Origin of the sequence: Bacillus basilensis (genome assembly GCF_050630465.1) — a bacterium.
In the GTDB taxonomy this organism is placed as follows: Bacteria; Bacillota; Bacilli; order Bacillales; family Bacillaceae_G; genus Bacillus_A; species Bacillus_A basilensis.
This window is the reverse complement of the sequence record NZ_JBNTQO010000012.1, coordinates 1-57,671: the sequence shown is the minus strand read 5'-3', so window position 1 is coordinate 57,671 and position 57,671 is coordinate 1. Positions and strand designations below refer to the sequence as shown.

Below are 57,671 nucleotides of genomic sequence, written 5' to 3'. Positions count from 1 at the left end.
GATACAGCTCTAAACACTGTTATTGATGCAATTGATAAAATCCGTGACACAGCTACATCTCATGAACGTACATATGTTATCGAAGTAATGGGACGTCACGCTGGTGATATCGCATTATGGGCTGGTTTAGCTGATGGTGCAGAAACAATCTTAATTCCAGAAGAAGAGTATGACATGGATGATGTTATCGCTCGTCTGAAGCGCGGTAGCGAACGTGGTAAAAAACACAGTATTATCATTGTGGCTGAAGGTGTTGGAAGTGCAATTGACATCGGTAAGCACATTGAAGAAGCAACAAACTTTGATACTCGCGTAACTGTATTAGGTCACGTACAACGTGGTGGATCACCAAGTGCGCAAGACCGTGTATTAGCAAGTCGTCTTGGCGCAAGAGCAGTTGAATTATTAATTGCTGGTAAAGGTGGACGTTGTGTAGGTATTCAAGATAACAAACTTGTTGATCATGATATTATCGAAGCGTTAGCTCAAAAGCATACAATCGATAAAGATATGTATCAATTATCTAAAGAATTATCCATCTAATCGGCTTAATGTCGGATATTTGGGAACGGTTTCATAATTTTCGGAGGTGCAATATGCGTAAAACTAAAATTGTATGTACTATAGGTCCTGCTAGTGAAAGTATTGAGAAATTAGAACAATTAATGGAAGCGGGTATGAACGTTGCTCGTTTAAACTTCTCTCATGGTAGCCATGAAGAGCACGGCGCTCGTATTAAAAACATCCGTGAAGCTTCAAAGAAAACTGGTAAAACAGTTGGTATCTTACTTGATACAAAAGGTCCAGAAATTCGTACTCATGACTTCGTAGACGGACAAGCTGAGCTTGTAACAGGTGCAGAAGTAGTTCTTTCTACTGAGCAAGTATTAGGTACTGCAGAGAAGTTCTCTGTATCTTATGCTGGTCTTTATGACGATGTAGACCCAGGTTCTCGTATTCTAATCGATGACGGTCTTATCGAACTAGAAGTAATCGAAAAAGCTGACGGAAACATCCGTACAAAAGTTCTTAACAGCGGAACTGTAAAAAATAAAAAAGGTGTTAACGTACCAAACGTAAGCATTAAGCTTCCTGGTATCACTGAAAAAGACGTAAAAGATATCATCTTCGGTATCGAGCAAAAAGTTGATTTCATCGCAGCATCTTTCGTTCGTAAAGCATCTGACGTATTAGAAATCCGTGAATTATTAGAAGAGCATAACGCTCAATACATCCAAATCGTACCAAAAATTGAAAACCAAGAGGGTATCGACAACATCGATTCAATCTTAGAAGTTTCTGACGGTTTAATGGTAGCTCGTGGTGACATGGGTGTAGAAATTCCACCAGAAGAAGTACCATTAGTACAAAAACGTCTAATCAAAAAATGTAACGTGTTAGGTAAACCAGTTATTACTGCGACACAAATGTTAGATTCTATGCAACGTAACCCACGTCCAACTCGTGCGGAAGCAAGTGACGTAGCTAACGCAATCTTCGATGGTACAGATGCGATTATGCTTTCAGGTGAAACAGCTGCTGGACAATACCCAGTAGAAGCAGTAACTATGATGGCTAACATTGCAGTACGTGTTGAAAAATCATTACAATATGAAGATATGTTCAAAAAACGTATTAAAGAGTTCACTCCAACAATTACAGATGCAATTAGCCAATCTGTTGCGCATACAGCACTTGCTCTTGATGTAGCTGCAATCGTAGCTCCAACAGAAAGTGGATATACTGCGAAAATGATCTCTAAATACCGTCCGAAATCTCCAATCGTTGCTGTAACATCTGACGAGCAAGTAGGACGTCGTCTTGCACTTGTTTGGGGTGTACAAGCATTTATGGCTGAGAAGCGCGCAGCTTCTACTGACGAAATGTTAGATACAGCAATTCAAACAGGTATGGATGCAGGTCTAATCGGACTTGGAGACACTGTTGTAATCACTGCTGGTGTTCCGGTTGCTGAAACTGGTACAACAAACTTAATGAAAATCCACGTTGTGGGTGAAGAAGTTGCTAAAGGACAAGGAATCGGACGTAAAGCTGCGAAAGGTAAAGTAGTTGTAGCAAAAACAGCTGCTGAAGCTGTAGCGAACGTAAACGAAGGTGATATCCTTGTTACAACAAGTACTGATAAAGATATGATTCCTGCAATCGAAAAAGCTGCTGCTCTAGTTGTAGAAGAAGGCGGTCTAACAAGCCATGCTGCTGTTGTAGGCGTATCAATCGGTATTCCTGTTATCGTTGGTGTAAACGGCGTAACAGCAACTTTAAAAAATGGCCAAGAAGTAACAGTTGATGCAGCGCGCGGAATTGTTTATAATGGACATGCGGAAGTGCTATAAGTAATACGAAGAGAAGGATCGGAGTCCTTCTCTTTTTTTTACACAAAAAATAAGTTAGAACTAGCTTGAAACGCCTGAAATTGCTTTTAAAAGCTGTTTACTATGAGTTTGATACGGAAATGTATTAGGTTTTTACATGGTGTATACAGGTGTTGTGAGGGTGTTTAAAGTGATGATATATGGAAGGAGTGTAGAACTGTGAAATGGTTACTATTCTTGTTTATTTTAATACCGGCGATTGAGATTATAGTCTTAATTGGATCAAGTCATGTAGTAGGTTTATGGTCTACGTTCGCTATGATTGTATTTACGGGTGTTGTAGGTGTCTATTTAGCGAAAAGGCAAGGGTTTAAAGTGCTTGGAGAGATTCAATCTAAGCTGAATAGAGGAGAAATGCCAGGAGGGGCAGTGCTAGATGGTATTTTTATCTTTGTAGGAGGTATTCTTTTAGTGCTTCCTGGATATGTAACGGATATAATGGGTTTTATCTTTGTTATTCCTGTGACGAGGGCTTTGTTGAAACCGTTTGTTATGAAGTGGATGGAATGGAAGTTTAGAAAGAACTCTACTATTATTGTGCAGAAATAGTACTTAGATTATAGCGATCTAAGTACTATTTTTTTTTGCCTGCAAAAGGATGAGAGGCTGGTCAAAGTTCTGTTAATTAAAGTTTTAATTTATTATATGTACTGTGTATTTATGTGATTTTAGGGTTTGGTGGCTCGTAATGAGTGTGTTGTAGGAAGATCCTTCTGAACTAAAGTTTATTTTTAAGTATAAAATGAATCAATTGGTATGGAAAAAAGTTAGATAAGAGTAGGGGATTGTTAGTTTAAGTCTCATTCCACGCTATTTTGTATATTTATTCATTTACATAAAAAGCAATAAATGTAAGTAATAATTATAAAATAAATAGAATAAATATGTAAAAATACCTCGAAATATGTGTTTTTATGCAAAAAAACAAGAGGATTATCCTTTTTTTCGGTAAATCCTCTTGTTGTATGTAATGAGTGTGAAAAATAAGTACAAGGAATAATCAGTGGGAAATGCCCACTGATTACATGTAAGTTTTTTGTTGTATATGAATTAGAAACTATTATTTTGAAGGTGAGCCTTTAATATATTTCCACAAATCATGGAATACACGAGCTTTGTGCAATGTATTAAGTAATACTAAGATGACTGGACCGATGATTAATCCTAAAAAGCCGAAGAGTTTAAAGCCGACAAATAGAGCGATCAGTGTTGCTAATGGATCGAGGCCGATATTAGATGAAAGCACTTTAGGCTCCATAATTTGTCTTTGGACAATCACGACGATGTATAAAATGAGAAGACCGATGGCGAAAGCAGTGTCGCCAGTGAAAAATACGTATATAACCCAAGGAACGAAGACAGCTCCTGTTCCTAAATACGGGAGTAAATCTACAACTCCTGTAATAATCGCGATCGTAATGGCGTATGGTACGCGTAATATTAAAAGGCCGATTAGTACAATAACAGTTGTCATAGATACGAGCGTTAGTTGTGCTTTAACAAAACCAAATAAAGCTTTTCTTAAATCGACAAAAATAGTTTTTCCATAGCCGTGAACACGGGTGGGTAAAAATTTTCTTACTTTTTGAGCAAGAAGATGCCAATCGTAACTAATGAAGAAAGTGGCTAATAAAACGAATACAAGGACAGTTAACGTTGTTGGTAGTGCACTAATGAAATTTGTTAACCCGCTTATAATAGCTGATAAAAGATCTTTCATTTGCGTCGTTGCTTCGGTTCCTAAGTTTTGAATGTTTTGTGTAATCGTATAGCGCTGTGGTTCCCCAAGATGATTAAATTTAGAAATTAAATCATCATAGAGAGGCATAATATGATTAAGTGCAAACTGCTGAGCGAAGGTAACGATATCCGGAAACTTTACTGTAACAAGTTGTAGTAAGTATGTTGTGGCAGATATGGCTTCCGTTACAAGGTATGTAACGAGTCCGACGATAGCTCCGAACACGAGAATTAAGCTAACGAGCACAGCTAGTGCACGAGGAAATTGTAGTTTTTGATTAAGGAAATTGACGACAGGGTTAATCAAATAAGCAAATGCGAAAGCGATAATAAAAGGATAGATAAGTCCTGACATATATAGTAATGCATAGAACCCGACTACCGTCGCTACGATGACAAATATGAGTCGCAATATCATATATAGTAAGTTTCGATTCAAAGATGTATACCTCCCATTCCAATTTGGATTATCTTGATTCGTTCAACTTATAACGAGTGTAATGCACTGATTAAAGTTTCACGTTATGTTATAGTGGAATGATGGATTTTTTCCTGCTTTTTCAGTATATGAGTGACTGTAAAAGCTCGATGTTGATGCTTCTACTATATGGTAAAAACTTCATTTTCTCTTCTTTTTATTTTACCTGTTTCTTATTAGAAAAGAAAGAAGAGACGATCGTTTTCAAACATGTATACATGCTTGAATTTTTTTGGTGAAAGTCTCGTTTTTCAATTTTAAAATGCATAAAAAATTGAAGGTGTTATTGATAAATAGGCATCCGTATATCATGTATAACGATCGGTTTAAAGGTATTTTTGTTTGGAAATGAGTTCATTATTTTCAGAAAGGAAGTGCAAACATGATTAGTCAGTCAACGTTATTTTTATTCATACTACTTATTATAGGACTTATTGCGAAAAACCAATCGCTTACTGTAGCTATTGGTGTGTTATTTTTATTGAAATTTACGTTTCTAGGAGATAAAGTCTTTCCTTATCTACAAACGAAAGGGATTAACCTCGGTGTTACGGTTATTACAATAGCGGTACTCGTACCGATTGCAACGGGGGAAATAGGGTTTAAACAACTTGGAGAAGCAGCGAAGTCGTATTATGCATGGATTGCTTTAGCTTCAGGGGTAGCGGTTGCTTTGCTAGCGAAAGGCGGCGTACAATTATTGACAACGGATCCTCATATTACAACTGCGCTCGTTTTCGGGACAATTATAGCAGTTGCTTTATTTAATGGGGTTGCTGTAGGGCCATTAATTGGGGCTGGAATTGCCTATGCAGTTATGAGTATTATACAGATGTTTAAATAAGGAATTTTATAGTAATATAAAAATTTTGAATTCTTTCTGTTCACAAAAGTCAGATAATTGTTTATAATAGGATTAGAAACTTTGAAAAGTTACATAACAGCAGAGACTTTACACCAGATAAAATAAAAACAACATAAAACAATTTTATAATGATATTGTTTTATGTTGTTTTTATCATAAAACTCTTCGGAATTAATTTTCCTCACTAACTTGTTGTTTTGAGCGTGAGGATTCGGGGAGACATTCACGCTCATGCTTTCCATGTAGACAATGGACAATAAGAGGGGAACATCGCAACAAATTTGCATGATCGTGCATTTTGCTTGCCTAAAGAGTGAACGGGCGTTCATAATTCAAAAGGGGAGCAAATAGATATAAGGAGCAAGGTTGGGAGAATTTTCAGGAAAAGGAGAGAATGTCATGACTGTTATTCGAGGTTTAGAAGGGGTAGTAGCAACAACATCATCTGTGAGCTCTATTATTGATGATACATTAACTTATGTTGGGTATAATATTGATGATTTAGCTGAGAATGCTACGTTTGAAGAAGTAGTGTACTTATTATGGCACCGCAAGCTTCCTAATGAAAAAGAACTAGCGGAATTTAATGAAATTGTATGTGAATACTATAAAGTTCCAGGTGAGATTTTAACATATTTGAAACAAGTAGATTTAAAAATCGCACATCCGATGTCTGTTTTACGAACTGCAATTTCCATGCTATCATTATACGATGAGAGCGCTGAAATTATGGATGAAAAGTCCAATTATTTGAAAGCGGTTAAATTGCAGGCGCAAGTGGGAACTTTAGTTGCTGCTTATGCAAGAATTCGTAAAGGTTTAGATATTGTTGAGCCTAGAAACGATTTATCATTAGCTGCAAACTTCTTGTACATGTTAAATGATCGCGAGCCAAATGAAGTTGAAATTGAAGCTTTTGATAAGGCGCTTGTACTTCACGCAGATCATGAGTTAAACGCTTCTACATTTACTGCACGCGTTTGTGTAGCTACACTTTCAGATGTGTATTCTGGTATTACAGCAGCAATCGGTGCATTAAAAGGTCCTCTTCACGGCGGGGCAAATGAAAATGTAATGAAGATGTTAACTGAAATTGGTGAAGAAGAAAATGTAGAATCATATATTCATAATGCTCTTCAAAATAAAGTGAAAATCATGGGCTTTGGCCACCGTGTATATGAGCAGGGTGATCCGCGTGCAAAACATTTACGCGAAATGTCTAAGAGATTATGCGTGCTTTTAGGAGAAGAAAAATGGTATAATATGTCTATCAAAATTGAAGACATCGTAACAAAAGAAAAAGGTCTTCCACCAAATGTTGATTTCTATTCAGCTTCTGTATACCATTGTTTAGGAATTGACCATGACTTATTTACACCTATTTTTGCAATTAGCCGTATGTCAGGCTGGTTAGCTCATATTCTAGAACAATATGAAAACAACCGTTTAATCCGTCCGCGTGCAGATTATAATGGACCAACACATCAAGTGTATGTTCCAATTGCACAACGATAAGCGAATAACACTATTTCGATAGTAAAAATACGCTTTCAAAAGTCTGATTTTTTCGGAAAGATGTAATGATTAGAATATTTTAATTTGACTAACGGTTTGAACTGAGGGGTTATTCCCTCAGTTTCATACATATGAAATTTCAAACATGGGGGTTATCACATTGACGACAGGTGAAAAAATTACTGTAACTAATGGTGTTATGAATGTACCAAACAATCCGATTATTCCATTTATCGAAGGAGATGGAATTGGTCCTGATATTTGGGCAGCTGCATCTCGTGTACTAGAAGCAGCAGTTGAAAAAGCTTATGATGGTGAGAAGAAAATCGTTTGGAAAGAAGTGCTTGCAGGGGAAAAAGCATTCAACCAAACAGGCGAGTGGTTACCAGAAGAAACTTTAAATTTAATCCGTGAATATTTAATCGCGATTAAAGGTCCACTTACAACTCCAGTTGGCGGTGGTATTCGTTCTCTAAACGTAGCACTTCGTCAAGAATTAGATTTATATGTATGTCTACGTCCAGTTCGTTATTTTGAAGGTGTTCCTTCACCTGTAAAACGTCCGGAAGATACTGATATGGTTATTTTCCGTGAAAATACAGAAGACATTTATGCTGGAATTGAATATGCACAAGGATCTCCAGAAGCAGAAAAAGTTCTTGCTTTCTTAAAAGAAGCAATGGGTGTTAATAAAATCCGCTTCCCAGAAACATCTGGTATTGGTATTAAACCAATCTCGGAAGAAGGGACAAAGCGTCTTGTTCGTGCTGCAATTCAATATGCAATTAACGAAAAACGCTCTTCTGTTACATTAGTTCATAAAGGAAACATTATGAAATTTACAGAAGGTGCTTTCAAAAACTGGGGTTACGAAGTAGCGGAACAAGAATTCGGCGACAAAGTATTTACTTGGGCTGAATATGATCGCATCGTTGAGAAAGATGGTAAAGATGCAGCGAATAAAGCGATGGCAGACGCTGAAGTGGCTGGAAAAATCATCGTAAAAGATTCTATTGCAGACATCTTCTTACAACAAATTTTAACGCGTCCACGTGAGTTCGATGTTGTTGCAACAATGAACTTAAACGGAGACTACATCTCTGATGCACTTGCTGCACAAGTAGGTGGAATTGGTATTGCACCTGGTGCAAATATTAACTATGTGACTGGACATGCTATCTTTGAAGCTACACACGGTACAGCTCCAAAATATGCAGGTTTAGATAAAGTAAACCCATCTTCGGTTCTTCTTTCTGGTGTATTATTATTAGAGCATTTAGGATGGAACGAAGCTGCGAAATTAGTAACTGCTTCAGTTGAGAAAACAATTGCTTCAAAAGTAGTAACTTATGATTTCGCACGCTTAATGGAAGGTGCAACAGAAGTGAAATGTTCTGAGTTCGCTAATGAACTTATTAAAAACATGGATGTAGCGATAATCAAAAACGCATAATTAAAGCGGGGGGTAAATTATGACAATCAAACGCAAGAAAGTTTCAGTCATCGGTGCAGGATTTACAGGAGCAACAACAGCATTCTTATTAGCACAAAAAGAACTTGCAGATGTTGTATTAGTGGACATTCCACAACTGGAAAATCCAACAAAAGGGAAAGCGTTAGATATGTTAGAAGCGAGCCCAGTACAAGGTTTTGATGCTAACATTATTGGAACATCTGACTACGAAGATACTGCTGATTCTGACGTTGTCGTTATTACAGCAGGTATTGCACGTAAGCCTGGTATGAGCCGTGATGACTTAGTAGCAACAAACTCTAAAATTATGAAAAGTATTACGCGCGACATTGCAAAACATTCACCAAATGCGATTATTGTTGTATTAACAAATCCAGTTGATGCAATGACATATTCTGTATTTAAAGAAGCAGGATTCCCGAAAGAGCGTGTTATTGGCCAATCGGGCGTATTAGATACAGCTCGTTTCCGTACATTCATCGCGCAAGAATTAAATCTTTCTGTGAAAGACATTACAGGATTTGTTCTTGGAGGACACGGTGACGATATGGTACCTCTTGTACGTTATTCTTATGCAGGTGGCATTCCGTTAGAAACGTTAATTCCGAAAGAGCGTTTAGAAGCAATCGTAGAACGTACCCGTAAAGGTGGCGGCGAGATTGTAGGCTTATTAGGAAACGGTAGTGCATATTACGCACCAGCTGCTTCTTTAGTTGAAATGACAGAAGCAATCTTAAAAGATCAACGCCGTGTATTACCGGCTATTGCGTACCTTGAAGGTGAATATGGTTATAGTGACCTTTACTTAGGGGTACCAGTAATTCTAGGTGGTAACGGAATTGAAAAAATTATTGAATTAGAACTTCTTGCAGATGAAAAAGAAGCGTTAGATCGCTCTGTAGAATCTGTACGTAATGTTATGAAGGTTCTTGTTTAATAATTAAATATAAGCGGAAAAAGATTCGGGGTCCCGAATCTTTTTCTACTATTTATTGAAATGTTTTTTTGAAATAATATGAAAACGCTATCATTTGTAATATCCTATAATGAAACTATAGATTTATACTATACATTGCCCTCATCATAGTAAATTTCGGATAAGGTATCGCTTTTAGTAGGATGATAAGGTGAAAAAATCGGAGGGGGTTGTAACATGTTAAAGAAAAAAGTTCAAATTGGTCGTAAAATGGATGAAATTACAGTAGGAGAGAAATTATCTATCACTGAAAAAATTGAGGATAAAGATTTGTTATTGTACTTAGGGTTAACGAATGATGCCAATCCATTATATATTCAGCATGATTACGCATCCCAAACTCCGTATGAAAAGCCGATTGTACCAAGCATTATGCTAACTGGAATGATTACAACGGCAGTTACGAAATATTTACCAGGTCCAGGTAGTCATATTACGAGAAAGGACCTTACATTCGTGAAGCATGTTCACCATTATGAAACGTTACAAATCCACTTTGAAGTTGTGGCTGTTTCTGAGGAGGAACATACAATTGATATGCTTGTATCTGCTCATGACGAAAAAGGGAATACTGTTGTGAAAGGCTCATTAACGGTAACGCCACCTTATAAATCAGTCTCTATTATGGAAAAAGCATTAGATAATTTTTAAAACATGAAAATATGAATAGCGCTAGCGTACCTTTTATAAGGGTGCTAGCGCTATTTTTAGTTGAAGAATCCCTCTTTGAACCCTTCAGCGAAATCTGAACAACCTGTTTTAATCGTATCCCAGCTTGGTACGTTAAAAGTAAGGAAACATGTTACTACTAAAGTTAAAATAGGTAGTAATATTCGCATAATAGCCCCCCTGTATAATATTTATTTATATATTAAAATTAATAATATATTCATTGGTAATTGAAGTCAATTAAAGGGGTGGTTTTTTAAGATGAGGTGGAAAAGAGAAAAAGTTATCTTTGATACGATAAGAGAAGCTGAAGTGTGGGCAGACGGGGTCGCAAATGAAATGTATGAAAGAGTATTTAATGGATATGAAACGCTAGACTATAAAATTGCATATGCTCTCACGTTTTTTTAAGCGCAAAATCGAGAATTTAATATCCATACGAGTGTTGAGTTTAATAACGATATAAAAGTGCATAAAGTATGGGTCACAACAAGTTAATTGCGCAATCCGAATTCGTGAATAGACAATTATATTGAGAGGGACCTTGTTTTCTAGTATGATGAGAATAACGGGGAAAATACTAGGATGAAGAAGGTTTCAAGTCTATAACTTGGAGGAAAAGAATGAACAATCGTATTTTAGTAGTTGATGATGAGGAGTTTATCTTAACTTTAATCGAATTTAATTTACAACAAGCTGGTTTTGAAGTAATAACAGCGATGGATGGTGAGATGGCGCTTCAAAAAGCGACAACAGAACGTCCAGATTTAATTATATTAGATTTAATGCTTCCGAAAATGGATGGTATGGAAGTGTGTAAAGAATTACGATTGCAGCGTATTATGACGCCGATTTTAATGTTAACAGCAAAAGATGATGAGTTTGATAAGGTGCTAGGTCTTGAACTTGGGGCAGATGATTATATGACGAAGCCATTTAGCCCAAGGGAAGTTGTCGCTCGTGTGAAGGCGATTTTGCGTCGTACGAAATTACAACAAGAAGAGCAAGTTGCAGAAACGTCAGATGAAGAGAGCATCATGATTGCTGAACTTAAAATTTTACCAGAGTTTTATGAGGCATATTTCCAAGGAAGAAAGCTTGAATTAACACCAAAAGAATTTGAATTACTTGTTTATCTTGCGAAAAATAAAAGTCGCGTGTTGACACGTGATCAATTATTAAGTGCTGTATGGAATTATGATTTTGCTGGTGATACACGAATTGTTGACGTTCATATTAGCCATTTGCGCGATAAAATTGAACAAAATACGAAAAAACCGACGTACATTAAAACGATACGTGGTTTAGGATATAAATTAGAGGAGCCAAAAGGGGATGAATAAATTTCGTTCCAGGCTTCTTTTTACATTTGTTTCTCTTATTGTGTTTATTTTAGTCGGACTCGGTTTATTGCTAGAAACCGTGTTTGAAAACTACTATATAGATCATGCCAAAGAGAGAATGGTAAAAGAGACAGAGTATGTTGCGGTATTAGCAGAAGAACAAGGTTTTGATGATGTTTTAAAAAATCCATATGTATTTGAAAAGTTAGAAGAAAAAATACAGGCTTCTATTGCATTTGTAGATGAAAAAAAGAAAGTTCAATATAGCGGGGGAGAACAGTCTGCGTTTAGCCAAGGAATAATTAAAGAACTTTCCTCTGAAACAACAAAGCAAAGAAATAAAGTCATTACGAAAGAAACAGATCAGAATAACGAATTTTACCATGCGGTATTCGTTCAAGATATAGCAGGGAAACAAGGGTACATTTTGGTAAAAAGTACAATTGAGCCTTTGAAAGCTGTTCATCAAAAAACGTGGGGATTATTAATTATCGGATTTGTTATCGCTTGTCTCGTAGTTGTATTTTTAGGTATGAAAATTACAGGGCAATATATTAGGCCAATTGAATCTGTTACGAAAGTTGCTATTGAATTAGCGAAAGGGAATTATAAAGCGCGCGCTTATGAAAGTCATTCGGATGAAACGGGAATGTTAAGTAAAGCGATTAATATTTTAGCCCGTAATTTACAAGAGATGACACTTGAGCAAGAAATGCAACAAGATCGTCTGCATACGTTAATTGAAAATATGGGAAGTGGAATGATTTTAATTGATAGCCGCGGTTATATAAACCTTGTAAACCGTTCGTATAAGGAGACCTTCCATGTAACAGATGAAGAATATTTAGATCGATTATATTATGAGTCGTTTCATCACCCGGAAATTATAGAGCTTGTAGAAGAAATCTTTATGACAGAAGTGAAAGTGCGTAAACAAATGTTATTGCCACTTGGAATTGAGCGAAAGCATTTCGAGGTATATGGGGCACCGATTATCGGGACGAACCATGAATGGAAAGGGATTGTCCTTGTATTCCATGACATTACTGAGCTGAAAAAGTTAGAACAAATGAGAAAAGACTTTTTAGCGAATGTTTCTCATGAACTAAAAACGCCGATTACTTCTATTAAAGGTTTTTCAGAAACACTCTTAGACGGTGCTATGGATAATAAAAAATTCTGCGAACATTTCTTGCACATTATTTTAAAAGAAAGTGAACGTATGCAAGGATTAATTGAAGATTTATTAGATTTATCAAAGATTGAGCAACAAGGATTTAAATTAAGTATGGGGACCGTTGATATGAAGGGACTTCTTGAAGACATTCATATGGTGCTTGATAATAAAGCAGGAGAAAAAGAAATCTCCTTACAAGTAAATACGATAAAACGTGTCTCTGTCATTGGAGATCCGAGTCGTTTGCAGCAAATCTTTATTAATTTAATGAATAACGCAATCGTATATACGCCGGCTGGAGGCGTTGTTTCTGTAGAATTAGCAGAAGATAAATATAATGCTTATATAAAAGTATCGGATACTGGAATTGGTATTAGTAAAGATGAAATTCCGCGTATTTTTGAACGCTTTTACCGAGTGGATAAAGCGAGAAGTAGAAATACTGGTGGTACAGGCCTTGGATTATCAATTGTAAAGCATTTAGTAGAGGCACATCACGGTACAATTACAGTGGATAGTGAAGTTGGGGAAGGGACAACATTTACAGTTGTTTTACCAAAATCAGCAACTGAAAAATAGGATGAAGGATGTTTACAATATATTAACAATGGCTTAATTAAATATTAATAAAGCTCTGTTAATATAATACATGAAAACCCCTTCATCCAAGGAGTAATTTTGGACGAGAATAGTTACGCTGTTCTCGTCACTTCCCTTTTATGTTAGTAAACGTTTGTATATATAATAGAAAATAGCCGTTATTTTTCTTCTCTCTATTAGTCATGTTAATATAGAGAGAGGAAAGGAACGGTTTTTTTCTGTGAAAAAAATCATTTCAAATTTGTATGGGGAGGTTTCTGATTTGGAAAAAAAAGTCGTATTAGTAGATGGTAATAATATCGCGTATCGTGCTTTCTTTGCACTACCGCTTTTAAATAACGACAAAGGTATACATACGAACGCAATTTACGGTTTTACAATGATGTTAATGAGAATATTAGAGGAAGAAAAACCGACGCATATGTTAGTAGCGTTTGATGCGGGTAAAACGACATTCCGTCATAAAACATATAGTGAGTATAAAGGAGGGCGTCAAAAGACTCCGCCTGAATTATCAGAACAATTCCCGTTTATTCGTGAGATGCTTGATGCATTCAACGTACCGCGTTATGAATTAGAAAATTATGAAGCGGATGACATTATGGGAACGCTAGCAAAAGAAGCGAGTGAACAAGGAGCAAGTGTAAAAGTTATTTCAGGAGATAAAGATTTACTGCAACTTGTTTCTGATAACACGCTTGTATGTATTCCTCGAAAAGGGATTACGGAAGTAGATGAATATACGAAAGAAGCTTTATTTGAGAAATACAGCTTATCACCAAAGCAAATTATCGATATGAAAGGTTTAATGGGAGACCAATCAGATAATATTCCAGGTGTACCAGGAGTTGGTGAAAAAACTGCGATTAAATTGTTAACACAGTTTGGAACGGTTGAAGAAGTGTATGAAAATCTAGATCAAGTAAGCGGGAAGAAATTAAAAGAGAAACTGGAAGCGAATAAGGATCAAGCTCTTATGAGTAAAGATCTTGCTACTATTATTATAGATGCACCGATTACTGTGCATGTAGATGATATGGAATATAAAGGGTATGAACCGAGCGATGTCATTCCAATGTTCGAGAATTTAGGATTTACATCTCTTTTAAATAAATTAGGTGTTACGCCAGAAGAAACGGCTCCAGCTGAATTAGATGATATTACATTTGATATTGTGGAAGAAGTTACAGAAGAAATGCTTCAGCAAGATAGTGCGCTTATTGTTGAAGTACAAGAAGATAACTATCATAAAGCAGACATTCAAGGTTTTGGTATTCAAAATGAAAATGGTTGCTACTTTATTCAGACAGACATTGCTCTTAAGTCAGACGCATTTAAAGACTGGCTTGCAGATGGAGAGATGAGAAAGCATACATTTGATGCGAAGCGTGCAATCGTTGCACTGAAATGGAACGGTATAGATATACAAGGGATTGATTTTGATCTATTAATCGCTGCTTATTTACTTGACCCGGCTGACACAGATAAAGATTTCCGTACTGTAGCGAAAATGAAAGAAACGCATGCTGTGAAATCGGATGAAGAAGTTTACGGAAAAGGCGCGAAGCGTGCTGTTCCAGAGCTAGAGGTAGTAGCGGAGCATGTAGCTCGTAAAGTGCATGTATTATATGATGTAAAGCAAACATTCATTGAAGAGTTAGAAAAGAATGAGCAATATGACCTGTTTACAGAGTTAGAATTACCACTTGCGCGTGTATTAGCTGATATGGAAGTAAAAGGTGTAAAAGTTGATACGGAACGTCTTCGTAGTATGGGAGAAGAACTTGCAGGTAGATTAAAGGAAATGGAACAGGAAATTTATAAGCTTGCGGGAACAGAATTTAATATTAATTCACCGAAGCAGCTTGGTGTTATTCTGTTTGAGAACTTAAACTTACCAGTTATTAAAAAGACGAAAACAGGTTATTCTACGTCAGCTGATGTACTAGACAAGCTTATGGATCACCATGAAATTATTCCAAACATTTTACATTATCGTCAATTAGGGAAACTAAACTCAACTTATATTGAAGGTTTATTAAAAGTTGTACATGAAGATTCATCTAAAATCCATACTCGTTTCAATCAAGTATTAACGCAAACAGGTCGATTAAGTTCAACGGATCCAAACTTGCAAAATATCCCGATTCGATTAGAAGAAGGAAGAAAGATTCGTCAGGCATTCGTTCCATCAGAAGAAGGATGGATTATGTATGCGGCAGATTATTCACAAATCGAACTTCGTGTATTAGCTCATATTGCAAACGATAAAGGGCTAGTTGAAGCTTTCCAAAATGACATGGATATTCATACGAAAACAGCTATGGATGTATTTGGCGTTGAAAAAGATGAAGTAACTTCAAATATGAGACGACAAGCGAAAGCTGTTAACTTCGGAATTGTATATGGTATTAGTGATTATGGTCTTTCACAAAACTTAGGAATTACAAGAAAAGCAGCAGCGGAATTTATTGAGAAGTATTTAGAAAGTTTCCCTGGTGTACAAGAATACATGAATGACATCGTAAAAGATGCGAAGCAAAAAGGATATGTGGCTACATTATTAAATCGCCGCCGTTACATTCCGGAAATTACGAGTCGTAATTTCAATTTACGTAGCTTTGCTGAGCGTACAGCTATGAATACACCAATTCAAGGTACTGCAGCAGATATTATTAAAAAAGCGATGATTATTATGGCAGATCGTTTAGAAGAAGAAGGATTACAAGCGCGTCTTCTTCTGCAAGTACACGATGAATTGATATTTGAAGCACCAAAAGAAGAAATTGAAAAATTAGAGAAGCTTGTACCAGAAGTGATGGAGCATGCAATTGAACTTGCAGTTCCGCTGAAAGTTGATTATTCGTACGGTCCAACTTGGTACGACGCAAAATAAGGAAGTGATGAAATGCCTGAATTACCAGAGGTTGAAAACGTCAGACGGACACTTGAAAATCTTGTAACAGGAAAAACGATTGAAGATGTTATTGTTACCTATCCGAAAATAGTAAAACGACCGGATGATGCAGAAATCTTTAAAGAAATGCTAAGAGGCGAGAAGATTGAAAATATAAAGCGAAGAGGAAAGTTTTTGCTTTTATATGTAACGAATTATGTTATTGTTTCACATTTGCGTATGGAAGGTAAGTTTTTACTGCATCAAGAGGATGAGCCAATTGATAAGCATACGCACGTCCGTTTCTTATTTACAGATGGAACTGAATTACATTATAAAGATGTGAGAAAGTTTGGTACGATGCATCTCTTTAAGAAAGGTGAAGAGTTGAATCAAATGCCTCTCGCTGACTTAGGTCCGGAGCCATTTGATGCTGAATTGACACCGCAATATTTACAAGAAAGATTGCAAAAGACAAATCGCAAAATAAAAGTTGTATTATTAGACCAGCGTCTTTTAGTGGGGCTTGGAAATATATATGTAGATGAAGTTCTATTCCGTTCTCAAATTCACCCAGAACGAGAAGCGTCGTCTTTAACAGCAGAAGAAATCGAACGAATTTACGAGGCGACTGTTACAACGCTAGGCGAAGCGGTAAAGCGAGGCGGAAGTACAATTCGAACATATATCAACTCACAAGGGCAAATTGGCTCATTCCAAGAACTTCTAAATGTATATGGAAAAAAAGGAGAACCGTGTGTGACTTGCGGTACGATATTAGAAAAAACAGTTGTTGGCGGAAGAGGAACGCATTACTGCCCAATTTGTCAGCCGAGAATATAGAAAAGAGATAACATCGGATAGGCATTTGTCATATACATACAGCAGAGCTATGTATAAGGGAGGAGCTTACCGATGTACCTTTATTTATCTCTTATTTTATTAGCTTTTACATTAAGCTTAGATAGCTGTAGTGTAGGGCTAACATATGGTTTAAGAAGTGTAAGAATTCCACTAAGATCAATTATAATTATCGGAATGTGTTCAGCGGCTGTTATGCTTGTTTCAATGGGGATTGGACATATGATCACGAAAATATTTTCACCTGTTATCGCAACGCGTATCGGTGGGCTTGTTCTTATTGGAATAGGAATTTGGGTATTATATCAATTTTTTCGAAGTGAGAAAAAAGAAGAGCTGAAGCAAGAGGAGAAGGTCTGGAAATTAGAGATTGCCTCGCTTGGGTTAGTGATTCAAATTTTACGGAAACCGACTGTAGCAGATTTCGATAAATCAGGCACCATTTCTGCAGGAGAAGCATTGCTTCTTGGTATTGCTCTATCTGTAGATTCGTTCGGTGCTGGAATTGGTGCATCTTTATTAGGGTATGCACCGGCTATGATGGCGATATTAGTTGCAGTGATGAGTTCTTTGTTTTTATTTATTGGAATGAAACTTGGAACAGTTTTATCAAATATGAAATGGTTACAAAAATTTACATTCCTGCCTGGGGTATTACTCATTATTATTGGAATTTGGAAAATGTAAGTATGGGCGTGGAACATTAGTTTCGCGCCTTTTATATTGTGAGGAGGATTATGATGACAGTAGTAATTGGATTAACGGGAGGCATTGCAAGTGGAAAAAGTACAGTGTCTCAAATGTTTCGTGAACTGAGTATACCAGTTATTGATGCAGATATTATTGCGCGAGAAGTTGTAGAACAAGGAAAACCTGCATATAACAAAATTGTAGAGGCATTTGGAACGGAAGTGTTACAAGAAGATGGAGAATTAGATCGTCCAAAACTAGGAAGTGTCGTTTTCTATAATGAAGAAAAACGATTGCAGTTAAATAAAATTGTTCATCCTGCAGTGCGTGAGGAAATGAATAGGCAAAAAGAAATGTACATAAAAGAAGGTATGCAAGCGGTTGTGTTAGATATTCCTCTCTTATTTGAAAGCAAATTAACAAGTCTCGTTGACCGCGTTTTAGTTGTAGCAGTTAAGCCACAAACGCAATTAGAACGTTTAATGAAGCGAAATAATTTTTCAGAAGAAGAAGCAACAGCTCGCATTCAATCTCAAATGCCATTAGAAGAAAAGGTGAAGAATGCAGATGAAGTGATAAATAATGATGGCACAATTATGGGAACGAAAACACAATTGCAGGTTATTTTAAAGAATTGGAACATTATTGACTAAAAAATTGTGAAATTAATGAAAATGCTTAGTGACATATCCCCTTTTTGTGTTATACTATTATTGGGATTGGAGATAAATAGTATAACGCATTCAAGGGGGATAACATATTATGACTCGTGTGGCAATTAATGGATTTGGACGTATTGGGAGAATGGTATTTCGTCAGGCAATAAAAGAAAGCGCATTCGAAATTGTAGCAATCAATGCAAGCTATCCATCTGAAACGTTAGCACATTTAATTAAATATGATACAGTTCACGGTAAGTTTGACGGAACAGTAGAAGCATTTGAAGATCACTTATTAGTTGATGGGAAAATGATTCGCCTTTTAAACAACCGCGATCCAAAGGAATTGCCTTGGACAGATTTAGGTGTTGAAGTTGTAATTGAAGCAACTGGTAAATTTAATTCAAAAGAAAAAGCAATTCTTCATGTTGAAGCTGGAGCGAAAAAAGTTATTTTAACAGCGCCTGGTAAAAATGAAGATGTAACAATTGTAGTTGGTGTGAACGAAGACCAATTAGATATTACAAAACATACCGTTATTTCAAATGCATCTTGTACAACAAACTGTTTAGCACCTGTTGTGAAGGTGTTAGATGAGCAGTTTGGAATTGAAAACGGTTTAATGACGACTGTTCACGCTTATACAAATGACCAAAAAAATATTGATAACCCACATAAAGATTTAAGAAGAGCACGTGCTTGCGGACAATCAATCATTCCGACAACGACAGGTGCTGCGAAAGCGCTAGCAAAGGTTCTTCCACATTTAAACGGAAAACTGCATGGTATGGCACTTCGTGTACCAACACCAAACGTGTCTCTTGTTGACTTAGTAGTAGATGTAAAACGTGATGTGACAGTTGAAGCTATTAACGATGCATTCAAAACTGTTGCAAACGGTGCGTTAAAAGGCATTGTAGAATTCAGTGAAGAGCCTTTAGTATCTATTGACTTTAATACAAATACACACTCAGCTATTATTGATGGTTTATCTACAATGGTAATGGGTGATCGTAAAGTAAAAGTACTTGCTTGGTATGATAACGAGTGGGGCTACTCTCGTCGTGTTGTAGATCTTGTAACGTTAGTTGTTGACGAATTAGCGAAACAAAAAAATGTGCAACATATTTAAGTGAATAAGGGAGAGGGCAAGTGAATATTGCCCTCTCTTTTTTTAATTTTTTCTGAAAAGGAAAAAAATTATATGAGTATATTTTGGAAAGTGGACATACCACGAAGCGTTGTTATTACTGTATTTGTGAATCATTTCTTTTTTTTAGGGAAAAGTAAAGAGGAAAATATGACAGAAAATCGAAAAAACTGTTGTTGCAAAATGAAAATAAACAAAGTATACTAACACTCGTAAACTTAAGAGCTGAGGTACGTAGTCACTACTTAAAGGGTTAGGACCTCTCTGGACTAACTTTCCCCCGTGGTAGTGGAGCAAGCCAAATTGCAAATTAGTTTTCAATTCGAACAGTTAGAATAAATTTACAAGGGGGAACTGTAGAATGGATACTATGGATACGATGGGTCGTCACGTAATCGCTGAACTTTGGGATTGCGATTTCGACAAGCTTAATGACATGCCGTATATTGAACAATTATTTGTGGATGCAGCACTAAGAGCTGGTGCTGAAGTGCGTGAGGTTGCTTTCCATAAATTTGCACCACAAGGTGTAAGTGGAGTAGTAATTATCTCGGAATCACATTTAACAATTCATAGCTTTCCGGAGCACGGTTACGCAAGTATTGATGTTTATACTTGTGGGGATCGTATTGATCCAAATGTTGCTGCAGAATATATTGCAGAAGGTTTAAACGCGAAAACGCGTGAGAGCATCGAGCTTCCTCGAGGCACTGGTAGCTTCGAAATTAAGCAGAGAGAAACAAAAGCTCTTTAAAAAAGAACATAATTGATTTAAAATGTAAAGAGGTGTATAATGCACCTCTTTTTTAGTTTATAAAAAAGGAAAAATATAACGTACTTGTTAGTTAGATAAACTGAGCTCTTACGAATAAGTTAGCACCCTATCTACCATCTTATTTTTGAAAACGGGATGATAAAATAATGCGCTTAAACTTAAAGTGGTAAGAGAGTTAGAATGAGTTATATAATATTGTATATATATTGTCAGATGAAGTAAGTTGAGAAAAAATAAAGAGTATAGTGTAAAGGAGTGAATATATTGCGTTGTCCATCCTGTTCTCATAATGGTACAAGAGTGTTAGATTCGCGTCCGGTAGACGAGGGGCGCTCTATTCGAAGAAGGAGAGAGTGTGAAAGTTGTTTAAGCCGCTTTACGACATTCGAAAGAGTAGAAGAGTCACCTCTTATCGTTGTAAAAAAAGAAGGCACACGAGAAGAGTTTAATAAAGAAAAGATTTTACGTGGCTTAATTAAAGCGTGCGAAAAAAGACCAGTATCTTTAAGGCAATTAGAAGAAGTAACTCAAAGTGTGGAACGTGAACTTCGTAATTTAGGTATATCAGAAGTGAAAAGTGATATGATTGGCGAAATTGTTATGGAAGAACTGCGTGATATTGATGATGTTGCTTACGTACGTTTTGCATCTGTATATCGCCAATTTAAAGATTTAAATGTATTTATTGAAGAATTAAAAGATATACTGCAAAAAGAAAGAGAGTAGAATCTGTATTGTATTCTCTTTACATACCGTAAGTAATGAGATAAGAGAGCTAGAAGCGAAAGCTAATAGCTCTTTTTCGCTAAGAAATTATATAATGAAGATAGAACGAATGAAGTAGAGGATAGATTGGATGAGAGAAAGGAAAAGCAAGAATGGAAAAACAGTCATGGATGGAGCTATTGCCAATTGATCGTTATAAAGTAAGTGCGAAAGGGTTACTGCATAATTACGACCGAAAAGTGTTAACGATGTTGTATCAGCCGTTAATAGGTAGTAGAGCGTTTAGCTTGTACATGACGCTATGGGGAGAGTTAGAGCAGGATCGTGTGTTTGGAAAAGAGAATACGCATCATTCCCTTATGGTGATCATGCAAATGCAGCTTCCCGAAATATATGAGGAACGGGTAAAGTTAGAGGCAATTGGGCTTTTGAAAGTATATATTAAGAAAGAAAAAGATATTCGAATGTTTATATACGAGCTGCAACCACCTTTATCGCCGAAACAGTTTTTTGATGATATTGTTTTAAGTATCTTTTTATACAATCGATTGAGTCGGACAAAATATAATCAAGTAAAGCAATATTTCTTAGAAGAAGAATTTGATTTTGTATCTTATGAAAATGTTACACGTTCTTTCAATGATGTGTTTGGTTCGTTTAATCCAGGTCAGCTTGAGCATGCGCAAGAAGATCTTCGTATTCCAAAAACGACAGCTATGCCAAGTAACGAGAAGGGGGACGCTCCGAAAGTTTGGAATGACTTCTTTGATTTCTCCTTATTTGTAGATGGCTTGTCCGCTCTTGTTCCTAAAAAGGCGATTACAGATCAAGTGCGGGAATGCGTCATTACGCTTGCTTACGTATACGGTGTAGATGTGTTATCGATGCAAAATATCGTTCTTGGTGCGGTGACAGAGATGCAGACAATTGATATTGAAAGGCTTAGAAAAGGAGCACGTGATTGGTATCAGTTCGAAAACGGTCAAGCATTACCTGTATTAAGTGAAAGAGTACAGCCTCACGCTGCACGTATGATGAAAGAGAAAGAGCCTTCTACGCAAGAAGAGATGTTAATAAAACAGTTAGAGGAAATCTCACCAAAACAACTATTGAAAGAGATTTCTGGTGGTGCAGAGGCGACGAAGGCTGACTTGCAAATCGTTGAAGATGTAATGATTAATCAAAAGTTAACGCCAGGTGTTGTGAATGTACTTATTTATTACGTTATGCTACGCTCAGATATGAAACTTGCGAAAACGTATGTGGAGAAGATTGCAGGGCATTGGGCACGCAAAAAGGTTGGTACAGTAGCTGAAGCAATGGCGTTAGCGAAAGAAGAAAACCGTCAATATCAAGAATGGGCTGAGACGAAGAAGAAAGGCCGTACGTCGAAGAAAACGGTCCGAAAAGAAATGGTACCAGATTGGCTGAAAGAAGAGCCGGAAGAACAAGAGAAAGAAACAGAAACAGTGAAGAAAGATGTAAGTAAGAAAAAAGATGCAAATACGTTAGATGATGAACGAAAACGACTAGAAGAAGTGTTGAAAAAATATAAGCGTGATTAATAGAAGAGAATGAACGCTCTTTGAGGTGAGAAAATGGAGCATATTCAAAATTCATTTGCAAAGTTAATGGAAAATGAAAATTTTAAAAATAGATATGAAGTATTAAAGGCGGAAGTAATGGCACATCCGCGTGTGAAAGAATTTATAGACGAACATAAAGGTGAAGTAACAACTTCTATGATTGAGCGCAGTCTTGTAAAATTATACGAATATATTGGACAAAGTGTAGGTTGCGCAGATTGTCCAGATCTAGGTTCGTGTAAAAACATGCTGCAAGGATATGAGCCAAAGCTTGTTATTCAAGGGAAGATGATTGATATTCAATACGATCGTTGCGTTAGAAAAGTAGCATATGACGAGAGAAAGAAATATGAAAAACTCGTTCAAAGTGTATATATGCCAACTGACATTTTACAGGCAACGATGGAAAACTTAGATCCGTCTGATTTAGATGCGCGTATTGATGCAATCGGTGCAGCCAATGAATTTTTAAGTACATATGAACCTGGTAAAAAAGTACAAGGTTTATATTTGTACGGTAAATTTGGTGTAGGGAAAACGTATTTATTAGGAGCAATTGCGAATGAGCTTGCTCGAAAGAAAATTAGTTCGATGCTCGTATATTTCCCTGAATTTCTACGTGAAATTAAAAGTTCGATTCAAGATAATTCGATTGGGGAAAAGATTGATGCAGTGAAACGCGTACAAGTTTTAATGTTAGATGATATTGGAGCGGAAGCGATGTCAAGCTTTGTGCGTGATGATGTGCTTGGTGCAATTTTGCAATTCCGTATGTTAGAAAACTTACCGACGTTCTTTACGTCTAACTTTGATTTCAAGGAATTGGAACATCATTTAACGTATACACAGCGTGGTGAAGCAGAACAAATGAAAGCAGCGCGTATTATGGAACGAATTAAATATTTAGCGAAGCCAATTACAATTGGCGGGAAAAACCGACGTCATAAGTAAAGAGTAAGCTGAAAAGCTTGCTCTTTTTTCGTTTTGAACACTTTTTAGACTAGATGAATTGTAAAACGAAAAGTTCTTATGGAAAATTCATTGTAGCTTGTATCATTTTTTTCTCCCTCCCTTAATATATATAAAATTAGCAAGCCATATCGAGTGGATTTTCTAACGATAGGAAATGTAATTCTACTAAGAGTGAACTTCCACAGGTCGGACTCTTATAGGATTTGTAACGTATAGATACAATCCTTTAGAGCGGGGATAAAAGGGGGGACAAGAGTGATTGAAATTTGCTTCGAAGAAAAAAATGATGCTATGCATGTATACAGACAACTACTGAAAAGAGCGGAACTGTTATATAAGGAAACGAGTGTGTATTTACAGGAACAAAAGATTGTAATTCACATACCGGTAGGTGAATCGAATTATATTGAAAAGATTTTATTGCCAGTAATGGTGTATTTCATTGTGAATGTAAAGCAAAATGAGTGGATTTATACAATTTTAAAAGAAAAGTTTTTTTATGAAGAACAAGAAGAGTGTCATCAAATATTGCATATGGCACAAGAGATTTTAAAGGGAAGAAGAAAAGGGATTGCTCGTGAATTAACACGTCACACATTTGAATCATATATTAAGTCTTCTTTAAATAATTGGCTTTGTGATCCGCTCTCATTCTCGTTTTCATCATATGTTCGTTTTCGTCTTCGTACATATAGGGAAATGGTAGCTAAGCTTGCTGAAGTGGCGATTGATGAGTATAAGTTGGAGCAAGAATATCAAATGTTTATTGAGACGCTCCGGCAACAAGTACGTAGCCGGAAATCACGTTTGTCCTGTGTGCATCTTATTTTTGATGAAAGTTTTATTTTCTATGATGATAAAGGTAGACGTTTAAAACAGGAGAAATTGGTCCAATATATAGATGAGGAATTATTGAAGCAAAAGGATGTATATATTGATACGAAAGTAATTGCACCACTTCTTTCTATTTCGCCAAAAAAAATTTATTTATATACGAAAGAACAAGATCATAATATGATTATTACTTTGCGAAATGTATTTCAAGAACGGGTCCAATTACATGGCTTACATGAGTTTGAGCGCAATGTGAAAAATTTAAAAAATAAAGGTAACGCCCTTGATTTTCTAAGTTTTTGAGCATATAATTACCTACATAAATGAAATATATTGAAATGTTATGATGAGGACATGAGTAGTTTTCTACGATTTTCAGAGAGGGAAGCCTTAGGGTGTGAGCTTCCTAGTACGGGATTATTACTTACCACCTCTAAACTTTAGCAGTGAACGGTTTTTCTAGTAATTGCTAACGGACAACACCGTTATGTTGAACTTGAGCAATTAACAATAAGGTTAATTGGAACAAGGGTGGAACCACGAATTCAACACTCGTCCCTTTTTACGGGATGAGTGTTTTTTATTTTGAGAAAAAGAGGAGTGACCAGTGATGGCAGATGTAGTTAAAATTACTTTCCCTGATGGAGCTGTGAAGGAGTTTCCAAAAGGCGTAACAACTGAAGAAATCGCAGCTTCTATTAGCCCAGGCTTAAAGAAAAAAGCTGTGGCTGGAAAATTAAACGATGAGATGATCGATCTTGTTACACCAATCGAAGAAGATGGTGCAGTTTCTATTATTACATTAGATTCTGAAGATGGCTTATACATTTTACGCCATTCAACAACCCACCTTTTAGCACAAGCGTTAAAACGTTTATATAAAGATGTTAAGCTTGAGCTTGGCATTGGCCCAGTAATCGAAAACGGCTTCTACTACGATATTGATATGGAAGAAGCAATTACAGTTGAAGACTTCAAGAAAATCGAAAAAGAAATGCAAAAAATTGTGAACGAGAACTTAGAAATCGTTCGCCATGAAGTACCACGTGCAGAAGCACTTCGTCGCTTTGAAGAAATCGGCGATGAGTTAAAATTAGATTTAATTAACGATCTTCCAGAAGATGCGATTATTTCAATCTATGAGCAAGGCGAATTCTTCGACCTTTGCCGTGGTGTTCACCTTCCATCTACAGGGAAAATTAAAGTATTTAAATTATTAAGCGTTGCGGGTGCTTACTGGCGCGGTGATAGCAATAATAAAATGCTACAACGTATTTACGGTACTGCATTCGTTAAGAAAGCAGAATTAGATGAGCACTTACGTATGCTTGAAGAAGCAAAAGAGCGCGATCACCGTAAATTAGGTAAAGAATTAAAACTATTTACTAATAGCCAAAAAGTAGGACAAGGTTTACCACTTTGGTTACCAAAGGGTGCAACAATCCGCCGCATTATCGAGCGTTACATCGTTGATAAAGAAGCGAGCTTAGGCTATGATCACGTATACACTCCAGTATTAGGAAGCAGAGAGCTTTATGAAACTTCTGGTCACTGGAATCACTACCGTGATGGTATGTTCCCATCAATGGAAATGGATAATGAAGAGTTAGTTCTTCGTCCAATGAACTGCCCTCACCACATGATGGTTTATAAAAACGATATTCACAGCTACCGTGAATTACCAATCCGTATTGCGGAACTTGGAACAATGCACCGCTATGAAATGTCAGGTGCGTTATCTGGATTACAACGTGTACGCGGAATGACTTTAAACGATGCGCACATTTTCGTACGCCCAGATCAAATTAAAGAAGAGTTAAAACGTGTTGTAAACTTAACGCTAGAAGTGTACAAAGATTTCGGTTTAGAGAACTACTCATTCCGTCTATCTTATCGCGACCCAGCAGATACTAAAAAGTACTATGCTGATGATGAGATGTGGGAAAAAGCACAAGGTATGTTAAAAGAAGCTATGGATGAAATGGGTCTTGATTACTACGAAGCTGAAGGTGAAGCGGCATTCTACGGTCCAAAACTTGATGTTCAAGTTCGTACTGCTCTTGGAAAAGACGAAACACTTTCAACTGTACAATTAGACTTCTTACTTCCAGAACGCTTTGAACTATCTTACGTTGGTGAAGACGGTAAACAACACCGTCCAGTTGTAATTCACCGTGGTGTTGTATCAACTATGGAACGTTTCGTAGCCTTCTTAATTGAAGAATACAAAGGTGCATTCCCAACTTGGTTAGCTCCAGTTCAAGCACAAGTAATTCCAGTTTCTCCGCAAGTACATTTAGACTATGCGAAGAAAGTACAAGATGAATTACGCCGTGCTGGTATCCGTGTTGAATTAGATACTCGTGAAGAGAAAATTGGTTACAAAATCCGTGAAGCACAAATGCAAAAAATTCCGTACATGCTTGTAGTAGGTGACAATGAAGTAACTGAAAACGGCGTAAACGTACGTAAATATGGTGAACAAAAATCAGAAACAATCGCATTAGATGCTTTTGTTGATATGATTAAAGTAGAAGGTAAACGATAAGAAAGAGCCGCGGTATACCGCGGCTTTTCTATGTAATATAAGCTAGATGAATTGGAAAAAATAACTATGTAACACTTATCATAAAAAAGTATTGCAAGTATGTTAGTTGTTTGTTACAATATTTCTTGTTGTTAGTAAAACACATCGCGTCTTCTTGACAGACGTTATGTCCTATGATAAACTCATCAAGGATAATAGAATATTGTTTTGTGGAACAAGTAGAAGCACCCGCTTCTCACCTGATGGACGCATTCGCAGTTAACAGGTAATGTATTTCTTACTTAAGATTTTACAAGTGTGGGTGTCGTATGCCCGCACTTTTTTTGTCGGGTTCTATGACTACAAAATATGTTCTGAAAAAACCTTGGAGGTGGCTTACTATTAGCAAGGATATGATGATTAACGAGCAAATTCGTGCACGTGAAGTACGTTTAGTTGGCGCAAATGGCGATCAACTTGGAATCAAGTCTCGTAATGACGCTTTAGACTTAGCTGCAAATCTTAATCTTGATTTAGTATTAGTTGCTCCAAATGCGAAACCGCCAGTATGCCGCATTATGGACTACGGTAAATTCCGCTTTGAGCAACAGAAAAAAGAAAAAGAGCAGCGCAAAAATCAAAAAGTAATTAGCATGAAAGAAGTTCGTTTAAGTCCAACAATTGATGAACACGACTTTAACACAAAACTTCGTAATGCTATCAAGTTTTTAGAGAAAGGCGACAAGGTTAAAGCGTCAATTCGCTTTAAAGGACGTGCCATTACTCATAAAGAAATCGGTCAACGTGTTTTAGATCGCTTCTCAGAAGCTTGTGCTGAAGTTAGTACAGTTGAATCTAAGCCTAAAATGGAAGGACGCAGTATGTTCTTAGTTTTAGCACCGAAAAACGATAAGTAATAGATAGAGGAGGAAATACCTATGCCTAAACAAAAAACTCATCGCGGCGCTGCAAAGCGTTTCAAAAAGACTGGATCAGGTAAACTGAAACGTTCTCACGCTTACACAAGCCATTTATTCGCTAACAAATCTACAAAAGCTAAACGTAAACTACGTAAAGCTGGTGTAGTAAGCGCTGGTGACTTCAAACGCATTCGTCAAATGCTTGACAACTTAAAATAAGTTCGGCTGATATATAGAACAATTAGGAGGTAATATTATGCCAAGAGTAAAAGGTGGTACAGTTACTCGTCAACGTCGTAAAAAAGTAATTAAATTAGCAAAAGGTTACTACGGTTCAAAAAATACATTATTCAAGGTTGCTAACCAACAGGTTATGAAATCTCTAATGTATGCATTCCGTGACCGCCGTCAAAAGAAACGTGACTTCCGTAAATTATGGATTACACGTATCAACGCAGCAGCTCGTATGAATGGTCTTTCTTACAGCCGCTTAATGCACGGTCTTAAAAATGCTGGCATCGAAGTTAACCGCAAGATGCTTGCTGACTTAGCTGTTCATGACGAAAAAGCTTTCGCTGAATTAGCAACAGTTGCAAAAAACAACATTAACTAATTAATTAGTTGAAACCTTAGAAGATTTTTCTTCTAAGGTTTTTTTATTTGTATGCAAAGAGAAGAAGTATGTTGTTATCGATATGACAAAAGGAATATAAAAGTAATAGCGATATAGAAGAATATACATATGAAGTCAGGAGAATCCTCCTGGCTTTTTTTTATTATACCCCTTTGGAAAGAAGAGTATCTTTCCTAGGTGAAACGACACTGCTATAATGGAAAGATGATATGGAACTTTCATCAGATAAAATAAATTTTTTATCAGTGGGCAATCCCGGGATAATTATTAACTATCACCAATCGGAGTGAACAATCTAATCGTGATGATTGAAACGTATTTGTAAATTAAGGACAAGCTATTTTGTAAAGAGGTAAATGGCTGACTTATTAATAAGAAACGAAAAATAATAATGAACTTTGAGATGAAACAACATTGTTGCGTAAAATGCGATGTTGGAGGAGGACAATAGAATGGACTTACTACAACTATTTAAATTACAAAAAGAGTTAGATGACCGTATTGCGAAAGAACATGACTTACAACCGAAAAAGTTGTTAAAAGAAAAAATGTTAGCTCTTCTTGTAGAAATTGGAGAACTAGCAAACGAAACACGTTGTTTTAAATATTGGAGCAACAAACCAGCATCAGAACGTGAAGTAATATTAGAAGAATACGTAGATGGTTTGCATTTTATTTTATCAATTGGAATTGATTTAGGTATCGATAAAAACTTCCTATTCTATAAATGTGCACAAACGAATAAAACACAAGTAGAAATTTTCTTAGACACATATGCGAAGGTAATTCGTTTTACAGATCAACCATCTATTACGAACTATATTGAATTATTTACAAGCTATCTTCGACTTGGACAAGCGCTTGAGTTTGAACAAGAAGAGATTGAAAAGGCATATTTAGATAAAAACGAAGTAAATCATCAGCGTCAAACACAAGGATACTAATTTAATTTTTGAATATTTCAATTTCGTTTTGTATAATGAAGTGACTGAAGAAAAAGGAGGGTGTTGGCAATGACAAAATTAGACGCGACATTGACAATGCTAAAAGAATTAACAGATGCACGTGGTATTGCGGGTAACGAGCGTGAGCCACGCGAAGTAATGAAGAAATATATTGAGCCGTTTGCGGACGAACTTTCTACTGATAATTTAGGAAGTTTAGTTGCGAAAAAAGTAGGGGAAGAAAACGGCCCGAAAATTATGGTTGCTGGTCATTTAGATGAAGTTGGCTTTATGATTACGCAAATTGATGACAAAGGTTTCCTTCGTTTCCAAACTGTTGGTGGCTGGTGGTCACAAGTTATGCTTGCACAGCGCGTGACGATTGTAACGCGTAAAGGAGATGTAACAGGTGTAATTGGTTCAAAACCACCGCACATCTTACCTCCAGAAGCGCGTAAGAAGCCGGTTGAAATTAAAGACATGTTCATCGATATTGGTGCTTCTAGCCAAGAAGAAGCGATGGAGTGGGGCGTACGACCAGGAGATCAAGTTGTACCTTACTTTGAATTCCAAGTGATGAAGAATGAAAAAATGTTACTTGCAAAAGCATGGGATAACCGAATTGGTTGTGCAATCGCAATTGACGTATTAAAGCAATTAAAAGATGAAAAGCATCCAAACGTTGTATACGGCGTAGGGACTGTACAAGAAGAAGTCGGTCTTCGTGGTGCGAAAACATCTGCAAACTATATTAAACCAGATATCGCATTCGCAGTAGATGTTGGTATCGCTGGAGATACGCCAGGTGTAACGGCAAAAGAAGCGCAAAGTAAAATGGGTGATGGACCACAGATCATTTTATATGATGCTTCTGTTATTGGACATACAGGTTTACGTGACTTTGTAGTTGATGTTGCTGACGAATTACAAATTCCGTATCAATATGATTCAGTAGCTGGCGGAGGAACGGATGCAGGTGCAATTCATATTGCTGTAAATGGTATTCCGTCTATAGCAATTACGATTGCAACGCGCTACATTCATTCTCATGCGGCAATGTTGCACCGTGATGACTATGAAAATGCAGTGAAGTTAATTGTAGAAGTTATTAAACGTCTTGATAAAGAGGCTGTACATAACATTACATTTAATTAATAGAAAAAGCGAAGGAGATTTTCCTTCGCTTTTTTATGTTTTAAAAAGGTCTTTCTAATCCTGCAGCAGTATGAGCTCCTAAAATAATTAAACGAGTTAATTGCATAGCCATGAAATGCGGGGTATATATCATCCCTCTTTTTAGCCATGACATAATCATCCCGATATGAGCTCCTGTTACATAGCTAATCAAAATATCACGAGGAACCATAAGATCTTTATCATCTGGTTGTGAAATAGATAAGCTTAATGTTAAATGTACTTGTATCGTTTTCATCATTTTATAAGAGTAGTTTCCGGCAGCTTTATCTCCAAGCATAACATTATAGAAATTCACATTTTCTGCGATGTGTTCAAATAAAGCTAAAAAGGTCGGATGAGGTGAATCAAATGTTAGTTGAAAATCTTCTTTATTTCTATTCTTCGGTTTAATTACTTCTGTTAGCTTCTCTAACATTTCTTCAATGCTCTTGTCTAATAGGTCATATTTATCATGGTAATGGCTATAAAATGTAGCGCGGTTTACAGGAGCACGTTCGGCGATATGTTGAACAGTTACATTTTCAAAACCTTTTTCGCCTACTAAAGCGACAAAAGCATCCTGTATGAGTTGTCTCGTCCGCTTAACACGTGGATCATTTGTATTTTTAATAGACATTTTACTTCTCCCCGTTTAATTTTCTGTACTTAAACAACATATTGGTATTATATTGTTGTTTAAGCGACATTTCATACGTAAATTGTTGGTTGTAGTTTCAAAATAATTATTTATAATTATAAACGATAGTCCTTCAGAAATCAGCACCGCTCGCAGGTAGATAAATTTCGATTTACACCGCAGATGGTGTGATTTTTTTGTTTAAAGGTTAACATAATTAACAATTAAACACTCTAAACAATAAGGACGTAAATAGTTTAGAAAAAAATTATATGCGATATAAGGAGAGGAATGCAATGAATCAGTTTCGAAGAATGGTGATTATCAACATTATCACATTAATTGTACTAGTTGGCGGCGGTATTGGCGGTTATTACTATTACAATCAAGCGGAAAATTACTTGAAAACAGACAATGCAAAAATTGATGGAAAGGTAATTCCGATTGCATCACCAGTAGCGGGTAAATTAACGGACTGGAAAGCTGAGGTAGGTAAGAATTACAATGAGAATGATAAATTAGGTGCTGTCACTGTAGCAGCAGCTAATGGAGAACAAACAGTAGATGTAACAATTCCGCAAAATGCAACAGTTGTACAATCAAACGCAACAACAAATGCTTTCGTTGGAGCAGGTAGCCCGATCGCTTACGCATTTGACATGAACGATTTATGGGTAACAGCAAACATTGAAGAAACAGATGTTGATGATGTTCAAAAAGGTCAAGATGTAGATGTGTATGTAGATGCATACCCAGATACAACATTATCAGGAAAAGTAGAGCAAGTGGGCTTAACAACAGCGAACACATTCTCTATGTTACCATCAAGCAACGCAACAGCGAACTATACGAAAGTAACACAAGTAGTACCAGTTAAAATTTCTTTAGATCATAGTAAATCAGTAAATATTGTTCCTGGCATGAATGTGACAGTTCGTATTCATAAGTAAGGGGGAGATGAGATGTCCTCAATCATAATTGCAGGATATGCACTATTTTGTATAATCGTCTTCTTCCTTGTAAATCGTCTTTTACGAAAGAAAAAAACGAATGTGGGAGAAGAACAAGTCCCAGCCGTAAGTAAAATAGAAGTAAGTAAAGTAGAAACAGAAGAGAAAGAAATTGAACGGAAGCAAGAATCGGAAATCTCTAATGTAGTTGAGTTAGAAACAGGAAATCAAGAAGAAGTAAAACAAGAAAAAGAAGTGCCGAAAAAACAAATGTCTATGCCTGTAGAGAATGTGAACGTAAAAGCAGTTGTAGCTGTATTAATTCTCGGCATGTTCGTTTCTATTTTAAACCAAACAATCATTAACGTTGCATTGCCACCGTTAATGAATGAATTTAACGTTTCAACTTCAACAGCACAATGGTTAATTACAGGTTTCATGCTTGTAAATGGTATTTTAGTACCGATTAGTGCCTTTTTAGTTTCGCGATTTACGTATCGTAAATTATTCGTAGCAGCAATGTTATTCTTCACTGTAGGATCTATCATTTGTGCTATTTCAGGAAACTTTACAATGATGATGACGGGCCGCGTTATTCAAGCGGTTGGTGCGGGTATTTTAATGCCGGTTGGTATGAATATCTTCATGACATTATTCCCGCCTCATAAGCGCGGAGCAGCGATGGGATTACTAGGTGTAGCGATGATTTTAGCACCAGCTATCGGACCAACTGTAACAGGTTGGGTGATTGAAAATTACAGCTGGAACTTAATGTTCTATGCGATGTTTATTATTGGTTTAATTATTACGTTCCTATCTTTAAAATTCTTTACACTAGCTCAGCCAGTGTCTAAAACGAAATTAGATATATTTGGTGTGGTTAGTTCAAGTATTGGACTAGGAAGCTTATTGTATGGATTTAGTGAAGCTGGAAATAATAGTTGGACTAGTGCAGAAGTCATTATTTCACTTGTTATCGGTGTAATTGGTTTAGCGTTATTTATTTGGAGAGAGTTAACAACGGACAATAAAATGCTTGATTTACAAGTGTTTAAATATCCAGTATTTACTTTCACTTTAGTAATTAACGCAATCGTAACGATGGCATTATTCGGAGGTATGCTATTACTTCCAGTATATCTACAAAATATTCGTGGCTTTACGCCAATTGAATCTGGTTTACTACTTCTTCCAGGATCATTAATTATGGGAATCATGGGACCGGTAGCGGGTAAATTATTCGATAAATATGGCATTCGTCCATTAGCAATAATTGGATTGGCAATTACGACGTATGCGACATATGAATTTACAAAATTATCGATGGATACACCGTATAGCGTTATTATGACGGATTATATTATACGTTCAATTGGTATGTCATTCATTATGATGCCAATTATGACAGCAGGTATGAACGCACTGCCGATGAAATTAATTTCTCACGGTACAGCAACGCAAAATACGTCAAGACAAGTAGCGGGTTCAATTGGGACAGCGATTTTAATTACACTTATGACGCAACAAACAACTGCTCACGTAGCAGATTACGGTAATATGTTAACAACGTCAAATCCAATTTTAGTTGATAAAGTACACGGTATGGGGCAAAGCTTAGCGGCCTTAGCCGGATCAGCGCAAGCAGGAGATGCGATGGGCACACAACTATTATATGGACAAATTTCAAAGCTATCTGCAATTAATGGTATTAACGATGCCTTCTTAATTGCAACAATACTCGCAGGTGTTGCTTGGGTGTTATCGTTCTTCTTACCATCAGGCAATAAGCCAAATAGAAAAGCAGGGAATTAATTTCCCTGCTTTTTTGTGTTTTTTATGCAGTTAGATATAAAAGATGATAACCAGTTACAGAGCACAATCCTGTTATAACCAAAATCGTCCCCATAGAACGAATACTCGATATTTGTCTTCCGCTTATAATAGCTAATAGTCCAGCTAAAGAGAAGAAACACCAATATAAAGTTCCCGAAATTGGAACAATCCTCTCTAAATCTATTCCAGAGCCTATACAAATGATAGGAACAACGATAAGTAATATGCTAATTAAACCAGCTATAATAGTAAGTGATTTACGACATTTCATACCAGCAATAATTAAAAAAATACCAACGATAAATGCGCATAACATTAAAGTAAGAGCTAAAATCATCCAAGTTAATATTCCAAACACTTTTGCATTACCTCCGATTTGTAAGTTGCTAAAAATATTATATATAGAATGAATCACCTACAGACATGAGCTCCCAGAAGATAACACCTAATATTCCAGTGGTAAAAATAATGAATCCCATATTACGTATACTTTTAATTTTTGCTTGTACTCCACTTACCCCTGCTAATAATCCAGTTAAAGAAAATAGGGTCCAGTAAAGAGCAGTTGGAATCGGGAAAATTGTATCGATATGAATCCCTACACTTAAAAGAACAAAAGGTAGTGTGACAAAGGATAGGCTAAGTAGCCCCATTAAACCAACGCGTAATTTCCGATATTTAATCCCTGTTACTATTAAAAAAATACCACCAACAATCCCACATAGTAAGAGAAGTGGCGTAAAAAGCATCCAAATAATACTGAACATATGTAAACTCCTTTATGTGAATTAAGTTATATTTTACTACATGAGGTTTATTTTGGATATTATTAATAAATATGTATAAATTGATAGAAATGAGTAGTACCGATACGAATTAATAGATATAGAGCATGTTAGAGAGGAGTGGGCATATGAAAATTACAGAAGAGAACGTTGCAATGCAGCTAAGAAAAAGGGATGAAAAAGCGTTATACTTTATTATCGACCAGTACGGCGGACTTATAAAAAGTATTGTTCAGAAGCATTTAGCTTCTTTTCAAGATGTGCAAGAGGAATGTATGGATGATGTGTTGTTGGCGATTTGGAATCATATTGAAAAGTATGATGAAGAGAAAAATACGTTAAAAAATTGGATTGCAGCTATTACAAAATATAAATCTATCGATTATGCGAGGAAATATGCGAAGACAGTAAATGAAAAAGGATTAGATCAAATAGGTGAAATAGCGATGCATACCGATACTACTAAAAATGAAATGAGTAATGATATGGAACATATATTAAATCATTTAAAGAAGAACGATAAAGAAATCTTTATGAAGCATTACGTGCAAGAGGATAGTGTAGAAGATATTGCGGAGAAAATGGGAGTGAAAACTTCTTTTATATACAATCGTCTATCGAGAGGTCGAAAGAAGCTAAGGGCATTATTTTTACATAACCGGATGAAATAAATAAGAAGAGAGGTGAAGAAAATGAAAGATCCATATGAAATGTTAAATGATATAAAAATGGATGAGAATGAATATGAAGAGGTTAACTTAACGCACATAGAGAAAAAGAAAATAAAAAAGCGAATTCGTAAAAAAATAAAAACGAACAAAGCTCATACGAAACGGAATATAGCTATTGTAACAACGGCTGCGGCATTATTTATCATGATGATGACTGTAGATATGAGAAGGATGATTGCAGATATACCGTTAATCGGAAGTAAAATGGAAGACTACGTGAACAGTAGAGGCGAACCTTTAAAAGAATATAAAACGACAATAGGACAAACAGTTTATGATAACGGTGTAGAAGTACGATTAGATGAAGTGATGATAGATGAGGGGCAGATTATTGTTAATAGTACGTTTAAGTCTAGTCGTATCAATTTAGAGGGCTCTTATCCTAGCCCTGATATTTATATAAATGGAAAACAGTTAAATGGTAGCGGTAGCGGCGGGGACAAGAAAATAAATGAATACACGTATACATTTTTCTCAAATATAGATTTAAAAGATGGTGAAATGAACCCTCTAGAAATTCATGGAGAATGTGATATACAAGTTGTATATAGAGATATCTCTTTAAAAGAAGAGAATTCAACATGGAAAGGAGAATGGGGCTTTTCCTTTAAAGCATCTGGAGACAAATTAAAAGCTGAAACGAAGACAATCCCAATCCATAAACATTTTAAATTAGAAAATGGTCAAAAAATAGAAGTGGAAGATTTAAAAGTTTCTCCTATATCTACGAAGTTGAACTATAAAATGTTGAATGGAACAAAATTAGAAGTGAAATTTATCGCGAAAGATCAAGATGGAAACGAGCTAATACCACATTCAGGCCTTACATTATCAAAAAATAGTTATTGGCGATTTGAAAAGCTAGAAGATCGTGTAACGAAAATTATACTGACGCCTGTCCTAACTTCTGGTGAAGAAGGAGAAAAGAAAACGAATTATCGAAAAGTGCTAACGGAAGAAGAGTTTGAAGTTGTTATAAAAGAGTAAAAAGAGGTATCGCGATGATACCTCTTTTTAACTTAAGAATGCCAACATATTATTCATAATATGAAGTAACATAGCTGGAATAATGGATTTTGTTTTTTTACATAAAATAGCCATTAATAATCCCAAGAAGAAAGTAATTACCATTACCCCAAGTGAGTATGTATGAGCGATCCCGAAGAAGAAACTTGTTACGATGGCTGCAATCCAAAATGGAAAGCGTTCAGAGAAGAAGTGAAGTAAAAAACCACGGAAAATAAGCTCTTCAAAAATTGGTGTGAGTATTGCAAAGCTGAGAAGTAATAATATTTGATACTGCTTAAAAATGTCTAAGTTTAGTGCGGAAGATTGCTGCTTTGTTGCGTCTTGGAACACATAATTTAACAGTATGTAATTGAGTATGATGTTTATAACGAAGAAAAGAAGTAAGTATACGTATGTGCGCCATTCTTTCAGTGCTTTAAAGTTAAAAGATTTTAATAGTAAATTTTTTGCGGGTTCGAATTTAAAAATGAAGAATAACAACACGGTTAGTTGTAATACGGTACTTGCAGTATTGGCAATAGATTCGTACAGGGCAATTTGTTTTTTATCTGTAAGACCTGCTGTATAAATTGTTAAGGGCATTGCGAGGAACACAGTAATAAGTCCGGTTCCAAAAAAAGCAAATAAAACGGAGCTAATGAATTGTCCCCATGACATAGAGTGTTTCTGTTCATAAGGAAGTTGTGTAGCGGGTTGCATATTTAGAATCACCTCTTTATATTTGTATATTTAATTATAAAGTATTTCGTTTTTGAATGTAACATTTAAATATTACATATAAAGGTTTATTTTCCATAAAATAATAAAAGAGGTATCACCCTATAGTGATGCCTCTTTCTTATTGATAACTATGTTCTGCTTTGTTATTCGATTTTGATTGCTCTATTTGCAATTCACGCTCTACCAATCGATCTAACTGCTGAATTGCTTTTAGTGCTTTTTCATAAGAGATAGTCCGGTAATGGTGCGCTCCTCCCGGTTCTTCATCTGCTTCATCTGCCCACTTAATAATGTTTTGTAGAGGTGTTCTTTCAAGTGATTGTTCTACTAGGAAAGAATCAGTATGCAATAGAATTGCAACAGAAATTTCTTTTGCTTGCTTTGGATGTTCGCCTAATCGGATTAATAACTTATGAGCTCGTTCCGCTCCTTTAATTGCATGGATATCATTCTTTTTATATAAGTCATAGTCCCATTCGCCGCCTGTGTACCACGTATGATGTCCGATATCATGAAGGAAACCAGCTTTTGTCGCAGCATCGACTGAGGCGTGATGCTTTTTAGCTAAGTGAAACGCATGGTAAGCGACAGCAATCGCGTGGACCATCCCAGAACGATTTACGTATTTTTGTGTAATATGGTGTTTAAAAATTTGTTCAAGCGTAATACGGTGCATAAAACATTCACTCCTTTTATCTAATGGTGTATATGAAGAAAAATCGATCGGTTTAAATGTATTTTGAACATTGTACTCCATCGAGTAGCGTTAGTAAAGTAGAAATGTTTAGGGAAAGAAAAAAATTTTCGGCAAAAAATCACCTTAGCTTATGCAAAGGTGATTTTCAAATTGTTTATTTTTTTAATCCTTGCTCTAACGTTTCTAACATTTCGTGCTTTTCATTTTCATCAGCGTTTTTCCAAATGACTTCGAATAAAACACCAAGACCTGGAAGCATTTTTTCTTCACCGCTTTGAATTGCATCTACAATTGTTTCTTGTAATTGGTCTTGTGAATTTCCAGATACATTTGCTAATACAGCACCGCGTAAATTAAAACTCATTGCTTTCACCTCTTCTTCAGAATTGAAACTGACGTTAGTTTTTGTTCTTTTTTATGTAAATATGTATGAAAAATAGGCTATAATGATAAGACAAGAAGAGAGGGAAATACATATTATGAAAAACATTGATTCATTACAAAATCCGCGTGTAAAGCAGTGGAAAAAGCTGCAAACGAAAAAAGAACGCGATAAACAAGGGTTGTTCTTTGTAGAAGGATTCCATTTAGTGGAGGAAGCTTTAAAGGCAGGGGTTGTAACAGAACTTATCGTTTCAGATAAGACAGATCTTCCGAAAGATTGGACAGTTAATGATGTGGAAATGTATATTGTGCCTGAAGCAATCGTAAAAGTACTTCGTGAAACAGAAACGACGCAAGGTGTATTTGCTGTTTGTGAGAAGCATGAGAAAGAAGTAGTTCTTACTGATGGGAAATTTCTTCTATTAGATGGCCTGCAAGACCCAGGTAATTTAGGAACGATTATTCGTACAGCTGATGCAGCTGGTATTCATGCCGTAGTGCTTGGAGAAGGTTGTGTTGATGTCTACAATAGTAAAGTACTCCGCTCTACACAAGGTTCTATTTTCCACTTACCAATTGTAAAAGGGAACTTAGAAGAATGGGTAGACAAGCTAAAAGAAAATAACGTTCCTGTATATGGAACAGCTCTTGAAAATGGAGTTCCTTATGGTGAAGTAACGCCGGCCGGAAGTTTTGCATTAATTGTAGGAAATGAAGGAAATGGCGTACGCCAAGAAATTCTTGCAAAAACAAATCAAAACTTGTATATTCCGATTTACGGCGGGGCAGAATCATTAAATGTTGCGGTTGCAGCAGGGATTTTAACGTATTATTTACAAAGCCCAGTTGCGAACAAATAAAAAACTTCTTATAATAAGTTGAAGTACATGTTCGTAATGAACATATAATAAAAGTTAAATAACGAAAAACGTTGATAGAGAAGAGTAGCTTACAAAATCGCCATATAGGGAGAGAATGCCGTAGACTGAAAGCATTCTTATGGTAGACGGAAGTGAATTCACCTCTGGAGTTGACGCCAGGACCATGTATATGTAAAGGCGTTCCGGTCAGAATTGATCGTTATAACTAATGAGTGGGCAGACATGTTCTGTCAATTTAGGGTGGTACCGCGAATTTACCTCGTCCCTTTTTGGGAGCGAGGTTTTTTTATTTTTAAAATTAGGAGGGTTCCAAAATGGAAGCACGTTTAAAAGAGCTAAAGCAAAAAGCGTTAGAGCTGATTGAAGAAGCGAAAGAGCTAAAAGGCTTAAACGACGTACGCGTAGCGTATTTAGGAAAAAAAGGTCCAATTACAGAAGTATTACGCGGCATGGGAAAATTATCAGCAGAAGAGCGTCCACGTATGGGAGCGTTAGTAAATGAAGTACGTGAAGCGATTCAAACGCGTCTAGAAGACAAAATTGGTAACTTAGAAAAAGCAGTAATTGAAGCGAAATTAGCTACTGAAACAATTGATGTTACACTGCCAGGTCGTCCTGTTGAAACAGGTTGTCACCATCCGTTAACAGCTGTTGTTGAACAAATTGAAGATGTATTCATCGGTATGGGTTATGAAGTAGCTGAAGGAACAGAAGTAGAAAAAGACTACTACAACTTCGAAGCATTAAACTTACCGAAAGATCACCCAGCACGTGATATGCAAGATACATTCTACATTACAGAAGAAACGTTACTACGTACACATACATCTTCTGTGCAAGCACGTACGATGGAAAATAATAAAGAAAAAGGCCCAATTAAAATTATTTGTCCTGGTAAAGTGTATCGCCGCGATGACGATGATGCGACGCATTCACACCAGTTCATGCAAATTGAAGGTCTTGTAATTGATAAAAACATTCGCATGAGTGATTTAAAAGGTACACTACAAGTATTCGTGAAGAAGATGTTTGGTGAAGATCGTGAAATCCGCCTTCGTCCAAGTTTCTTCCCATTCACAGAGCCATCTGTAGAGATGGATATTTCTTGTATGATGTGTCACGGAAAAGGTTGCGGCACTTGTAAAGGAACTGGCTGGATCGAAATTTTAGGCGCAGGTATGGTTCACCCGAACGTACTTGAAATGGCTGGTTATGATTCAAAAGAATATCAAGGTTTCGCATTCGGTATGGGCGCAGAGCGTATCGCAATGTTGAAATACGGCGTTGATGACATTCGTCATTTCTATACAAATGATGTACGTTTCTTACAACAATTCAAACGAGCGTAAGGGAAGGAGAGGATAAATATGTTCGTATCATATCGTTGGTTACAAGAGTATGTAGATATTAAAGATGTAACAGCACAAGAACTAGCAGACAAAATCACGAAAAGTGGTATTGAAGTAGAAGGTGTTGAAGTATTAAATAAAGGTGTAAAAGGTGTTGTAGTTGGTCACGTATTAGAATGTGAAAAACACCCAGAAGCTGATAAATTAAGCAAATGCTTAATCGATATCGGTGAAGAAGAGCCAGTTCAAATTATTTGTGGAGCTGCTAACATTGCAAAAGGTTTAAAAGTACCAGTTGCAAAAGTTGGAGCTGTACTTCCTGGTAACTTCAAAATTAAAAAAGCAAAACTACGCGGTGAAGCTTCTCACGGTATGGTTTGTGCTCTTCAAGAGCTTGGTATTGATGGAAAGTTAGTTTCAAAAGAATATGCAGATGGTATCTTTATCTTCCCAAGTGACGCTGAAGTTGGTGCAGATGCACTTGAAATTTTAAACTTACATGATGAAGTACTTGAGCTTGGTTTAACACCAAACCGTGCAGATTGCTTAAACATGTTAGGTGTTGCGTATGAAGTAGCTGCTATTTATGGCCGTGAAGTAAAACTTCCAGCTATTAACTTACAAGAAACAAAAGAAAAAACTGCTGATTACATTTCTGTAAGTGTAGAAGCGAAAGAAGAAAACCCATTATATATTGCAAAAATGGTGAAGAACGTAAAAATTGGTCCATCACCAATGTGGATGCAAACTCGTCTTATGGCAGCTGGTATTCGTCCAATTAGCAATGTAGTTGATATTACAAACTACATTTTAATGGAATACGGTCAACCGTTACATGCATTTGATTACGATAAATTAGGTTCAAAAGAAATCGTTGTTCGTCTTGCAAAAGAAGGCGAAAAAATTGAAACGTTAGATGATCAAGAACGTACATTACAAAGCCACCACCTTGTAATTACAAACGGAACAAAAGCTTTAGCTGTTGCAGGTGTAATGGGCGGAGCGGATTCAGAAGTTACAAATGAGACAGTAAACGTTCTAATTGAGTCTGCATACTTTGCAGGTCAAACGGTGCGCCGTACATCAAAAGATTTAGGTCTTCGCAGTGAATCAAGTGCACGTTTCGAAAAAGGAATCGACCCAACACGTACATTTGAAGCAATTCAACATGCAGCTGCATTAATGGCGAAATACGCTGGCGGAGAAGCACTTGAAGGTGTAGTAGAAGCTGATAACTTACAAGTACAAGAGCGTACAGTATCTGTTACTGCTGAAAAAGTAAACCGTGTATTAGGTACAGATATTTCTGCAAGTGAAATGGGTACAATGTTCACAAACTTAAAATTCCCATTTACAGAAGTAGAAGGAACATTCCATGTGAATGTACCAGCACGTCGTCCTGATATTACAATTTCAGAAGACTTAGTAGAAGAAGTGGGCCGTCTATACGGTTATGACCACATTCCAGTTACATTACCTTCTGGAACAATGACTCGTGGTAAATTAACATCAGCACAAACGAAACGTCGTAAAGTACGTCGCTTCCTAGAAGGTGCTGGTTTATATGAAGCAATCACATATTCATTAACAAGCGCTGATAAAGCGAAGCAATATATGGTTGAGCCAAACGAAAAAGCTCCTGTAAACCTTGCACTTCCAATGAGTGAAGAGCGTAGCCAACTTCGTTTAAGCTTAGTGCCACAATTGTTAGAAGCAGTTTCATACAATGTCGCTCGTAAAAACGACAGTGTTGCTTTATACGAAGTAGGTTCTATCTTCTTACCGACAGAAGCAGGAGAACTTCCGAAAGAAGAACAACATCTTGCAGGTGTGATGACAGGTCTTGCTCTTCACCATGCATGGCAAGGTGAGAAGAAAGTAGTAGACTTCTTCGTTATGAAAGGTGTACTAGAAGGACTATTCGACGTACTTGGCGTTTCAAACCAAATCACTTATGCACCAGCAAAACGTGAAGGTATGCACCCAGGCCGTACAGCTGACATCGTATTAGATGGCGAAGTAATTGGTTTCATCGGTCAATTGCATCCGGAAGCAGAAAAACAATTAGATGTGAAAAATACATTCGTATTTGAACTATCCCTTGTAAAAGTATTCGGTGCAGACGCAGAAGAAACGTATTACTCAGCAATTCCACGTTTCCCATCTATGACACGTGATATGGCTGTTGTAGTAACAAAAGAAACAAAAGCTGGTGAAATGAAGCAAGTCATTGCTGAGGCTGGCGGAGAACTTCTGAAAGACGTAACGCTATTTGATTTATACGAAGGTGAAAAAATGGAAGAAGGCAAGAAATCACTTGCATTCTCTATGACCTACTTCGATGCAGAACGTACGTTAACAGACGAAGAAGTAACAGAAGCACATAACCGTGTATTAACAACGGTAGAAGAGAAATTTGGTGCGGAGTTACGTAAGTAATTAGAAAATTGCCGGATTCATTCCGGCAATTTTTTTATTGCACAATCGTCAAAAGATGTCGGTAAGTCGATATATTATAAAAATCGCTTATATATTTTCTGGCATCTTGCATCTTTCTCTCGAATGTAGTACATTAATTTTAGTTTAACAAAACGAAAGACGATGATAAGGAAAAGTAGTATATACTATAATCCAAAGCGAGTCAGGGATGGTGAGAGCCTGATGAGGCGGTATATGTGAAGAACACCTTGGAGTTGCTAACCGAAATTGAATTTTGTATTCAAGAGTAGACTTAGACGGGAATCCGGCCTGTTACAAACCGGGAAGTATGTATTACATACGAGTTAAAGTTGGTCTTTATGACAAATTGGGTGGTACCGCGAAGTTTAACCTTTCGTCCCTTTATGGATGAAAGGTTTTTTTGTATTTAAATATATCAGCAAAGGAGAATTTCACTATGGAAAACACATTAGTAAAAAGTCTATATAGAGATACAGAAAAGTATGCAGGTCAAACAGTACAAGTATCAGGGTGGATTCGTAACTTACGTGATTCAAAAGCATTCGGTTTCATCGAATTAAACGACGGTAGCTTCTTCAAAAGCGTTCAAATCGTTTTCGATACAGAATTAGAGAACTTTAAAGAAATTGCAAAACTTCCACTTAGCTCTTCAGTGAAAGTAGAAGGAAAAGTAATTGCAACGCCTGGAGCGAAGCAACCATTTGAAATTAAAGCAGAAAAAATTGATATCGAGGGCCTATCAGATTCTGATTACCCACTTCAAAAGAAGCGTCATACGTTTGAATACTTACGTACAATCGCTCACTTACGTCCAAGAACAAATGCATTCTCTGCAACGTTCCGTGTGCGTTCTATCGCAGCATTTGCGATTCACCAATTCTTCCAAGAGCGTGGATTCGTACATGTTCACACACCAATCATCACTGGTAGTGATACAGAAGGTGCTGGCGAAATGTTCCGCGTAACAACGCAAGATTTAAACAACGTACCAAAAGGTGAAGACGGACAAGTTGATGAAGCAAAAGACTTCTTCGGCAAAGAAACAAACTTAACAGTAAGTGGACAGCTGAACGCTGAAGCTTATGCATTAGCATTCCGTGATGTATACACATTCGGACCTACATTCCGTGCGGAAAACTCAAACACAACTCGCCATGCTGCTGAGTTCTGGATGGTTGAGCCCGAGATTGCATTCGCTGAGTTAGGCGATGTAATGGATCTTACAGAAGATATGCTGAAATATGCAATGAAATACGTACTAGAGCATGCACCAGAAGAAATGGACTTCTTCAACAGCTTCGTTGATAAAACAGTTCTAGAGCGCATGAACAACGTAATTAACTCTGACTTCGGTCGTATCACATATACAGAAGCAATTAAAGTACTTCAAGAATCAGGTGCTGACTTCAAATACCCCGTAGAATGGGGTATTGATTTACAAACAGAGCACGAAAGATACTTATCAGAAGAAATCTTCAAACGCCCTGTATTCGTAACTGACTATCCGAAAGACATTAAAGCGTTCTACATGCGTATGAATGAAGACGGTAAAACAGTAGCTGCTACTGACCTTCTAGTTCCTGGCATCGGCGAATTAATCGGCGGAAGTCAACGTGAAGAAAGAATGGACGTTTTAGTAGACAGAATTAAAGAATTAGGTATGAACGAAGAGGACTACTGGTGGTACTTAGAACTTAGAAAATACGGCGGTACAAAACATGCTGGATTCGGTCTAGGTTTCGAGCGCTTCCTAATGTACATCACTGGTATGGCTAACATCCGTGACGTAATTCCATTCCCAAGAACTCCAGGTTCTTCTGAATTCTAAAATATGAAAAAAGCGAGAGGATTTCCTCTCGCTTTTTATTTTGTATAGTTTATTACCTCATAGCAAAAAGTAACGCGAAGGGGTGAATATAAATGAGTAAAAAAGTGAAAAAAGATCATTCAAGATCAGGCCTAGGTTCTCCGGAAGTAGAAGGACAAGGAACGACGACACATGAAACAGGTTCTCATAAAGTATCTTCATCTAATAAGAAGCAGAAAAGAAGCTAACATAAAAAGGAGAGTCTTGGCGACTCTCCTTTTTTATGTATTACACCTTATTATCGTTAATTTCTTTTGTAATTTTATCTACATCTTTGTCTAATCGATCTAAATAGAAAAACCACAGTAAACTCATGAACACGTAATAGATGGCCATAACGCCGAGGTTATCAGATATATTTTCGAATGTGGATTTAGTAGTGAAAAAAGCACCCCAAATGGTAGAAATAGTGAGGTAAGAAAGTGGACCTACGAGGTGTACGGAAACATATAATAACTTTTACAGCGTTCATATGAAATACCTCCTTTTTCTAATCATACATTCAAGTTCTTCACAGAAGTGTTGTAGTTTTGCTGGATTATGTATTAACAAGTGGGCATCGTGTTTTCCGATAAATCTGCGGATCCGAAAGTTTAATAAGAAAGATCGACCATAGCGCTCTATTAAATCGTTGAACGCTGGTTGTTCACTTAGTAGCTGAAGGTTTTTTCTAATTTCAAACTGTCTTTCGTGTGGATCACCTAGTAAAATATTTAGAATCATTTGTAGAAGTAGCAATGGGAATCCCTTCCTTTAATTTGAATAATATGTATATTTATATTGTAACAAAAATATAAGGGCGATAGTAGGGTGAAGCAAAAAACAGGAGTTTGTAGGCTCCTGTTTTTGTCGATACTATTTTAGTAAGCGAAGCGCCTTCTCCGTATTAGCAAAATGCAGTTTCACAAACTCAGGTAATCGTTCTTTACCAAGCCTTTGAATTAATTTAGCAGCAGCGATATCAACTTGTTTACCAGCACCTTTTGGAAGTGGCATACCAGCTTTTTTGCTTAGCTCGTCAAACTGTTTTACGAATGAGTAACGAGCTAAAATAGAAGCAGCGGCTACTGCTAAATGAACGCTTTCACCTTTCGTTGCGAAGTAAACATTTTCGCGCTGTACCTGTTTTTGTTTTGCTAAATATTTGTAGTATGTATCAGGTTGTGTGAATTGATCGATTAAGACGCCTTCAGGTTTTGTAGGTGCAATTTTAGTTAATAAGTTTGTAATAGCTTTATTGTGTAGTAAAGCTTTTAACTTACCTTGGTTGTTTCCTTTATCAAATAGCTCGTTATATTTTTCGTTATGAAGGACAAGAGAGCTATAAGGAACAACGTGTAGAAGTTGTTTCGCAATGGCAGTAATTTGATCGTCATTTAAGTTTTTAGAGTCTTTTACACCAAGTTCTTTTAGTAGTGGAATTTGCTTCGCATCCACATATACAGCAACTACTGTCATCGGTCCGAAGAAATCACCAGTACCAACTTCATCTGATCCTACGATAGACATTGTACTGATGGAAGTAGGCGGTGCATAACGGTGTGAATCGACAGATTTTTTTACAGCTGTTTTCGGTGTTTGAGAGACAGTTTGCCAACGGGAAGCTTCTGCTTCAGCACGTCCACCTTGGAACATTACTTTTCCAGATTTATAAGCTGTAATTGTGCAAGAGGGCACCTTTGCCATGAAGATTCCGCCTTGTGGAATTTTCGGGCTAAGCGAATGTTTATATTGTTGTTTCATGTCTTCAATTACTGTAGAATTTGTTTGAATTACGATAGAATTTGACATAAGAGTCACCCCTTTTTTTATATTGTTATTTTTATCATATCGGATTGTTCTTTCTGTTTCCATAATATGATGGTTCATGGTATGATAAACTTTAGGATTCTGTACGTGATTGGAGGCCGGTGAGTTGTCACAACAAAAGGGAAAGAAAAGTCGAATTAATGTAGAAATCTATGGTCAACAATATTCAGTTGTTGGCGATGAAAGTACAAGTCATATCCGCATGGTAGCAGCGATTGTGGATGATAAAATGCGCGAACTCAATGCCAAGAATCCTTCGCTTGACACGAGTAGACTAGCGGTATTGACGGCGGTAAACGTCATACACGATTACATAAAATTAAAAGAAGAACATGAGAAATTGAAAGAAAGTATGACAAAAAAAGGAATGGAATAACATGATTGATATTATTATCATTTTACTGCTTGTTATGGGATTTTTTCTCGGCTTACGCAGAGGGTTTATTCTGCAACTTGTAAAGTTAACAAGCTTTATTATCGCATACCTTGTTGCATACTGGTACTGTAAAGATTTAGCGCCAGCACTTGCGAAATTTATTCCGTATCCATTTGATAAAAACGTATCTGTTCCAGAATGGATTGATGCAAATAATATTGAGACAGTATTTTATCAAGCACTTGCGTTTATCATATTGTTTATTATTACAAAAATTGCACTTTCATTACTTGGTAATTTGTTAAATATGTTTGCAGAAATACCGGTTTTAAAGCAAGTAAATGCGTTTGCGGGGGCAATCCTCGGATTTTTAGAAGTATATATTATTTTGTTTGTCTTAATTATCATTGGAAACATTCTTCCGATTGAACAAGTACAAACACCATTACAAAAATCATCAATTAGCAAAATAATTGTAGACGATACACCGATTCTCTCTGAAAAGGTGAAGGAACTATGGCAGACAGGTAGCAGAGTATAACTTCTCTTTTTTCGGAAAGAGGAGTTTTTTCTATGAAAGAAAGGCGGGGTAATGATGAAAGTAAATAAAAAACAAGTTATTAAATTATTGGAGACAATCGGGCTTTTTATGGAATTAAAGGGCGCGAATCCATTTAAAATATCTGCATTTCGTAAAGCGGCAGCAGCATTAGAAAGTGATGATCGTAGTCTTTCTGAGATTGAAGATTTCACGAAGATTCCGGGCATTGGAAAAGGGACGGCAGCAGTTATTCAAGAATATATAGAATCGGGAACATCTGAAGTATTACAAGAGCTTGAACAAGAAGTGCCAAGTAGCTTATTACCGTTATTAAAACTACCAGGTCTTGGTGGTAAGAAGGTAGCCAAGTTATATAAAGAACTTGGTGTTGTTGATCTGGAATCGCTAAAAGCTGTTTGTGAGGAAAATAAAGTACAAGCTTTAGCAGGTTTTGGTAAGAAGACAGAAGAAAAAATATTAGAAGCAATTGATCAAGTAGGGTCTCGTCCAGAGCGTTTACCAATCGCGATGGTATTGCCTATTGCCGGGGAAATAGAGGAGAAATTGTCGAATATTGCTGAAGTAATTCGTTTCTCGCGCGCTGGTAGCTTGCGCCGAGTTCGTGAGACAGTGAAGGATTTAGACTTCATTATTGCAACGACAGAGCCGGCAGCAGTGCGTGAGCATTTATTACAGTTTGATAATATGATTGAAGTAATCGCGAGCGGTGATACGAAAGTTTCTGTTCGTCTTCAATATGAATACGATATTTCAATCGATTTCCGCTTAGTAAAACCAGAAGAGTTTATTACAACGCTTCATCATTTCACAGGCTCAAAAGACCATAACGTGAAAATGCGTCAAATTGCAAAAGATAAAGGCGAGAAAATTAGTGAGTACGGTGTGGAAAACTTAGAGACAGGTGAAGTGAAAACATTTGAGACTGAAGAAGAATTCTTCGCTCATTTCGGTCTTCCATTTATCCCGCCAGAAGTGCGTGAAGATGGAAAGGAAATTGAATTAATTAAAGAGTATCCAAACTTAATTCAGTTCTCTGATATACAAGGTGATTTACATATGCATACAACGTGGAGCGACGGTGCCTTTTCAATTGAGGAAATGGTACAGGCATGTCGTGCTCGTGGTTATAAATTTATGGCAATTACCGACCATTCACAATACTTAAAAGTAGCAAACGGTTTAACGGAAGAGCGCCTTCGTGAACAGGCGAAAGAAATTGAACGTATGAACGAAAAGTATCCAGACATTACAATCTTACGCGGGATTGAAATGGACATTCTACCGGATGCAACACTTGATTTTGATGATGAAGTATTAGCGGAATTAGATTATGTCATTGGAGCGATTCACTCTAGCTTCTCACAAGACCGTGAAACGATTATGAAACGTCTTCGTACAGCACTTGAGAATAAACATGTCACAATGATTGCTCATCCGACAGGACGTCTTCTTGGACGCCGTGAGGGTTATGATGTAGATACAGATTTATTAATTGAACTCGCAAAAGAGACAAATACAGTTTTAGAATTAAATGCGAATCCAAATCGTCTAGATTTAAGCGCAAAATTATTAAAACAAGCACAAGATGCTGGTGTAAAAGTAGCGATTAATACGGATGCTCATACACTTGAAATGTTAGAAGATATGGAAACAGGTGTAGCGGCAGCACGTAAAGGCTGGATTCAAAAAGATAACGTGATTAACACGTGGGATATCGAACGTTTATTAGACTATATTAAACGTAATAAGTAACACAAGGGGGACCTGCAACATGTTAGAAAGAACGTTGCGTGTATTAGAATACAATAAAGTAAAAGAACAATTACTTGAACATACAGCCTCTTCACTTGGTCGTGACAAAGTGAAGAACTTAGTGCCGAGCACTGATTTTGAAGAAATTGTAGAGATGCAAGATACAACGGATGAAGCAGCGAAAGTCATTCGTTTAAAAGGTAATGCACCATTAGGGGGTATTACGGATATTCGCTCAAATGTGAAGCGTGCAAAGATTGGAAGTATGTTAAGCCCAAATGAACTACTTGATATTGCCAATACGATGTACGGTAGTCGCAATATGAAACGTTTCATTGAAGATATGGTTGATAATGGTGTCGAGCTTCCCATTTTAGAAACTCATGTCGCTCAAATTGTATCTTTATATGATTTAGAAAAGAAAATTACAAATTGCATCGGTGACGGCGGGGAAGTAGTCGATAGCGCAAGTGATAAACTGCGTGGCATTCGTACTCAAATTCGTACTGCGGAAAGTCGTATTCGTGAAAAGCTAGAAAATATGACCCGTTCTTCAAACGCGCAAAAGATGCTATCTGACTCGATTGTAACGATTCGTAACGAACGTTACGTAATCCCAGTAAAACAAGAATACCGCGGCGTATATGGCGGTATTGTTCACGATCAATCTGCTTCTGGACAAACGTTATTTATTGAACCACAAGTCATTGTAGAATTAAATAACGCACTTCAAGAAGCACGCGTGAAGGAAAAACAAGAAGTAGAACGTATCTTATTGATGTTAACAGAAGAAGTGGCAGTAGAAGCGGATATCGTTTTATCAAACGTAGAAGTAGTTGCAAATCTTGACTTCATCTTTGCGAAAGCTTTTTACGCGAAGCGTATTAAAGCAACGAAACCAATCGTAAATAACGAGCGTTACATGGATTTAAGACAAGCACGTCATCCGCTTATTGATCCAGAAATTATCGTGCCAAATAACATTATGTTAGGTAAAGATTTCACGACAATTGTTATTACGGGGCCGAATACAGGTGGTAAAACAGTTACGCTGAAAACAGTTGGTATTTGTGTATTAATGGCGCAGTCTGGTCTTCATATTCCAGTAATGGATGAGTCAGAAATTTGTGTATTCAAAAATATTTTTGCTGATATTGGTGATGAGCAATCGATTGAACAAAGTTTAAGTACGTTCTCCTCACATATGGTGAACATTGTAGATATTTTAGAAAAAGCTGATTTTGAAAGCTTAGTTTTATTCGATGAATTAGGTGCTGGAACAGACCCGCAAGAAGGGGCTGCACTTGCCATTTCAATTTTAGATGAAGTATGTAATCGTGGTGCTCGTGTTGTTGCAACGACGCATTACCCAGAATTAAAAGCATACGGATATAACCGTGAGCAAGTTATTAATGCGAGTGTTGAGTTTGATGTGAACACGTTAAGCCCAACATACAAATTATTAATTGGTGTACCAGGACGTAGTAATGCCTTTGAAATTTCGAAACGCCTTGGATTATCTGATCGCGTGATTAATCAAGCACGTAACCACATTAGTACAGATACAAACAAAATTGAAAATATGATTGCGAAGTTAGAAGAAAGTCAAAAGAACGCAGAGCGTGACTGGAACGAAGCAGAAGCACTTCGCAAGCAATCTGAAAAACTGCATCGCGAATTACAGCGTCAAATTATTGAATTTAACGATGAGCGCGATGAAAAATTATTAAAAGCGCAAAAAGAAGGAGAAGAAAAAGTCGAAGCTGCAAAGAAAGAAGCAGAAGGCATTATTCAAGAACTTCGTCAATTGCGTAAAGCACAGCTTGTAAACGTGAAAGACCATGAGCTTATTGAAGCGAAGAGCCGCCTAGAAGGGGCAGCGCCAGAGCTTGTGAAGAAACAAAAAGTAAACGTGAAAAACACTGCGCCGAAACAACAATTACGAGCAGGCGATGAAGTAAAAGTGTTAACGTTCGGTCAAAAAGGTCAACTACTTGAAAAAGTAAGTGATACAGAGTGGAGCGTACAAATTGGTATTCTGAAGATGAAAGTGAAAGAATCCAATATGGAATACATTAATACACCGAAGCAAACTGAGAAAAAAGCAGTCGCAAGTGTGAAGGGTAGAGATTATCACGTTTCATTAGAGCTTGACCTTCGTGGTGAACGTTATGAAGATGCAATGATGCGCGTTGAAAAATATTTAGACGATGCACAGCTTGCAAGCTATCCGCGCGTGTCAATTATTCATGGTAAAGGAACAGGAGCGCTTCGCCAAGGTGTACAAGATTACTTGAAGAAACATCGCGGCGTGAAAAACTATCGCTACGGTGACATGGGCGAGGGAGGCCTAGGCGTAACAGTTGTCGAATTAAAATAGAAAACAACGAAACAAAGGGGAAACCATTATATGTTTATGGACAAACTTGCAAAAGTATTGTTAGCTTGTTGCGGAATATTTTTGGTGATTGGGGTTATTTATTTAGTTGTTTTTGCGAAGTAAACGAGCGTCAATCGTGGCAGAGTGATATTGCCATAGATTGACGCTTTTAATATATATGAAAAGGAATAAAACATGAAAATCAACCAATACATAAGCGAAGCAAAATCCTGCTCAAGACGTGAAACAGATCGCCTTATTAAAGCAGGATGCGTGGCAATTAACGGTGAAATATGTACGCACGGTGCACTCGTGAGCGAGGGTGATGTAGTAACGATTGATGGACAGGTGATTGCAAAAGAAGAGAAAGAAAAGGTGTATATCGCCTTTCATAAACCAGTTGGAATTACTTGTACAGCAGCCGATCACATTGAAGATAATATTATTGATTATATTAATTATCCAGAGCGTATCTTTCCTGTTGGGCGATTGGATAAAGCGTCAGAAGGACTTATTTTATTAACGAATGACGGTGCGATTGCCAATCAAATTTTACATGGTGATCATGAGCACGAGAAAGAATATGTTGTCACAGTCGATAAACCTTTTACAGATTGGTTTATTGATGAGATGTCCAGTGGTGTAAAGATTAAAGATGGCATGACGAAGCCATGTAAAGTGACGAGAGTGGATCAGTCTACATTTCGCATCGTTTTAACGCAAGGGATGAACAGACAAATTCGTAGAATGAGCCGTGCTTTCGGGTTTACTGTGACAAAACTAAAGCGAGAACGCATTATGAATATAGAGCTAAATGATCTTGAAGTAGGAAAGTGGCGAGACATTACAGCTGAAGAATTAAAATTATTAATAGGACAGTTATAGGGAGGAAAAATTTTCTCCCTATATTTTTTTGTCAGAAAAAATAAAACTATTGATTTTTTTAAAAATAGCCCATATAATAAAAAACAACAAGTTTCGACAAGATATTTTATAAAAGTAATGATGAGGACATGAGTTGTTTTCTACGATTCTCAGAGAGGGAAGCCTTAGGCTGTGAGCTTCCTAATACGAAAAGACAAGCTTACCACCTCTAAACTTCAAGAGTGAACTGCATGCATGATGCATTGTAATTCTTGGCGGATAAAACCGTTATCAATTTACACGAGCTATAAAATGAGCTTATTTCGTTATAAATTCATTTTATTAGAATAAGGGTGGAACCACGATTTCAACACTCGTCCCTTTGTTAGGGACGGGTGTTTTTTGCGTTCTTTTACGGGGAAGTATGCTTGAAAGAGGATATATGACGGTTTTTAATTCAGAATATTTTGTTAAATAAAAGATTAGGAGGTTAGTAGAAATGAAATCATCTTTAAAGTTTTCTGAGATGTTTGCAATAAGTTTAATGTTATTTGCACTATTTTTCGGTGCGGGTAATATGATTTTTCCACCAGCATTAGGACAAGGTGCTGGAACAGATGTATGGATCGCGTTATTTGGTTTTATCGTAACAGGCGTTGGATTGCCTTTATTAGGAGTTATCGTTATAGCTCTAAAGGGAGATATTAATGAGCTTGCAGGACGTGTACACCCTATATTCGCTCTAGTTTTTATCACTGCAATTTATTTATGTTTAGGCGTATTCGTAAGTGTGCCACGTACAGGAACTGTTGCTTATGAAATGAGTGTTGCACCGTTTTTACCAAGTGAGATAGCGGGTCAATCGTATCCACTTGTTATCTTTACATTCATTTTCTTTGCCGTAACTTTCTATTTAGCTTTAAACCCATCAAAATTAGTGGGCCGTATTGGTAAAGTATTAACTCCGATTTTATTAGCTGTTATTGCAATTATTGTAGTGAAAGCAATTATTACACCAATGGGTGAATTTGGTGCACCGACAGAAGCATATAATGCTCCGCTCTTTAAAGGTTTTATTGATGGATATTTAACTTTAGATGGACTTGCAGCACTTGTTTTCGGAAATGTTGTTATTAATGCTTTAAAAGGAAAAGGTATTACAAATAAGAATAGCATTGCAAAAGTAACAATTTTTGCAGGATTTATTGCAGCACTTGGTTTACTACTAGTTTACTTGGCGCTTGCTTATCTTGGAGCTTCTAGTGTATCTCTTGGAATGGGAGCAAACGGAGGAATTATTTTAACAAACGTTGTAAATCATTTATTTGGTAGTTACGGGACTTTATTATTAGGAATCGCAATTACAGCAGCATGTTTAACAACTTCTGTAGGGATTGTCGCAGCTTGCGGAGAATATTTCTCTTCTTTATTACCGAAGCTTTCTTATCAAAAAGTTGTTTTCATTTTCTCTGTATTAGCATTTATGGTAGCGAATCTTGGGTTAACGCAGTTAAATGCATTAGCATTACCAATTTTAATTGCAATTTACCCAATTGGTATTGTGCTCATTGTATTATCACTTGTTGAAAACTACGTTCGTCTTCCATTAGCGATGTATGTAGGAGGTATTGTAGGAGCATTTGCAATAAGTTTCTTTGATGGATTACACAATGCAAACCTTCAAATTGCAGCGCTAGCCCCTATTTTAGATAAGATTCCATTATATAGTGTAGGCATTGGTTGGTTAGTTCCAGGCATAATCGGTATAGGATTTGGTTATATAGTTTCTAAGTTTCAAAAGCAGGAAATTGCTGTAGAAAAATAGAGTAAAGAGGCTTTCTATGAAAGAAAGCCTCTTTTTTTGTAGAAAAAGCCGTATATAGAGAGATTTAGATATTTAAAATTTTATACGTAATATAGTTGACAAAAAAATTATGAGTAGGCTAAGATTGACTTAGTTGTGGAAATATTGGAAGGAAAGTGAGGAGTGAAAGGTATAAAGTTTTCTATAACGATATCATTTTTGTAAATAGAGGTGATAGAGTAGGAAAATGGATAGTTTTATTTTTTTTGAGATTCATTGAGAATGATAATCAACGAAAGAGATAGGGACTTATGTTAAAATGTGAATCGCTCTTTATACGGAATAGAGAGGGATATTATTTTTAACATTAAGTGAGAATGATAATCAATAATATCTACAGTACATAAATAAATTACAATAAAATAATGGTAGAGGATTATTATTTTTTTCTTATAAATTGAGAATAATTATCATTTTCAAAAAGTGCGGATGAAAGATAAACAAGGAGGAAGTAAGCCAAATGAGAAAGATTTCTGTATTACCTGCTTTTATTATAACGTTCGTATGTATGCTAGCTTTTCTTGTTATGCCATATGGGAAAGCTTCAGCACAACTAGCTGACGGTACTTATGATATTAACTACGTCATTCAAAAAGCGGAAAACGATTCAGCTTCAATGGCAAATGATTATTTTGAAAAACCAGCTAAGTTAGTTGTAAAAAATGGCGAGATGAGAGTACAAATTCCGATGAACCATAGTGCTTGGATTACAGAATTTAAAGCACCTGAGAACGGGAATTTTGTTGATGCAAAAGTTGTTAGTAAAGACGAATCAGCAGATAAAAGAACTGTAGAGTTTAAAATAGACGATTTATCTAAACCAGCAGCTGCAAAAATTCATGTTGTTGTACCAAACGTAAATTATGACCACCACTACACAATTCGTTTTGCTTTTGATGCAAATGTAAAAGCTGTAGGTGGCGATAACGGCGTAGCTGCTACAACAAAAAATAATGATCAAGCGAAAACAGATACACAAGTAAAAGAAGAGAAAACAAAAGTAGAGAGTAAGGAAACAGCTAAAGAAGCGAACAAAGAAACAAAAAATGAAAATGGAAAAGCTGAAAAAACAGATAATCCAAAAACAGGCGATGAAGCACGTATTGGATTGTTTGCAGCGTTAATTCTTATTTCAGGTGCTTTCTTAATTCGTAAAGTGAAGTTGAGTAAATAAATCTTTTGAAGGGTGATGAATATATGTTTAAACAATTTAAAATGATTATTGCCGTATTTGCTGTTTTATTTACGTTTATCGCAACACTAGGTTTACAAGATGCAAAGGCTGCTACAAAACTAGCTGATGGAAAATATAATATTGCTTTTACTATATGGAAAGGCGATAAAGATGAATCGTCTAGAATGAATAGTTATTTTGAAAGCCCAGCAACATTAACAGTTAAAAATGGAAAACAATATGTTTCATTTAAAGTGAAAGATAGTGCTTCTATTAAAAGTTTCCAAGTAGAAAAAGATGGTCAATTTGTAGAAACAACAGTGTTAAGTGAAAACAAAAAAGATAATACTAGAGTTGTAGAATTTGAAGTTGCTGACTTGTCAAAAAAACTAAATGGCAAGGTGAAAATTAATATTCCAATTATTAATTATAATGCTTCGTATGATATTCGCTTTGTATTTGATGGGAACAGTATTAAATAATTTTCAAAAGGGAGAGTCGTTCAATTGAACAGGTATACAAAAATTATTGTTGCTATGTTTTTAATGATATTTACATTCGTATCAACATTACAACCACTTGCAGTTCAAGCAGCTACCAAGTTGGCTGACGGTGAATATTCAATTGGCTTCAAAGTTTTAAAAGATACATCAGATGAAGAATCGATGATGAACCAATATTCAGTAAGCCCGGGAACTTTAAAAGTGAAGGATGGGAAAAAGAAAGTATCCTTTACATTAACGAATAGTTCATGGATTACGAAGTTTGAAACAGAAAAAGCAGGTAAGCTAGTTGCGACAAATGTAATTAGTGAAGATAAAGAAAAAGATACAAGAGTAGTAGAATTTGATGTAGAAGATGTAGAGAAGGTATTAAATGCAAAAGTAAAAGTAAATATTGATTTTTTAAATTATCATCATGAGTACGACGTTCGTATTGCATTTGATCAAAATAGCATTACACCAATTCATGTAGAAAAACCAAATGAAAAAGAGGATCCAGCTAATAAGCCAGATCCAAATGAAACTACCGATCTAGGTCAGAAGCCCGACCAAAAGCCTGACCCAGATCAACAACCAAATTCTAACACAATTACAGATGGTGCGTACAGCATTCCATTTAAAGTGTTAAAAGATCAAACAGATGAAGAATCTAAGATGAATACTTACATGGTAAATCCAGGAGTATTAAAAGTAGAAAACGGTAAGAAAAAAGCAATTGTAACATTAAAAAGTAGCTCATTAATTAAAAATTTCCAAACGGAAAAAGATGGCGCATTTGTTGATGCAAAAGTAGTGAGTGAGGATAAGGAAAAAGATACAAGAGTAGTAGAGTTTGAAGTAAACGATTTATCTAAAAAACTAAATATAAAAGTATTTATCGAAATTGCATCAAGAAATTATAAGCAAACGCATGAGTTACAACTTCAATTTGATCAAGAAAAGCTTGAGCCAATTAAGAATGAAGAAAAACAACCAGACGGTGATAAAAAGCCAGAAGTAGAAAAACCAGATGCTGAAACAATTAAAGACGGTGAATACAGCATCAATTTCAAAGCTTTAAAAGATCAAACAGAAGAAATTTCAATGATGAACACGTATACAAAGAGTCCAGGCGTGTTAAAGGTGAAAAATGGTAAAAAATATGTATCATTCACATTAACGAATAGTGCATGGATTACAAAGTTTGAATTTGAGAAAAATGGTTCGTTTGTTGATGCAAATGTAATAAGTGAAGATAAAAAAGCTGATACACGCGTAGTGGAAGTAGAAGTACCAGATTTATCGAAAAAGTTAAATGCAAAAGTAAAAGTAGATATCGATTCAATGAATTATCACCATTTTTACGATATTCAATTTGCATTTGATAAAGGTAGCATTAAGCCGTTAGATAACCAAGGCGGAAACGACAACCAAGGCGGAAACGACAACCAAGGCGGAAACGACAACCAAGGCGGAAACGACAACCAAGGCGGAAACGACAACCA

Annotated in this window: 54 protein-coding genes, 2 pseudogenes and 5 other annotated features (1 of these 61 running past the window's edge); of the genes and pseudogenes, 45 read left to right on the top strand and 11 right to left on the bottom strand. The window is 36.4% G+C overall.

The window, feature by feature from the left end; genetic code table 11:
• The 3 genes from pfkA to ACQVV1_RS20330 all read left to right on the top strand — a co-directional run.
• Positions 1–543, top strand: partial view of a 6-phosphofructokinase gene (pfkA, locus tag ACQVV1_RS20340; protein ID WP_000821156.1) — the 3' portion only. 417 nt of this gene lie to the left of the window's left edge; 543 of the gene's 960 nt are visible here — the last part of the coding sequence; its start codon lies off the left edge, out of view; it ends in the stop codon at positions 541–543.
• A 53-nt stretch (positions 544–596) separates the two neighbouring features.
• Positions 597–2,354 carry a pyruvate kinase gene (gene pyk, locus ACQVV1_RS20335; protein WP_199678070.1) on the top strand — a complete coding sequence of 586 codons (1,758 nt, stop codon included), beginning with the start codon at positions 597–599 and terminating at the stop codon, positions 2,352–2,354.
• A gap of 198 nt (positions 2,355–2,552) precedes the next feature.
• Positions 2,553–2,942 (top strand): FxsA family protein, encoded by a 390-nt coding sequence (locus ACQVV1_RS20330; RefSeq protein ID WP_431169436.1) that lies wholly within the window; start codon positions 2,553–2,555, stop codon positions 2,940–2,942.
• A 511-nt stretch (positions 2,943–3,453) separates the two neighbouring features.
• On the opposite strand, the gene ytvI is transcribed toward ACQVV1_RS20330, so the two are convergent.
• Positions 3,454–4,572, bottom strand: a complete 1,119-nt coding sequence (gene ytvI, locus ACQVV1_RS20325; RefSeq protein ID WP_063224724.1) for a sporulation integral membrane protein YtvI — start codon at positions 4,570–4,572, stop codon at positions 3,454–3,456.
• Positions 4,573–4,993: 421 nt separating this feature from the next.
• Here ytvI and ACQVV1_RS20320 point away from each other — a divergent pair, with 421 nt between their 5' ends.
• The 5 genes from ACQVV1_RS20320 (at position 4,994) to ACQVV1_RS20300 (ending at position 10,092) form a co-directional block, all read left to right on the top strand.
• A complete protein-coding gene (locus ACQVV1_RS20320) occupies positions 4,994–5,455 on the top strand; it encodes a DUF441 domain-containing protein (protein WP_000625507.1) in 462 nt (153 codons plus the stop codon).
• 387 nt (positions 5,456–5,842) lie between these two features.
• Positions 5,843–6,991, top strand: coding sequence for a citrate synthase (gene citZ, locus ACQVV1_RS20315; RefSeq protein ID WP_142332791.1), 1,149 nt, complete (start codon positions 5,843–5,845; stop codon positions 6,989–6,991).
• Positions 6,992–7,151: 160 nt separating this feature from the next.
• Positions 7,152–8,444 carry an NADP-dependent isocitrate dehydrogenase gene (gene icd, locus ACQVV1_RS20310; protein ID WP_000206898.1) on the top strand — a complete coding sequence of 431 codons (1,293 nt, stop codon included), beginning with the start codon at positions 7,152–7,154 and terminating at the stop codon, positions 8,442–8,444.
• A 19-nt stretch (positions 8,445–8,463) separates the two neighbouring features.
• Positions 8,464–9,402 (top strand): malate dehydrogenase, encoded by a 939-nt coding sequence (gene mdh / locus ACQVV1_RS20305; protein ID WP_000153242.1) that lies wholly within the window; start codon positions 8,464–8,466, stop codon positions 9,400–9,402.
• A 216-nt stretch (positions 9,403–9,618) separates the two neighbouring features.
• Complete coding sequence (locus tag ACQVV1_RS20300; RefSeq protein WP_063224726.1) at positions 9,619–10,092, top strand: MaoC/PaaZ C-terminal domain-containing protein; 474 nt, start codon at positions 9,619–9,621, stop codon at positions 10,090–10,092.
• Between the two features lie 56 nt (positions 10,093–10,148).
• On the opposite strand, the gene ACQVV1_RS20295 is transcribed toward ACQVV1_RS20300, so the two are convergent.
• Positions 10,149–10,280 carry a hypothetical protein gene (locus ACQVV1_RS20295; RefSeq protein ID WP_001993614.1) on the bottom strand — a complete coding sequence of 44 codons (132 nt, stop codon included), beginning with the start codon at positions 10,278–10,280 and terminating at the stop codon, positions 10,149–10,151.
• A 91-nt stretch (positions 10,281–10,371) separates the two neighbouring features.
• Here ACQVV1_RS20295 and ACQVV1_RS20290 point away from each other — a divergent pair.
• The 19 genes and pseudogenes from ACQVV1_RS20290 (at position 10,372) to ACQVV1_RS20200 (ending at position 30,559) form a co-directional block, all read left to right on the top strand.
• Positions 10,372–10,608 (top strand): annotated as a pseudogene (locus ACQVV1_RS20290) (hypothetical protein).
• Between the two features lie 125 nt (positions 10,609–10,733).
• Complete coding sequence (gene phoP, locus ACQVV1_RS20285; protein ID WP_060632494.1) at positions 10,734–11,453, top strand: two-component system response regulator PhoP; 720 nt, start codon at positions 10,734–10,736, stop codon at positions 11,451–11,453.
• Positions 11,446–13,209, top strand: coding sequence for a sensory box histidine kinase PhoR (gene phoR, locus ACQVV1_RS20280; protein WP_242252522.1), 1,764 nt, complete (start codon positions 11,446–11,448; stop codon positions 13,207–13,209). Before phoP ends, phoR begins: the two co-directional genes overlap by 8 nt.
• Before the next feature lie 283 nt (positions 13,210–13,492).
• Positions 13,493–16,126 carry a DNA polymerase I gene (gene polA / locus ACQVV1_RS20275; RefSeq protein WP_242252523.1) on the top strand — a complete coding sequence of 878 codons (2,634 nt, stop codon included), beginning with the start codon at positions 13,493–13,495 and terminating at the stop codon, positions 16,124–16,126.
• A gap of 12 nt (positions 16,127–16,138) precedes the next feature.
• On the top strand, positions 16,139–16,969 hold the full coding sequence (mutM, locus tag ACQVV1_RS20270; RefSeq protein WP_063224731.1) for a DNA-formamidopyrimidine glycosylase: 831 nt from the start codon (positions 16,139–16,141) through the stop codon (positions 16,967–16,969).
• A 72-nt stretch (positions 16,970–17,041) separates the two neighbouring features.
• Positions 17,042–17,674 (top strand): sporulation membrane protein YtaF, encoded by a 633-nt coding sequence (gene ytaF / locus ACQVV1_RS20265; RefSeq protein WP_431169434.1) that lies wholly within the window; start codon positions 17,042–17,044, stop codon positions 17,672–17,674.
• Positions 17,675–17,727: 53 nt separating this feature from the next.
• Positions 17,728–18,330: a dephospho-CoA kinase gene (gene coaE / locus ACQVV1_RS20260; RefSeq protein WP_242252527.1), complete on the top strand. Its 603-nt coding sequence runs from the start codon at positions 17,728–17,730 to the stop codon at positions 18,328–18,330.
• A gap of 109 nt (positions 18,331–18,439) precedes the next feature.
• Entirely contained in the window at positions 18,440–19,468 is a 1,029-nt protein-coding gene (locus ACQVV1_RS20255) for a glyceraldehyde-3-phosphate dehydrogenase (protein WP_000198973.1), read from the top strand.
• A gap of 388 nt (positions 19,469–19,856) precedes the next feature.
• Complete coding sequence (gene speD / locus ACQVV1_RS20250; protein WP_002003660.1) at positions 19,857–20,240, top strand: adenosylmethionine decarboxylase; 384 nt, start codon at positions 19,857–19,859, stop codon at positions 20,238–20,240.
• Between the two features lie 285 nt (positions 20,241–20,525).
• Complete coding sequence (nrdR, locus tag ACQVV1_RS20245; RefSeq protein ID WP_001203687.1) at positions 20,526–20,987, top strand: transcriptional regulator NrdR; 462 nt, start codon at positions 20,526–20,528, stop codon at positions 20,985–20,987.
• 152 nt (positions 20,988–21,139) lie between these two features.
• Entirely contained in the window at positions 21,140–22,552 is a 1,413-nt protein-coding gene (locus ACQVV1_RS20240; RefSeq protein ID WP_242252528.1) for a replication initiation and membrane attachment family protein, read from the top strand.
• A gap of 33 nt (positions 22,553–22,585) precedes the next feature.
• Positions 22,586–23,524, top strand: coding sequence for a primosomal protein DnaI (gene dnaI, locus ACQVV1_RS20235; protein ID WP_098760125.1), 939 nt, complete (start codon positions 22,586–22,588; stop codon positions 23,522–23,524).
• A gap of 276 nt (positions 23,525–23,800) precedes the next feature.
• Positions 23,801–24,682, top strand: coding sequence for a putative sporulation protein YtxC (gene ytxC / locus ACQVV1_RS20230; protein ID WP_063224735.1), 882 nt, complete (start codon positions 23,801–23,803; stop codon positions 24,680–24,682).
• A 31-nt stretch (positions 24,683–24,713) separates the two neighbouring features.
• Positions 24,714–24,942 (top strand) — a binding site (T-box leader).
• Positions 24,943–24,989: 47 nt separating this feature from the next.
• A complete protein-coding gene (gene thrS / locus ACQVV1_RS20225; protein ID WP_431169432.1) occupies positions 24,990–26,927 on the top strand; it encodes a threonine--tRNA ligase in 1,938 nt (645 codons plus the stop codon).
• Between the two features lie 210 nt (positions 26,928–27,137).
• Positions 27,138–27,257 (top strand) — a sequence feature (ribosomal protein L20 leader region).
• 62 nt (positions 27,258–27,319) lie between these two features.
• Positions 27,320–27,823, top strand: a complete 504-nt coding sequence (gene infC / locus ACQVV1_RS20220; RefSeq protein ID WP_000973215.1) for a translation initiation factor IF-3 — start codon at positions 27,320–27,322, stop codon at positions 27,821–27,823.
• Positions 27,824–27,844: 21 nt separating this feature from the next.
• Positions 27,845–28,045 (top strand): 50S ribosomal protein L35, encoded by a 201-nt coding sequence (gene rpmI, locus ACQVV1_RS20215; RefSeq protein WP_001125945.1) that lies wholly within the window; start codon positions 27,845–27,847, stop codon positions 28,043–28,045.
• A gap of 37 nt (positions 28,046–28,082) precedes the next feature.
• Entirely contained in the window at positions 28,083–28,439 is a 357-nt protein-coding gene (gene rplT, locus ACQVV1_RS20210; protein WP_001138362.1) for a 50S ribosomal protein L20, read from the top strand.
• A gap of 473 nt (positions 28,440–28,912) precedes the next feature.
• A complete protein-coding gene (locus tag ACQVV1_RS20205) occupies positions 28,913–29,404 on the top strand; it encodes a dUTP diphosphatase (protein ID WP_000365050.1) in 492 nt (163 codons plus the stop codon).
• 69 nt (positions 29,405–29,473) lie between these two features.
• On the top strand, positions 29,474–30,559 hold the full coding sequence (locus tag ACQVV1_RS20200) for a M42 family metallopeptidase (protein WP_431169431.1): 1,086 nt from the start codon (positions 29,474–29,476) through the stop codon (positions 30,557–30,559).
• Positions 30,560–30,599: 40 nt separating this feature from the next.
• Here the strand turns inward: ACQVV1_RS20200 and ACQVV1_RS20195 are convergent, their stop codons facing one another.
• Complete coding sequence (locus ACQVV1_RS20195; RefSeq protein ID WP_063224737.1) at positions 30,600–31,217, bottom strand: TetR/AcrR family transcriptional regulator; 618 nt, start codon at positions 31,215–31,217, stop codon at positions 30,600–30,602.
• A 296-nt stretch (positions 31,218–31,513) separates the two neighbouring features.
• On the opposite strand from ACQVV1_RS20195, the gene ACQVV1_RS20190 reads away from it, so the two are divergent.
• Both ACQVV1_RS20190 and ACQVV1_RS20185 read left to right on the top strand, forming a co-directional pair.
• The gene (locus tag ACQVV1_RS20190; RefSeq protein ID WP_063224738.1) at positions 31,514–32,167 is read left to right on the top strand and encodes an HlyD family secretion protein; all 654 of its coding nucleotides are present in this window, start codon (positions 31,514–31,516) and stop codon (positions 32,165–32,167) included.
• Between the two features lie 12 nt (positions 32,168–32,179).
• Positions 32,180–33,979, top strand: coding sequence for a DHA2 family efflux MFS transporter permease subunit (locus ACQVV1_RS20185; protein WP_242252530.1), 1,800 nt, complete (start codon positions 32,180–32,182; stop codon positions 33,977–33,979).
• Between the two features lie 22 nt (positions 33,980–34,001).
• Here ACQVV1_RS20185 and ACQVV1_RS20180 read toward each other — a convergent pair whose 3' ends face one another.
• Together ACQVV1_RS20180 and ACQVV1_RS20175 are read right to left on the bottom strand one after the other, a co-directional pair.
• The gene (locus ACQVV1_RS20180; RefSeq protein ID WP_242252531.1) at positions 34,002–34,358 is read right to left on the bottom strand and encodes an ammonia permease; all 357 of its coding nucleotides are present in this window, start codon (positions 34,356–34,358) and stop codon (positions 34,002–34,004) included.
• Between the two features lie 37 nt (positions 34,359–34,395).
• Entirely contained in the window at positions 34,396–34,767 is a 372-nt protein-coding gene (locus ACQVV1_RS20175; RefSeq protein WP_309259404.1) for a DNA-binding protein, read from the bottom strand.
• Positions 34,768–34,913: 146 nt separating this feature from the next.
• Between ACQVV1_RS20175 and ACQVV1_RS20170 the strand changes: the two genes are divergently transcribed.
• Both ACQVV1_RS20170 and ACQVV1_RS20165 read left to right on the top strand, forming a co-directional pair.
• On the top strand, positions 34,914–35,456 hold the full coding sequence (locus tag ACQVV1_RS20170) for a sigma-70 family RNA polymerase sigma factor (protein WP_242252533.1): 543 nt from the start codon (positions 34,914–34,916) through the stop codon (positions 35,454–35,456).
• A gap of 21 nt (positions 35,457–35,477) precedes the next feature.
• Positions 35,478–36,503: a DUF4179 domain-containing protein gene (locus tag ACQVV1_RS20165; RefSeq protein WP_242252534.1), complete on the top strand. Its 1,026-nt coding sequence runs from the start codon at positions 35,478–35,480 to the stop codon at positions 36,501–36,503.
• Positions 36,504–36,530: 27 nt separating this feature from the next.
• On the opposite strand, the gene ACQVV1_RS20160 is transcribed toward ACQVV1_RS20165, so the two are convergent.
• The 3 genes from ACQVV1_RS20160 to sspI all read right to left on the bottom strand — a co-directional run bounded on the left by ACQVV1_RS20160 (position 36,531) and on the right by sspI (position 38,326).
• Positions 36,531–37,244 carry a CPBP family intramembrane glutamic endopeptidase gene (locus ACQVV1_RS20160; protein ID WP_242252537.1) on the bottom strand — a complete coding sequence of 238 codons (714 nt, stop codon included), beginning with the start codon at positions 37,242–37,244 and terminating at the stop codon, positions 36,531–36,533.
• A 139-nt stretch (positions 37,245–37,383) separates the two neighbouring features.
• A complete protein-coding gene (locus ACQVV1_RS20155; protein WP_000554798.1) occupies positions 37,384–37,941 on the bottom strand; it encodes an HD domain-containing protein in 558 nt (185 codons plus the stop codon).
• Between the two features lie 175 nt (positions 37,942–38,116).
• Positions 38,117–38,326, bottom strand: a complete 210-nt coding sequence (gene sspI, locus ACQVV1_RS20150) for a small acid-soluble spore protein SspI (RefSeq protein ID WP_000009509.1) — start codon at positions 38,324–38,326, stop codon at positions 38,117–38,119.
• Positions 38,327–38,408: 82 nt separating this feature from the next.
• Here sspI and ACQVV1_RS20145 point away from each other — a divergent pair, with 82 nt between their 5' ends.
• The 5 genes from ACQVV1_RS20145 (at position 38,409) to ACQVV1_RS20125 (ending at position 45,091) form a co-directional block, all read left to right on the top strand.
• Positions 38,409–39,206 (top strand): TrmH family RNA methyltransferase, encoded by a 798-nt coding sequence (locus ACQVV1_RS20145; RefSeq protein WP_431169429.1) that lies wholly within the window; start codon positions 38,409–38,411, stop codon positions 39,204–39,206.
• A gap of 62 nt (positions 39,207–39,268) precedes the next feature.
• Positions 39,269–39,497: a binding site (T-box leader), on the top strand.
• Positions 39,498–39,541: 44 nt separating this feature from the next.
• A complete protein-coding gene (gene pheS, locus ACQVV1_RS20140; protein ID WP_000388220.1) occupies positions 39,542–40,576 on the top strand; it encodes a phenylalanine--tRNA ligase subunit alpha in 1,035 nt (344 codons plus the stop codon).
• A gap of 18 nt (positions 40,577–40,594) precedes the next feature.
• Positions 40,595–43,015, top strand: coding sequence for a phenylalanine--tRNA ligase subunit beta (gene pheT / locus ACQVV1_RS20135; protein ID WP_242252540.1), 2,421 nt, complete (start codon positions 40,595–40,597; stop codon positions 43,013–43,015).
• 153 nt (positions 43,016–43,168) lie between these two features.
• Positions 43,169–43,420: a binding site (T-box leader), on the top strand.
• Positions 43,421–43,472: 52 nt separating this feature from the next.
• Positions 43,473–44,864, top strand: a complete 1,392-nt coding sequence (asnS, locus tag ACQVV1_RS20130) for an asparagine--tRNA ligase (RefSeq protein ID WP_063224745.1) — start codon at positions 43,473–43,475, stop codon at positions 44,862–44,864.
• A gap of 92 nt (positions 44,865–44,956) precedes the next feature.
• A complete protein-coding gene (locus ACQVV1_RS20125) occupies positions 44,957–45,091 on the top strand; it encodes a YuzL family protein (protein WP_000039590.1) in 135 nt (44 codons plus the stop codon).
• Positions 45,092–45,131: 40 nt separating this feature from the next.
• Here the strand turns inward: ACQVV1_RS20125 and ACQVV1_RS20120 are convergent.
• The 3 genes and pseudogenes from ACQVV1_RS20120 to rnhC form a co-directional block, all read right to left on the bottom strand.
• Positions 45,132–45,362: pseudogene (locus tag ACQVV1_RS20120) on the bottom strand (hypothetical protein); the annotation flags it as partial.
• 9 nt (positions 45,363–45,371) lie between these two features.
• A complete protein-coding gene (locus tag ACQVV1_RS20115) occupies positions 45,372–45,641 on the bottom strand; it encodes a hypothetical protein (protein WP_309259403.1) in 270 nt (89 codons plus the stop codon).
• Positions 45,642–45,758: 117 nt separating this feature from the next.
• Positions 45,759–46,694, bottom strand: coding sequence for a ribonuclease HIII (gene rnhC, locus ACQVV1_RS20110; protein ID WP_242252542.1), 936 nt, complete (start codon positions 46,692–46,694; stop codon positions 45,759–45,761).
• Positions 46,695–46,818: 124 nt separating this feature from the next.
• Here rnhC and zapA point away from each other — a divergent pair, with 124 nt between their 5' ends.
• The 9 genes from zapA to ACQVV1_RS20065 form a co-directional block, all read left to right on the top strand.
• Entirely contained in the window at positions 46,819–47,088 is a 270-nt protein-coding gene (zapA, locus tag ACQVV1_RS20105; protein ID WP_000082701.1) for a cell division protein ZapA, read from the top strand.
• 1 nt (position 47,089) lies between these two features.
• Positions 47,090–47,629 carry a CvpA family protein gene (locus ACQVV1_RS20100; protein WP_000565409.1) on the top strand — a complete coding sequence of 180 codons (540 nt, stop codon included), beginning with the start codon at positions 47,090–47,092 and terminating at the stop codon, positions 47,627–47,629.
• 54 nt (positions 47,630–47,683) lie between these two features.
• The gene (polX, locus tag ACQVV1_RS20095; protein WP_242252543.1) at positions 47,684–49,402 is read left to right on the top strand and encodes a DNA polymerase/3'-5' exonuclease PolX; all 1,719 of its coding nucleotides are present in this window, start codon (positions 47,684–47,686) and stop codon (positions 49,400–49,402) included.
• Between the two features lie 19 nt (positions 49,403–49,421).
• Positions 49,422–51,782: an endonuclease MutS2 gene (locus ACQVV1_RS20090; RefSeq protein WP_242252544.1), complete on the top strand. Its 2,361-nt coding sequence runs from the start codon at positions 49,422–49,424 to the stop codon at positions 51,780–51,782.
• A 195-nt stretch (positions 51,783–51,977) separates the two neighbouring features.
• On the top strand, positions 51,978–52,667 hold the full coding sequence (locus ACQVV1_RS20085) for a 23S rRNA pseudouridine(2604) synthase RluF (RefSeq protein ID WP_242252545.1): 690 nt from the start codon (positions 51,978–51,980) through the stop codon (positions 52,665–52,667).
• 108 nt (positions 52,668–52,775) lie between these two features.
• Positions 52,776–53,031, top strand: a binding site (T-box leader).
• 114 nt (positions 53,032–53,145) lie between these two features.
• Entirely contained in the window at positions 53,146–54,471 is a 1,326-nt protein-coding gene (gene brnQ6, locus ACQVV1_RS20080; protein WP_242252546.1) for a branched-chain amino acid transport system II carrier protein BrnQ6, read from the top strand.
• A gap of 499 nt (positions 54,472–54,970) precedes the next feature.
• The gene (isdC, locus tag ACQVV1_RS20075; RefSeq protein WP_242252547.1) at positions 54,971–55,684 is read left to right on the top strand and encodes a heme uptake protein IsdC; all 714 of its coding nucleotides are present in this window, start codon (positions 54,971–54,973) and stop codon (positions 55,682–55,684) included.
• Between the two features lie 23 nt (positions 55,685–55,707).
• Positions 55,708–56,166, top strand: coding sequence for an NEAT domain-containing protein (locus ACQVV1_RS20070; RefSeq protein ID WP_242252548.1), 459 nt, complete (start codon positions 55,708–55,710; stop codon positions 56,164–56,166).
• A 24-nt stretch (positions 56,167–56,190) separates the two neighbouring features.
• The coding region (locus tag ACQVV1_RS20065) for an NEAT domain-containing protein (RefSeq protein ID WP_336375982.1) at positions 56,191–57,671 on the top strand (1,481 nt) is incomplete at its 3' end.

What these genes read in the sequence shown, in the direction of transcription:
- pyk (WP_199678070.1), top strand. Translation starts at nt 597, where the DNA reads ATGCGTAAAACTAAAATTGTATGTACTATAGGTCCTGCTAGTGAAAGT.
- ACQVV1_RS20320 (WP_000625507.1), top strand. Translation starts at nt 4,994, where the DNA reads ATGATTAGTCAGTCAACGTTATTTTTATTCATACTACTTATTATAGGA.
- mdh (WP_000153242.1), top strand. Translation starts at nt 8,464, where the DNA reads ATGACAATCAAACGCAAGAAAGTTTCAGTCATCGGTGCAGGATTTACA.
- ACQVV1_RS20300 (WP_063224726.1), top strand. Translation starts at nt 9,619, where the DNA reads ATGTTAAAGAAAAAAGTTCAAATTGGTCGTAAAATGGATGAAATTACA.
- ACQVV1_RS20295 (WP_001993614.1), bottom strand. Translation starts at nt 10,280, where the DNA reads ATGCGAATATTACTACCTATTTTAACTTTAGTAGTAACATGTTTCCTT.
- phoP (WP_060632494.1), top strand. Translation starts at nt 10,734, where the DNA reads ATGAACAATCGTATTTTAGTAGTTGATGATGAGGAGTTTATCTTAACT.
- phoR (WP_242252522.1), top strand. Translation starts at nt 11,446, where the DNA reads ATGAATAAATTTCGTTCCAGGCTTCTTTTTACATTTGTTTCTCTTATT.
- mutM (WP_063224731.1), top strand. Translation starts at nt 16,139, where the DNA reads ATGCCTGAATTACCAGAGGTTGAAAACGTCAGACGGACACTTGAAAAT.
- ytaF (WP_431169434.1), top strand. Translation starts at nt 17,042, where the DNA reads ATGTACCTTTATTTATCTCTTATTTTATTAGCTTTTACATTAAGCTTA.
- coaE (WP_242252527.1), top strand. Translation starts at nt 17,728, where the DNA reads ATGACAGTAGTAATTGGATTAACGGGAGGCATTGCAAGTGGAAAAAGT.
- ACQVV1_RS20255 (WP_000198973.1), top strand. Translation starts at nt 18,440, where the DNA reads ATGACTCGTGTGGCAATTAATGGATTTGGACGTATTGGGAGAATGGTA.
- speD (WP_002003660.1), top strand. Translation starts at nt 19,857, where the DNA reads ATGGATACGATGGGTCGTCACGTAATCGCTGAACTTTGGGATTGCGAT.
- ACQVV1_RS20240 (WP_242252528.1), top strand. Translation starts at nt 21,140, where the DNA reads ATGGAAAAACAGTCATGGATGGAGCTATTGCCAATTGATCGTTATAAA.
- dnaI (WP_098760125.1), top strand. Translation starts at nt 22,586, where the DNA reads ATGGAGCATATTCAAAATTCATTTGCAAAGTTAATGGAAAATGAAAAT.
- thrS (WP_431169432.1), top strand. Translation starts at nt 24,990, where the DNA reads ATGGCAGATGTAGTTAAAATTACTTTCCCTGATGGAGCTGTGAAGGAG.
- infC (WP_000973215.1), top strand. Translation starts at nt 27,320, where the DNA reads ATGATGATTAACGAGCAAATTCGTGCACGTGAAGTACGTTTAGTTGGC.
- rpmI (WP_001125945.1), top strand. Translation starts at nt 27,845, where the DNA reads ATGCCTAAACAAAAAACTCATCGCGGCGCTGCAAAGCGTTTCAAAAAG.
- rplT (WP_001138362.1), top strand. Translation starts at nt 28,083, where the DNA reads ATGCCAAGAGTAAAAGGTGGTACAGTTACTCGTCAACGTCGTAAAAAA.
- ACQVV1_RS20205 (WP_000365050.1), top strand. Translation starts at nt 28,913, where the DNA reads ATGGACTTACTACAACTATTTAAATTACAAAAAGAGTTAGATGACCGT.
- ACQVV1_RS20200 (WP_431169431.1), top strand. Translation starts at nt 29,474, where the DNA reads ATGACAAAATTAGACGCGACATTGACAATGCTAAAAGAATTAACAGAT.
- ACQVV1_RS20195 (WP_063224737.1), bottom strand. Translation starts at nt 31,217, where the DNA reads ATGTCTATTAAAAATACAAATGATCCACGTGTTAAGCGGACGAGACAA.
- ACQVV1_RS20190 (WP_063224738.1), top strand. Translation starts at nt 31,514, where the DNA reads ATGAATCAGTTTCGAAGAATGGTGATTATCAACATTATCACATTAATT.
- ACQVV1_RS20185 (WP_242252530.1), top strand. Translation starts at nt 32,180, where the DNA reads ATGTCCTCAATCATAATTGCAGGATATGCACTATTTTGTATAATCGTC.
- ACQVV1_RS20175 (WP_309259404.1), bottom strand. Translation starts at nt 34,767, where the DNA reads ATGTTCAGTATTATTTGGATGCTTTTTACGCCACTTCTCTTACTATGT.
- ACQVV1_RS20170 (WP_242252533.1), top strand. Translation starts at nt 34,914, where the DNA reads ATGAAAATTACAGAAGAGAACGTTGCAATGCAGCTAAGAAAAAGGGAT.
- ACQVV1_RS20165 (WP_242252534.1), top strand. Translation starts at nt 35,478, where the DNA reads ATGAAAGATCCATATGAAATGTTAAATGATATAAAAATGGATGAGAAT.
- ACQVV1_RS20160 (WP_242252537.1), bottom strand. Translation starts at nt 37,244, where the DNA reads ATGCAACCCGCTACACAACTTCCTTATGAACAGAAACACTCTATGTCA.
- ACQVV1_RS20155 (WP_000554798.1), bottom strand. Translation starts at nt 37,941, where the DNA reads ATGCACCGTATTACGCTTGAACAAATTTTTAAACACCATATTACACAA.
- sspI (WP_000009509.1), bottom strand. Translation starts at nt 38,326, where the DNA reads ATGAGTTTTAATTTACGCGGTGCTGTATTAGCAAATGTATCTGGAAAT.
- ACQVV1_RS20145 (WP_431169429.1), top strand. Translation starts at nt 38,409, where the DNA reads ATGATAAGACAAGAAGAGAGGGAAATACATATTATGAAAAACATTGAT.
- pheS (WP_000388220.1), top strand. Translation starts at nt 39,542, where the DNA reads ATGGAAGCACGTTTAAAAGAGCTAAAGCAAAAAGCGTTAGAGCTGATT.
- pheT (WP_242252540.1), top strand. Translation starts at nt 40,595, where the DNA reads ATGTTCGTATCATATCGTTGGTTACAAGAGTATGTAGATATTAAAGAT.
- asnS (WP_063224745.1), top strand. Translation starts at nt 43,473, where the DNA reads ATGGAAAACACATTAGTAAAAAGTCTATATAGAGATACAGAAAAGTAT.
- ACQVV1_RS20125 (WP_000039590.1), top strand. Translation starts at nt 44,957, where the DNA reads ATGAGTAAAAAAGTGAAAAAAGATCATTCAAGATCAGGCCTAGGTTCT.
- rnhC (WP_242252542.1), bottom strand. Translation starts at nt 46,694, where the DNA reads ATGTCAAATTCTATCGTAATTCAAACAAATTCTACAGTAATTGAAGAC.
- ACQVV1_RS20100 (WP_000565409.1), top strand. Translation starts at nt 47,090, where the DNA reads ATGATTGATATTATTATCATTTTACTGCTTGTTATGGGATTTTTTCTC.
- polX (WP_242252543.1), top strand. Translation starts at nt 47,684, where the DNA reads ATGAAAGTAAATAAAAAACAAGTTATTAAATTATTGGAGACAATCGGG.
- ACQVV1_RS20090 (WP_242252544.1), top strand. Translation starts at nt 49,422, where the DNA reads ATGTTAGAAAGAACGTTGCGTGTATTAGAATACAATAAAGTAAAAGAA.
- ACQVV1_RS20085 (WP_242252545.1), top strand. Translation starts at nt 51,978, where the DNA reads ATGAAAATCAACCAATACATAAGCGAAGCAAAATCCTGCTCAAGACGT.
- brnQ6 (WP_242252546.1), top strand. Translation starts at nt 53,146, where the DNA reads ATGAAATCATCTTTAAAGTTTTCTGAGATGTTTGCAATAAGTTTAATG.
- isdC (WP_242252547.1), top strand. Translation starts at nt 54,971, where the DNA reads ATGAGAAAGATTTCTGTATTACCTGCTTTTATTATAACGTTCGTATGT.
- ACQVV1_RS20070 (WP_242252548.1), top strand. Translation starts at nt 55,708, where the DNA reads ATGTTTAAACAATTTAAAATGATTATTGCCGTATTTGCTGTTTTATTT.